We start from the raw sequence: 55,611 nt of genomic DNA, 5'->3' as shown, positions 1-55,611 counted from the left end.
TGCTCAAGCAAGGCAGGCAGTGCGGATCCTGGATTTTTGAGTTCGCACTCCCAAACCGTGATCACATGCCAACCTTTGTCAGTCAACTCTTCCATGACCTTTCGATCTCTAGCGACATTGGATTCCAGTTTTTTTGTCCAGAAATCGATACGAGTCTTGGGCAAGACTGCGTACTTGCAGTTAGCATGGCGGTGCCAGAAACAACCATGTACAAATATACAGGCCTTCAGTCGAGGCAGTAGAATGTCGGGTTTTCCGGGCAAATCCCTTCGATGAAGTCGAAATCGATAGCCATGTGCATTCAGAAAACGTCTGACAATTAGCTCTGGTTTGGTGTTCTTCCCTTTGATTCCGGCCATTAGACGGGATCTTGTGGCGGGGTCAACGACGTCCATTTCGTAACTTTTCTAAATAGCGTGGTTTCATGAGTCGTAGCTCCCCCATTCAGATAGTAGATCTCTTCGCCGGTCCTGGCGGCCTTGGAGAGGGGTTCTCCTCTCATTCGGGCCTAAATGGTGCAACCTTCGAGATCAAGGTATCGGCCGAGATGGAGGGTTCCGCTCGCTCCACCCTCCGTCTTCGGGCTTTCTATCGGCTGTTAAAAAATAACCAGCCTGAAGCCCTTGAAGATTATTACAACTTTTGCGAAACGGCTGATGTTTTGGAACCCTATACCGCTAGGAGTTTCGATGCTTGGAAGCATGCCGATAACGAGGCTCAGCTCTTGGAGCTGGGAACTGAAGAGGGCAACCTTAGGCTCGACAAAATCCTTGCAAGTCGACTTGATGAGACTAGGCCGTGGGTGCTGATCGGTGGCCCTCCATGTCAGGCGTACTCAATTGTAGGTCGAGCTAGAAATCGTGGTAAGGCAGATTATCGCGCAGAAAACGATCATCGACATTTTCTGTATCGTGAATATCTGAGAATTATTCAGAAAAAAAGACCCGCAGTTTTCGTCATGGAAAACGTGAAAGGTATCCTTTCATCGCAGGTTGCTGGCGAGCAGATGTTTCCACAGATCTTACGGGACTTGGCAGATCCTGATGCGGCGTTTGGTGAAAGCAGCAATGGACCGAAGTATAGAATCTGTTCTCTTGTCGCCGATGACGTGTATGAAAGTGGGGCTGAGCCGAACAGTATCGAGCCAACCAATTACATTATTAAGGCTGAGGAGTACGGCGTTCCTCAAGCTAGACATCGAGTCATACTTCTTGGTATATCCGAAGAGTATTTTGATAGAGTTGGCGATCATAAGCTGTCGCCTGCGTCGGGTCCGACGATAGACCAGACGATAGGGAGCCTACCGCCACTGCGTAGTACTCTCACTCGGCTCAAAGACTCTCCGGATGCATGGGAAGGCGTTGTACGACAGCATTTAAATGAGCTGGGGCATGAGTGCCTGAAGCTTGTAAGTGATGCTCCTGAAAGACTAGTCCTGGCAACCAAGCTTGGAATACTAGCCAACAGTTATGAAAGTCGCGGCATGAATTCCGGTGGCTTGAGGGTATTGAAGAAAGACGCTTGGAATGGAGTAACAGGAAGCCATCTCGATGATTGGTTACCGGATTCGAGACTGAAGTATTGGCTCAATCACGAGGCAAGGGGGCACATGACATCCGATTTGAGAAGGTATGTATACGCTGCGGCTTTTGCCGATACTTACAAGGATTCTCCCAAGGGACATCTGGACTTCAACCTTCCAGGGCTTGCGCCGGATCACAAAAATTGGACTAGTGGGAAGTTCAGCGATCGTTTTCGAGTTCAGAGAGCGGGTATACCCTCCACAACAATAACCAGCCACATCGCGAAGGATGGTCATTACTTTATTCATTACGATCCTAGACAATGTCGAAGCTTGACTGTGCGAGAGGCGGCAAGACTGCAGACTTTTCCCGATAACTATTTCTTTCTTGGCAATAGGACACAACAGTTTCATCAGGTGGGTAATGCGGTTCCACCACTCTTAGCCCGTCAGATTGCAGATGTTGTTGCACGGATTGTTGAAGGCGGAAAAAGCGCCTAGTAAATTCAAGCAGATCATTACTGGCAAGACAAGGAGCGTTATTTTGTCACAGACATTCAAGAGTCGTAATGCTCCACCTAAGGCCAGCGCAATGGTCGAGGCACTTCGAGGATTGGGTTATAACACCCAGACGGCACTAGCAGACATTATCGATAATAGTGTTGCTGCGGAGGCCACGGAGGTCAAAATCGAGTTCGCTTGGTCTCAGGCTGGATCTCGAATTACCTGCCTCGACAACGGTGTAGGGATGTCAGCGGCCGGACTTGATCTTGCCATGAGATTGGGTGAGCGAAATCCACTGGAAGAAAGGACAGCGTCCGATCTCGGTCGATTCGGATTGGGCCTTAAGACGGCTTCATTTTCTCAGTGTCGCAGACTAACCGTTTCGACTCTCGGTGCGGACGGTCTGCAGTCCTTGCGCTGGGATCTTGATTATCTTGCCAATAGTCCCGACGGCGGCTGGCATCTCTTGGAAGGCCCGCACCCCGGCTCTGAAGAATATACGACGCCGCTTTCGGAGGCCGGCCGTGGGACTCTTGTCCTATGGGAGGAGCTAGATCGGATTATTACTGCTGGAAGCACTGTTCAGGACTTCCTCAACTTGGCTGATAAGGTCGAGCAGCACCTTGGGATGGTTTTCCACCGATATTTGGAAGGTACCCGGCCGCGCCTCAAAATTTTGCTCAATGGTCAAGTGGTGAAGCCCTGGGACCCCTTTATGACGGAGCATCCCGGGAAACCCTACAATCCTCCCGTATTCAAGCATCCGACTCTCAAGGGGATCGAGGCGGAATGCCATGTTCTGCCGCACAAGGACATGCTTTCAAGTGAGGACTTCGAAGTGTTGGCTGGCCCTGAGGGCTGGACCGCTCAGCAGGGATTTTATGTCTACCGCAACGAGCGTCTTCTCGTTGCAGGCAGTTGGTTGGGGTTGGGTACGGGCAGGTCTTGGACAAAAGACGAAGCCCACAGGCTGGCGAGAATTCGTCTGGACATACCCAACTCTGCCGATGCGGACTGGAAAATCGATATCCGCAAATCCACTGCTAGACCACCGGTTTACCTCCGAGACTGGTTGACCCGCCTTGCTGAAGCTACACGTGGGCGTGCACGCCGCGCATTTGCCCATAGAGGAAGGCCCACCTTGTTGGGCAATAAACAGGTTGTCGAAGCCTGGAAGGTCGAGCGCCTCGCCAGCGGAATACGTTACCGGATCGATAGTGATCACCCTGCAATACGAGATGTACTGGATGATGCGGGGGCGCTGCTTCCGCAGATCAAGGCGATGTTGCGAGTTATAGAAGAGACGGTCCCTGTTCAGAGAATATGGATCGATACAGCGGAAAACAGAGATACGCCCTGCACTGGCTTTGAGAAGACTGCGTCCAGCGAAGTCAGTGAGATATTAATGGTTATGTACCGCAGCATGATCGAAAAGAAGGGGTATTCCGCCTCTTCTGCAAGAGAACAGCTTCGGACAACGGAGCCTTTCCATTCGTTTCCGTCACTGGTTAATGCCCTGCCTGACAATCTTTAAGGAGCTGTGATAGATGTCGGAAGACAATAAATGGAGTGTGGTCAAGTTTGTCCAGGAAATGATTGTGGACGATCAGGGCAAGTCGGCGATTACTCCCGCACTAATTTCTGAAAAGATCGACATGGTTCTTAAAATCATGCCGAACAAGGCCGACGGATTGGACCGTGAGGCCGTCACTGACGAGCTGATACGACGCTTTAGCATCTGGGTGGGTAAGGATTCGTCTCTTGTTGATATGGCTGGGCATATTCCTTGGCTAACAAGCGATGTCAAAAAGGAGTGGCGTTACTGGCGTCGGTATAGAGAGTGGCAGGAAAAGAAGTTGCCATGGAGTGCTGTGGAGGGAATCGATGAGACTACCGACAACGTTCTTTCCATGTTGGAAGACCCCCGGCGTGACGGCCCATGGGATCGTCGCGGTATGGTTGTCGGCCACGTTCAGTCCGGTAAGACCGGAAACTATACGGGGTTGATCTGCAAGGCGGCTGATGCGGGTTACAAGATCATCATCGTGCTGGCCGGTCTCCACAACAATCTGCGCTCTCAGACTCAGATGCGACTGGATGAGGGGTTTCTCGGATATGAAACAAGCCCTATCGAGGGCGAGGGGAATGTCGCGATTGGGGTCGGAAAAATTGACCCTTCTCCTTCACTACGCCCTCAGTACGTTACAAACAGAACAGAGACGGGAGACTTCAACACCCGATTCGTGAAAAACCTTGGCGTCTCTCCTGAACAGAAACCGTGGTTGTTCGTCGTAAAGAAGAACAAGACTGTTCTGCAGCGCCTTTTGAAGTGGATTCACAAGCACGTTGCTGAAACGACAGATCCAGATACCGGTCGTCCATTGGTAACTCATTTGCCTCTGCTGATCGTTGATGACGAGGCGGATCATGCGTCGGTAGATACAGGTGAGAAGGTTGTAGATGAAAATGGTCAGCCTGATCTCGAACATGAGCCTACGGCAATCAATAGTCTGATTCGCCAGATATTGCACTCCTTCTCGAGAAAGGCCTACGTCGGTTATACGGCCACTCCGTTTGCGAATATCTATATCCATGAACAGGGCGAGACAGCTAAGGAAGGCTCCGATTTATTCCCGGCTGCATTCATCACTAATTTGTCCGCGCCTTCTAGCTATGTCGGACCCTCAAGGGTGTTCGGGTTGGCTGGGGAGAATGGACGGGTCGGTGCACTCGATCTTGTTCGATTGGTAGAAGATCATTGCTCTACGGACGGGAGGGGAGGCTGGATGCCCGTCGGGCACAAAAGCAATTACGTGCCTGCCGATGAAATGCCAGCATCGTTGGTAGAGGCAATACAGGCTTTTGTACTTACATGCAGTATTCGTCATTTGCGCGGGCAGGGGGCTGAACACAGTTCCATGCTTGTGCACGTCACGCGTTTCAACCTGGTTCAGCAGCATGTACATGCGCAGGTGCGCAATTACATCTTGCAGTTGAAACAACGGCTAAGAAGGCGCATCGACCATGAGGGTGTACTGGCCGAACTACGTAGTCTATGGGACCGAGATTTCTGCTCGACAAGCCATGAAATTGAGAGGCAGATGGGGGAAGACGCCCGGAGGAAAGCTCATAATTGGCTCGACATCGAGGGAGTTTTGCCGGATCTGTTAGAACAGATCGATGTGCGCATGATCAACGGAACAGCTAAGGATGCGCTGGATTACGTAGACAGTGTCGGCGGACTGAAGGTCATTGCAATCGGCGGGGATAAGTTGGCTCGAGGCCTTACGCTTGAAGGCCTGTGCGTGAGCTATTTTCTTCGGGCTTCCAAAATGTACGACACGCTAATGCAGATGGGGCGGTGGTTCGGCTATCGACCGGGATATCTGGATTTGTGCCGTCTCTACACGACGCCGGATCTGGTTGAATGGTTTGAACACATTGCCGACGCTGCAGAGGAGCTAAGAGCCGAATTCGACTTCATGATGGCAAGCGGACTGACACCGCGTCAGTACGGTCTCAAAGTCGTCTCTCACCCAGTGCTGATGGTGACTTCGCCTTTGAAGATGAGAACCGCAAAAACTCTGTATTTGTCTTTCAGCGGAGATATTGTCGAGACGGTCAGTTTCTTCAAAGACCCTGTTGTTCTAGAACAGAATATTGTGGCATTCAGTTCTTTTGTAAGCTCCATGGGTAAAGGGACTCCGATTCCTTCGCAGAATCGAAATGGCCGTACTGATAAGTGGGGCGGAGTTAACTGGAGTGGTGTTTCGGCACAGTCCGTCGTCGACTTTCTGAGGGCGTATCAGACGCATCCGGACTCTCGAAAGGTAAGAAGCGACTTGCTTGCGAATTTCATTGAGGAAATGAGCCGCTCAGGTGAGCTCACCTCTTGGACAGTTGCCGTTATTGGTGGTGGGGTGGCGGGTTCAGAAGAGGTTGTTGCCGGAGTTTCGGTCAAGCGGATGAAGCGCACAAACAAGTCTCAGGGGGATGAAAATAAATACTCGATCGGTCGCCTGCTTTCACCTCACGATGAGGCGTTGGACTTTGACGAGTCAACATGGAATGCCGCGCTTGAGTGGACTCAGGCAGATTGGAAGCCCGATCCTGGCCGTTCTAGAGGAAAGGATTTGCCCGAGATTCCAAGTGGACCTTACATCAGGCGAGTTCGTGGCCAAGGGCGTGGTCAGGTAGCGCCGCACCCCGAAAGAGGACTACTCCTCATGTACCTTCTTGACCCAAAGGATTCCATAGTTTCAGGGGTTGATGTGCCTGTCGTTGCATTTGCAATAAGCTTTCCTTCCAGCAATGCGGGCAAATCGGTGCCGTATGTCGTTACAAACCTCATGTGGGAGCAACAACAGTAATGGCGGCAGTGAGTAGTTCCGAGTTGCTTGGTATCTGGCGGGCGCTCCCGGGCAACGCATCGGCTCCGGGATGGCGCTCGATTGATCTGTTTCAGGTAGCAGCAATCAGGATCAAGGCAGCAAGACTTGCGCCAGGCAATGAGGAGGCAGTCCTTGTCGGTTTCGCTAACTGCAAAATAGCGCCCACCACACAGTTGCCTCAAGGACAAGGATTTCGGATTGAAAGGGTCGACCTAGGTGAAGCTTCAGGTGACTACCAATGGCTTGCAGTTGTCCGCCAACCTGAAGGTAGCCTGGAGCTTTTTGCAGCCGTTGTTTCCGACGTCTGCGGGCTGCTTGCGTCCGCCAATGGTTGCACGGAGGAGCTTGTCTATCAGCGACTGCTCGGACGAGTACGCGGATGGCAGGAGTTTATGCGAAAAGGACGAGAAGGGTTGGGGCCTGAAGTGGAATTGGGGCTTGTGGGCGAACTCTGCCTGTTGCAGCACCTGCTTGATGAAGGTGTTCTCCTTTACTCTGCCTTGCAAGGATGGAAAGGGCCGCTCGATGGGCTGCACGACTTTCAAATCGGTGTGGGGGCGATAGAAGTCAAGTCCACCATGGCAACGGAGGGCTTTCCAGTGAGGATTGCCTCTCTCGACCAGCTCGATGATTCCCAATGCCCGCCCTTGTTCCTTGCAGCCCTTCGTTTTGGGTTAACGGGCTCGGGAAAGTCGCTTCCCGAGATCGTGGAAGATCTGCGTTTTCAGTTGGTGCTTGATCTTGCAGCGACCAGGCTTTTCGAGCAGGCGTTGCATCACGCGGGTTATTTGGACATGCAGGCAGCGAACTACAGCCGTAGATTTTTGCTGAATGAAATGAGGATTTTCCTTGTCGATGGAGACTTCCCTCGCCTGATTCCTTTCAAGGTCCCAACAGCCATTCGTCGAGCACAGTATGAGCTCGATCTGGCATTGATACCGGCTATTAACCATCCCTTGGCGGATGTGCTCAAGCAACTTGGAGTGCTTTGATGGAACTTGTAGATTTTCTGCGAGACACGCAGGCATTGATCCGAGAGGAAATTGTGAAGGATGTTGCACCGGGGGAAGCTCCTGTGCCCGCAGAGGCTTTATTCACTGAGCATGTCATGATGCATATGGCTGACGAGGGAATAACCTTTGAGCCTACGGTCTGCCACTATGGCGCTAAGGTCGGGAATTATAAAGTCAAAATCAGCGGCTACTCTGTCTCGGATACTACCGATGAGCAGGGAAACCCTGATCGATTGGATTTATTCGTTAGTTTATACAAGGGGCTTGAGGACATTGAAGATGTTCCGGATCCTGAAATCGGTAGAGCTGCGAAGCAAGGGCTGCACTTTCTAAAATTTTGCGCCACAGGGAAACTTTCAGAAGCGCTTGATGAAACCAACGAGGCTTATCCGCTTGTTACAGAGGTCGAGCGTATATTCAAAGCTCTGGATAGTATTCGTATATTTGTCATCACTGACGGGCAGGTAAAAACAAGGAACTATGCGCCACAGGATGTCGAGGGCAAGCAGGTTCGCTTGGAAGTTATGGATATTCAGCGCCTGTTCAACCATTGGCAGCAAGGCCGGCCTCGGGATGAATTGGTAGTCAATTTTCAGGATCTTTGTGGTACTGCATTACCAAGCGTATGGGTGCCAGGGGCAGGTGAAGACGAGTACGATTATGCCCTGACGGCGATTCCAGGAGAGGCTCTACGTTTTCTTTACGAGAAATACGGACCGCGTATTCTAGAAGCTAACGTACGATCATTTCTCGGGGTCGGCAGCCGAGGAGTCAATAAAGGAATCCGGGACAGCTTGCGAACCAACCCGGAACGATTCATGGCTTACAATAATGGCATTGTTGTTGTAGCTGACGCAGCCAAGCTGGATCGCACGATCGATGGGTCGGTGGGTATTTTGTGGCTTCAAGGTATGCAAATCGTCAACCGAGGACAAACAACAGCCTCTATCTATTTCGCCAAGAAAAAAAATCCTGATATAGATCTCAGTAGGGTTCGAGTTCCTGCAAAAATTATCGTGCTTCGAAATGCTGACGGCACTGACGAGGAACTGATCTCGAATATCTCCCGTTATGCCAATAGTCAGAACGTTGTAAAACAATCTGATTTGTCTGCGAATAAGCCATTTCACCGTGAGCTCGAGAAGCTTTCTATGCGCACCTATTGCCCGGACGGAGTGGGGCGGTGGTTCTACGAGCGGTCTGCCGGCAGTTACAAGGTGATGCTTGAAAAAGAAGCATCGACGGTTGTTCAAAAGAAAAAGCTCCAAGCATCTATTCCTCCCTACCGTAAAATCACGAAGCCAGATTTAGCAAAGTTTTTATTCACTTGGGAGCAAAAACCTCACATTGTAGGCTTGGGTAGTCAGAAGAATTTCCAAGCCTTTATGGACCAATTGGGCGAAGGTGAAAATTCTGGAGCTGATATGATTCCGGATCAGAGTCAGTTCAAGAAAATGATAGCGAAAGCTATTCTTTTTAAATCTGCGCAGAAGGTGATTAGGCCTCTGTTTCCAGCGTTCCAAGGTAATATTACTGTTTATACTATTTCGGTTCTTTCACTTAAGCTTGGGGATAAATTCGATTTTTCCCGCGTTTGGCAATACCAAGCGATCTCGCCTGAATTACAACGCCAATTAGCTGTTTGGTCTCATGAGGTTAATGACGCGCTTCATCGAGGCTCTGGAGGAAAGATGATTTCTGAATGGGCCAAAAAGCTCGAGTGTTGGTTGCAGGTCAGAGATTTCTCGTACTCGGAGCACGAAATCGATATTCCTGAGATTTCCTGAGTCATAATTTGAGTTTTGGCTGGGTGCGTTTTTTTGGAGCATCCAGTCATCGGGCTCTAACCCACATTGCTGAGCGGTATCCCAAGCGCAACGAGTTCCCCGTTTATGGTCAATGGCTTTTGCCATAGCCTGAATCGCCCCGGGGTTCGTAGACACCTCTTTGCCTTAGGGTCGTGGAGCCAGATAGAGAAAAGCCTGCAGAGATGCAGGCTTTTTTTTGCCTTGGATTTGTCCGGGGTGATCGAAGCGCACAGCGTGACAGGCATGAAGACGTCTCTAATCCTGCGATTTAGAGGTAAGCCCCATGAAAGTCGCTGCAGTCGTTTCAACCAAAGGCGGGCCGGGTAAGGTCACGGTTGGTGCCAATCAAGGCGCGTTTTACGCCGATGCGGTCGCTCGCATCAATGGGTACGGCGAGCGGATCATTACTGATGACACCGCGTGGCCGCGCAGTAATCCAGGTTAAGACCATGTAATTGGAAAATATTCGCTTATACCGTCTATTTCACGAACATTAGGCAGGCAAGACCTGTGGGCTTGATCCGCAGCTGTTGAATGGGTTCGATGCTCTCCAGATCCCCGACTTTTTTGATGACACCAATTCCGCAGTAACTCTGGTCATAGTTAAAAATGGGAAGAATGCCTGTCTTGGCCTCACTCCAATAACCTGTCTTCAAGTTATATGTAGTACCGTCCTGAGGTGTGAAAGAAAAGTGTATTTGACACTGCTTGCCACCGATTACCCTTTCGTAAGTCAATACCAGCTTTTTGCCCACGGCAATCGGCGTTTCGATAGAGTCACCGGAATAGGGCAGTGGTGTGTGACCCGCGTAGCAACCTTTTTCGTTGAGGTTCACGGCCTCCAGCGAGGTTCCAGGTTTACTTTCAAGGCGAATCGTTGCAGAGGGAGCACCCGAAGGTGGGAAGTCGTATTGTTTTCCCAACACTATCGAGTTACAACCGCTGAGCGCCACGGCTCCTGCTAGCAGAGTACACCAGACAGATTTGTGATTTCCGTACACAATGGCTTCCTAATAATATCGGGCTCACCCGCTAAGATTCAGGGGGCTGCGCAATGCTGAAAAGTGGTTGTTGCCGTCTTTCAATGACACTTCTGACTTGAATGAACGGTATTTAATCTAGCCGCTGGCTAATGTTAACTGAAAAATCGACAGCATTATCATCGACCACTCAGGGAACCTCTTGTTTAACGGGAAGCCAACGGACGAGGTGCCCCTCAATCGCAGTGACTGACCACCGCCAGATTCGACTAGTGCTGCTAGCCATTTTTCGCAATCCATGCCCGCAAATGTTGGACCGGGTGTCGTAACCCATTGCTCGAAGCGCTATGTTGACGGTAATGGTATTAAGGTCAAAGGTTTTTTGAATCCTGAAACCACCATACCTCAGCCAGCGGAACCGTAAATATCCTGCCAGAGAAAGCGGTCTGTGCAAGCTGTCTAAATGTAGCAGAGCAGTTCAGGGCGAAGTATCCTAATGTCACTGTGAATATTTTCGATGATCAGGGCGTCATGTGGGTCCACCAAGGAAAACTCCGTGATGGAAGACAGAGTGACTTACGCTGAAATTAGGGCTTGGTTTTTAAGCAGTTATTACAGTTACTGCAGAGTAAAGCTTAGGCATCGAAGCGCTTGGGTCGAAGGTGAAAGCGAGGTAGGATTTGCCTATAGCGAACTCGAAAATTCCTTCGACCTGCCAGTTGAGAAATTGATGCTTGAAATTTTAGCCCTTGTTCTTTCTGCGGGTCGATCTTCCGAGAGTGTGAAGAAATATCATAGGGATGCTGCCTTAAAGCTGATCGAACATATTGACCTTTCCTCTATGCTGAAAGAGTTGCCGCCGGAAGAAGCCGCAGATTTTATAGATGATCTTCGAGTATTAGGGGTTTGTTAAGCTCTGTATAAAGGTGGTTTTTAGGTCATAGGAAAGCGCAGGCTCGGCAAATGTGTATCGTATCAGTCATATTGGGGTTGAGTAAAATATCGCTGTCGGAGTCAGCACTAATGGCCTTGTAGTGCGCGCGAATTAGGTAAGCACATGGAGGGTTTTAGAATGATTAACTTAAGACTGGCGAATGAATATCTGGCAGAGCCGATATTTTGCCCGGATTCAGATCAAATGGGGCACGTTGACATCGGAGACTTACCTATTTCGCGAAGTCTGAGCGATAAAATCAAGCTCTGGGATGATGAGTATCAAAGCACTTTCAATGACGAATATCCTCCTGACTCCGGATTATGCTCTCCGCAGGAGAAGGTTCGCCATGTAAATGATGGACGTGGATTGGCCCAAGAGATGCAGGCTGAGTTAGGGAGTAGCTATAACGTTGAGTATTGCCCTTGAGATTTTTTATGGAGACTTTTAGGTCGGAATTTAAATAGGTCCGTCCCCGTTGCTTCTCGGGTCTGACGAAGTTCTAATGGGGGAAGTATGTTTGAAGAATATGATTTTTTGCTGAAATCGATAGGGTCAGAAGATTACTGGTCGGATGTAGGGAATTGATATCGCGGCCGCCAAGGTCTCTCAGTTTGATATTTCAAGCTGGAACGAACTTGAATCTGCTCTTCTGGCGAAGTCTGAAGTCTGGCGAGGTCGCTGCGCGGAGTCTCTCGGTGACTCGAATGATGAGCGGGCGTTGCGCGTTTTGCTAGCGCTTCTAAAAGCTGAAGAGGAGTCGGTTGTCATTCATGCAATTGAATCAATTGAATCAGTTTTTTTGGCTGGCTACATTCTTGACAGGGCGCAGGTCATACGCGCTCTAGATGAGGGGTTTGAGGTAGAGAGCAGAACGTTGAAGCTAATGGCGGCTACCTTGGTCAGTAAGTTAAGTCGAGGTATAAAGGTTGCTCAGTAGCTGACAAAGGGCGCCTCCTTTTCCTACAGGTCATTGTTTTGCCACGCTTTGACAAGCCAACCCAAGCCGACTAACTTTCCTGGCGTGACGTATTCATGTATTCACGCTGTGCAGCGTTTCAGTGTCTCCAGCACGTTTTTCGTGGGGCCCCGTTGTGACCAATCGGTAGCAAATGACGGTTAATCATTGGGTTCCTGGTTCGAGTCCAGGTCGTGGAGCCAGATAGAGAAAAGCCTGCAGAGATGCAGGCTTTTTTTTGCCTTGGATTTGCCCCGGCCATTCACGCGCGACGTCCATCGCGCGTGAACCAAGCCCTTACAGCGTCTGCACAATCACCTGACTTTTCAGATCATTGACCATCCCTTCAATCGCCGGCTTCATCGCAATGAAATCCTGCGGGCTGCACTGCGCGTCGGTGTGGTTGAACTGGTAGCTGCGGGTAACCACGACGCCGTTGCCGTCCTGGGCGTAGGTGGCCTGGTAATCGAAGCCGCCTTGCTTGAGCGACACCGCCTTGGGCACCGCCAGAATGTTTACCGTCTTGGGGAAGTCGAAGCGTGCCTGCTCCGAGATTTGCCCGGAGAGGCAGATGAAGTTCTGGGTGCGCTCTTGCTCGGCCATAAACGCAAACACGTTCTGGGAAATACCGCCCGCGAGGCTGGAGAAAGTCGGCACGCCCGTGGGGCCTGGCAGGTTGACCAGGTTGTCGGTATGGCCCTTGATCACAGACTTGAAGGTCGGCGCGTTGCCTTCCAGTGTGTCGCTTTCGACCTCGCCACCACCGGACTGGCCGTACATGCTGAGGATTTGCTGCGTCAGTTGTTTCATGTCGGCGGGGGGCATCGATTTGAACACGAAGCGATTGAACTCCGCGCCCCAGCCTTCCACGGTGGAGGTGTTGTTGAAGTCGGCGGCACCGCTGTCGGCGACGTTGAATGTCAGCGTGTTATCGACCTTGTTCAGTTGGCTGATCGGTGTGCGTTCCAGCACGCCGGTCTGGGTCAGCAGCACCGGTTTGCCCAGTTCCGGGATCGGCAGGTAGCCGGCCGCAAGCGGTGTGGCGGTGGAGTCCAGGTACAGGTCCAGGCTTGGCACGTAGGTGATGGCATGGTTGAGCAGACCCAGCGTCGGTACGGTTGGCAGGGCGTAGGCGTTGCCGAAGTTGATCAGCGCGGGCGAGCTTTCGATGGCCACGGCCTTGAGCAGGGCTTCGAGCAGGGCGACATGGTCCTTGCAGTCGCCGTAACGGTTGTCCAGCACGGCCTGCGCCGGGTGTGGCACCACGCCGCCGGCGCCGACGTACACGGCGACGTAGCGAATGTTTTTACGCACCCAGTCACTCAACACCAGCGCTTTGCTGCGGGGTGTGTCGAGGTGGGCGGTGAGTTCCTTGGCCAATTGGGCGATGGCGGGCGTCACTTCGACTTGAGCACGGCTGGCGTAGGCCTGGGCAAATTGCTGGTAGTTGGCGAACGTCGATACGGCCATGAATTGCCCATAGTCGGTGTAGGCGACAGCGCCGTTTTCTATACGGGATTTCTCGGTGGGCTGCAGGTCCCAGCGATAGATCTTGCGTCCGGGGGCCGCTGCAGGCGTGGATGCCTTGTAGCCTTTGGCGTCCGCGTACAGCGGCATGTTCGCCGGCATGTCGTAGGAATAGCTGGTCTGCTCGGTGTGGTAGAAGTCCGGCGCGTTCATGTCTTCGAACTGCTGGGGAAACAACGGCTTGTTGCGCTGGCGTTGATAACGCAAGACCAGGCGATCGCCCACGGCCACATCGGGGAAGATCACCACTTTGACCCGCGAATCCTGGAACATCGGCGCATCCGCCGACGCCTGCTCCTGCTGTTCCTTGATCTGCTTGGGTTGCACGCGGATTTTGCGGCCGCTGGCTTTCTGGGTGTAGGCCTCGACGACCTTCAGGGTTTCCAGTGTGCGGTTGAAGGCCAGGGGGCGCTGGGCGTGCAATTTGATTGCGCGCTCTTCATTGACCTTGGCGATCATTTCCACGTCGAGCACAAAGCTGCCGTCGGCGTTGACCACATAAGACTGGGTGTTTTTTTCGAGGGTGAGCGAGTGGTCGGTGTCGTCGGCTTGCACTTGTGCAGTGAACAGACCGCAAGCGACTACGGCCAGCACACCCAAAAGGCGTGTCGGGAAGAGAGTAAAGCCTTGCATAAAGATCCTTCTGAACGATGACGTGCGAACTCTGTATGAGGGCGCGCGCTCCTTGGGTAATCCGCTTAATGCGAAGCGTTACTATATAGAGGTGGCAAAGGGCCTGCTGATTTTTTACCGTCTGCCAGTGTGTTGGAGGCGTCTGTTTGGCGGTGCGGGCCTATTTTCAGGTCATCAGCACCGCTCGATGTGCGGCGCCACAACCGAGGCTGCAACGTCCCACGTCACCAGCAGTTGGGTAATCGCCGCGTCAATGACGGCATGGGGCACGTCGTCGCGCGCGAGGATCGAAACGCCCTGCAAAAAGCTGTCAAACACCGTCGCCATCACCACGGCCTGAGTCTGCGGTGGCAACTGCCTGCTGCGGATCGCGCGCTCTACGTTCGCCACGATCCCGGCGCGCGTACGCATGCGCGATTGCGTCAGCGCCTGCGCCACGCGTGCATTGTCGGGGCTCGGTGCACTCATGACGCCAAGCGCCACCATACAGCCCTTGGGATGCCCGTCTTCACACTGCATACGCGCCGACTGGCGCAGGGCGGTCTCGATGGCTTGGCGCGGCAGCAGGGTTTCGTCCCACAGGCACTCGGTAACTTGGGCGTAGGTCGCCAGGTAGCGCTGCACGCATTCGTCGAAGAGGGCTTCCTTGGAGCCGAACGCGGCGTAAAAACTCGGCGCGGAGATGCCGCCACCCAGGCCCGCCTTGAGCTGGGCGAGGGAAGTGGCGTCGTAGCCGTGTTGCCAGAACAGGTGCATGGCCTGTTCCACGGCGTGGTCGCGGTCGAAGTTACGGGGGCGGCCCATTTGTGCCATTTGCGGTCTCCAGTGGGGAAGCGAGATAAATACTAGTCGATACATAAGTCGTTGACAACGTGCGGTCAGCGCCTGCAACATTTGTATCGATCAGTATTTAAGTCCCTCAAAGGAGTTGCCCGTGACCCCCTCACTCAGTCTATCCGCGTCATCCGAACGCCTGCCCATCGGTGCCTTGCTCGCCTTGGCGATGACCGGTTTCATCTGCATCGTCACCGAAACCTTGCCCGCAGGCCTGCTGCCCTTGATCAGCGAGGGTCTGGCGATTTCTCCGGCGATGGCCGGGCAGATGGTCACCGCGTATGCGTTGGGCTCGGTGCTCGCGGTGATCCCCATGACCATTGCGACCCGTGGTTGGCGTCGGCGGAATGTGCTGTTGCTGACCATTGTTGGCTTCTTGCTGTTCAACTCCGTTACGGCGCTGTCGTCCCACTATGGCGTGACCCTGGTGGCGCGTTTCTTTGCCGGTGTCGCGGCAGGATTGGCCTGGAGCCTGTTGGCCGGTTATGCCCGGCGCATGGTCGCGCTGCATCAGCAGGGCAGGGCGCTGGCACTGGCGATGGTCGGCACGCCGATCGCGCTGTCGCTAGGCGTACCGCTGGGCACGTGGCTGGGTGGGCTGATGGGCTGGCGCACCACGTTCGGATTGATGTCGGCGCTGACGTTGGGGCTGATCGTCTGGGTGCTGGTGAAGGTCCCGGACTATCCCCCGCAGGCCGCGCATCAGCGTGTGTCACTGGGCCAGGTGCTGACCACGCCGGGCGTGCGGCCGGTGCTGGCGGTGGTGATCAGTTGGATGCTGGCGCACAACATTCTGTACACCTACATCGCCCCGTTTGTGGCGCAAGCAGGGCTGGCGGAGCGGGTGGATGGGGTGCTGCTGGTGTTCGGGGTGGCCGCGTTGGCGGGGATTTGGCTGACGGCCCGGTTGGTCGAGCCGTTGTTGCGCAACACGGTGCTGACCAGCCTGGCGACGTTTGCAGCGGTCAGCGTGCTCTTGGGTCTGCTCGGAAACCTGCCCCAGGTGATTTACCTCGGCGTCGCCGTGTGGGGCCTGAGCTTCGGCGGTGCCGCGACCCTGTTGCAAACCGCCCTGGCCGATGCGGCGGGAGAGGGCGCTGACGTCGCGCTGTCGCTGAATGTGGTGGCGTGGAACAGCGCGATTGCCGCCAGCGGCGTGGCAGGCGGGGTGTTGCTGGAGACCTGGGGCGCGACGTCGTTTCCGTGGGCGATGCTGCTACTGATCGCGCTGTCATTTGCGCTGGCCTGGGGCGCTCGCAGCCATGGATTCAAGCCGGGCGCGCGGGGTGCGGGAAAACCTGCAGCGGTCGGGCACTAATCTGACATCTTGTAGTCAGTAATCCCTGCAATATCATCCACTTGGCTCCGCTGGCCGGAGCCTGTCGCTTGACACTCTTTTGAAGACTTAACGCATGTACCTACGCAAAATTGCCGTTGGGCTGTCAGCCCTTGTTTTGCTTTCTACCGGGGTTAATGCCCGCAGTCAGTCAGACCTCTACACCAAGCAACAAAAACAGCTGTCATTCGACAGTTGCACCGAGCTGTTTCCCGCCGCAAAGCCGATCAACACCGCCACGGTGCCTGCCGCCATGAAACCCCTGGCGCTGTGCTCCGATCACTTTGCAGTGCTCTATTCGCAAACCAGCAAGACTCCGCTGGTGGTGGTCGAGCGGCTGAATGCCGCGCAATTGAAAGACGCCAAGGGCGAGGAGCGCACCAACCAGTTCTACGCCGACCCGCGCATTCCCAAACGTGGCCGCGCCGAGTTGAGCGACTACCGCAGCCAGCACCCGGCCGTGGACCGTGGCCACCAATCCCCAGCCGCCGACGCGCCTAGCGCGAATGCCATGGCGCAGTCCTTTGCGTTGTCGAACATGGTGCCGCAAGACCCCACCAACAACCGCAAGATCTGGAGCAAGGTCGAGGCGGATGTGCGCAAGTTTGCCGTGCGTGCCGGTGGCGACGTGTATGTGTTCACCGGCCCGCTGTTCGACGCCGGCTACAGCACCATCGGCGACAACCAGGTGTGGGTGCCGACGCGCCTGTTCAAGTTGGTCTACGACGCCTCGTCCAAGCGTGCCTGGGCCTACGTGCTGCCCAACGCCGAAACCCGCATCCAGAAGCCGATGGACTACGACACCTTTGTGAAAAGCACCGGGCTCAAGTTGCTCGGCAACCTTCCGGTGTCGGGTTCGGTAGGACGTACCTGACAGCTACTTGGCCTTTTTCAGCGCCTTCAAACGCTGGGTCGCCCGTTGCACGGCGGCCATTTTCTCCGGGCGTTTCATCTTTTTCCATTTACGGATGTCGTCCTTGCTGCGCCCGCAGCTGACGCAGAGATCGCCGCTGAGCTGACAGGTGGAGATGCAGGGGTTCTCGATATCTTTAGCCAAGGTTTCACCAGGGGTTGGAATAAGTGGCCGTTGTTACACGGCGCGAAACTCGACGGTGAGATGGCTCACTTCGTGAACCGGCTTGAGGCGTTCGCGAATGCCCTCGGCATCCGTCGTCGCACCGCCCACCACGCTGACAATCGCCGCATGGGCGTCAGGCCCTACGCGCCAGACGTGCAAGTCGGTGATCCGCGCATCGCCAGGCTGCTCAACCAATTCGCGGATCTCGGCGGCGACGTGCTCGTCGGTGCGGTCCAGCAGCACGCCAGCAGTCACACCCATCAGGCTCCAGGCCCAGCGCGCAATGACGATGGCGCCGACAATGCCCATCACCGGGTCCAGCCACACCCAGCCCAGGTAACGCCCGGCCAGCAATGCGGCAATGGCGAGCACGGAGGTCAGGGCGTCGGCGATCACGTGCACGTAGGCAGAGCGCAGGTTGTTGTCGTGGCCATGGTGATGGTCGTGGTCATGTGCGTGGCTATGGCCGTGGCCCAGGAGCAGCGCACTGACGATATTGACCACCAGGCCCACCACCGCGATCAGGGTGGCGGTGCCGAATTGCACCTCGGCAGGGTCGAGCAGGCGCATCACCGACTCCACGCCAATCCCCAGCGACACCAGCGCCAGGATCAGCGCCGAGGCAAAGCCGCCGAGATCGCCGACCTTGCCCGTGCCGAAGCTGTAGCGCGGGCTGTTCGCGTGCCGTTTGGCATAGGCGTAAGCGGCGGCGGCGATGCCCAAGGCGCCGGCGTGGGTGGCCATGTGAAAACCGTCGGCGAGCAGAGCCATGGAACCGGTGATGGCGCCGGCGGCGATTTCCACAACCATCATCACCACGGTCAGCAGCACGACCCACAGGGTGCGCCGGGCATTTTCATCGTGGGAGGCGCCGAGGAACACATGGGCGTGGGCATGGCTGTTGGCGAGGCTCATTTGGAGTAGCGCCGAATGGCTTCAAGCAGCTCTTCGACGCCCTTGCTGCGGGCTTCCTCGGAGAGGGCCGGGTCGGCCACGTGGGCCCTGGCGTGGTCTTCGATGATTTCTTCCATCAGGCCGTTGATCGCGCCACGTGTGGCGGCGACCAGGTGCAGGGTCTTGGCGCAGTCGGCGTCTGCTTCCAGCTCGCGTTCAAGGGCCTGGATCTGCCCGGCGATACGTTTTACCCGCTTGATCAGGCTGTCTTTGTTTGCCGATACGTGGCCCATGGATATACCCCCCCTACCTATGATGGAGGCGATCATGGCATACCCCACCCCCCTATAACAAGGCGCGGTTCCGAGCGGCTTGGGTCACTCCTGTTCCGCTGCCGGGGCAGCTTCTTCAGCCAGCTTCAGGCGGTCGGCCTTGCTGATGTATTTGTCCTTGGATTTGGGCGCCAGTTTGGCGCTGGCTTTCTTGGCTTTGGCCTTGAACAGTTGTTGCAGTTTTTTCTGACGATTCATGGGGTTTTATCCGGCGGGTGAAGGCGCGAATGATACCAGCTAAAAAAACCGTGGCCGTTTCCCTGGGTCGGTTTTTAGCGCCGATCTGTGCATTGAATCGCCTCTGGTTTCGCCAATAATCGGGCCCCGCAACGCCTGAATCTCAAGCGCTAACGGAAGACATCGATGAGCATCCACACCCGCACCAAACGCATGACCGTCCCGCAACTGGTAGCGATGAAGGGCCAGCAGAAAATCGTGTCCTTGACCGCCTATTCCAGCGCGGTCGCCACGCTGATCGACCCGCTGGTGGACTTCATCCTGATCGGCGACTCCACGGCCATGGTCGGTTACGGCCGGCCATCGACCCTGAGCATGCAGCTCGAAGAAATCATCGGCCACACCCGTGCCGTGGTCGATAGCACGCGCCTGGCCTGTGTCATCGCCGACATGCCGTTCGGCAGTTACCAGGAATCCAACGAGCAAGCCTTTCGCAATTGCGCCCAGGTCTTGGCGCGCACGGGGTGCGATGCGGTCAAGCTGGAGGCCAACCAGGCGTTGGCGGGCACCGTGGAGTTTCTGGTGGCACGCGGCATTCCGGTGATGGCCCATGTGGGGTTGATGCCGCAGTTCGTCAACGTGATGGGCGGCTTCAAGGCCCAGGGCCTCACGGCCGAAACCGCTGCGATGATTGCCGAGGATGCGCGCGCAAATCTGCAGGCCGGGGCCTTCAGCCTGCTGCTGGAAGGGGTGGCCGAAGGCGTGGCCAGGCAGATCACCCGGGACTCGAAAATGCCCACCATTGGCATTGGCGCTTCACCCGCTTGCGACGGTCAGGTGCTGGTCACGGAAGATCTGCTGGGCCTGGGCGGTGAGCAGGTGCCGCGCTTCGTCAAGCAGTACGCCGATGTGGGCGCGGTGATCCGCGATGCCTGCGCGCGCTATGCCGACGACGTGCGCCATGGTCGTTTCCCCGAGGCGCGGCATTGTTATGGGCTATGACGGATGGCCTGGGACAGGTGCTGCACGGCGCGGGCAATATCCTTGCTCCAGTCGAGGGTGAAGCTCAGGCGCAGGTGATGTTTCCAGGCGCCGTGTTGGCTGAACAGTTCCCCCGGGGCGATGACGATGTGCTGGGCCAGCAGGCGTTCGAACATGTGGCGCATGTCGACCGGATGCGTGGCCTCCAACCAGAAACACGCGCCACCTTGCGGCGCAATCACATGGAACTGGCCCGCGCCGTGTTCATCCAGCAGGTTGCGCAGGCGCGTCATGTGCTCCATCAGCAGGGTGCGCAGGGCCTGTAGATGCAGGTCGAAACGCCGGGTGCTGAACAGTTTGGCGATGGCTTTCTGGCGGCTCGGCGAGAGGCGGAATGCCCGCTCCCGGAACTGCTGCTGCAACTGCGGCGCATACCCGCGACACAGCACGTAACCGTAGGGGGCTTCCGCGCCGATGATCTTGTCGAAGCTGGAGAACACCAGCAGCTTCTGTGGGTCGGCAAAGTCGCGGTAGCGGGCCGGTTGCGCGGTGAAGTACAGCTCGCCGTACGTATCGTTTTCGAACAGCCAGATCGCCCGTTGCGCCAGCCAGTGACAGATCTGTTGCTTGTCCTCGGCCGGCGTCACGCTGCCGTGGGGTGTGTTCACCGTCGAGGAGAGCACGGCCAGGCGGATGGGTTCATGGTTGAGCAGGTCATCCAGTGCGCCGAGGTCAAAGCGCCCGTCAGCGTCGAGCGGCACCTCGATCACGCGGATTTGGGCCGCCTGCAACTGGCGCAGGATCGCCCACGAGCAGGGCGATTCCACCAACGCCACACTGCCCTCCAGGTTCAGCGCGCGCAGCGACAACGCCAGCACACTGTGCAGGTCCGCGCCGATGTACACCTGATCCGCCTGCCAGTAGTCGTCTGTGGAGCGGGTATAGCGCTCGGCCAGTGCCGCGCGTAATTCGGCTTCACCGAACGGCAGGAAGAGCGGGCTGGGTGAGCGCGGGTAGTGGCGAGCCCGTTCGCGCTCGATCATCAGCAACGGATTTTCCAGCGACAGCAACATGGCCGGCGCGTCACTGCTCAGGGCCAGCATGCCCGGCTGGCGGGCGCTGGCGAACACCTGGTCAAGCAGGCTGGGCAAGCCTTGATTCGCGGCAACCGCTGGCAGCAACCGCGTGAAGTAACCCTGCTTGGGCTTGGCGCAGATGCGTCCCTCATCTTCGAGCAACGCATAGGCGTACTTGGTGGTCGAGACCGACACTCCCAGGCGTTGGGCCAGTTGGCGCAGGGATGGCAGCTTATGCCCGCCTTGCGCCGGGGCGGTCTCGATCAACTCGACGAGGTAGCGGTAGACGGCTTGGTAGGCGAAGGGCGTGGCGTTGGTCTTGTCCATGGTTCCTCCTGCCGATCAAGCCGCTCCGTGGTTACTTGCCAGCAGGTCGTGCGAGGAAGTCGGTGATCAACCCTAGAACCTGCTGCTGGATCACTTCCCGTGGCCGCGCTCCCTGGGCGTCGTGACAAATCATCCCGTCACCGGGCGAGCTTTCTTCGATCAGCGCCTCGCCCGTGGGCTTGCAGATCGCCATGAAGCTGAAGTGGGTGGCGTCGTCGATCTTCAAGTACTGCGTCGATGCCTTGGGCAGGCGCTTGGCCAGGTCCGCAGACTCCAATTCAGCGGGCAGGTCCGGCCCGTTCGCCGCGGCCGCCAGCACCAGTACCGGCACCGGCAGTGCGGCGAGGCTGGCGTCGGTCATGCCGCGTGACAGGCCCAGGTCCAGGGACACCACGGCGGTGACACGCTTGTCGCGCAAATCGGTGGCCATCTGGGTGCTGTCGGGGTTCATCTTTTGATAGGCGATGCAGCCAGACAGTTGCACGTGGGCCGCGCAATCCTTGGCGAACAGCGCGGGGTCGAAGCGCGCGCCGGCGATCTCCAGCACGGTCCAGCCACCGAGGGAGTGCCCGATGGCGGCAATCCGCTGCGGGGCGACTGCACCAAACCGCTGCGGTTGCGCGAGCACTGCATCGATGGCGCGGCTCAGGTCCTTGGGCCGTTGCCACAATTGCGCGGCGGCTTCAGGGCTGCGGTCTTTGCTGGTGGTGCCGGGGTGGTTGACCGCCGCGACGATGTAGCCCTTGTGGGCCAGCGCACTGGCCAGCCACAGCTGGTTGCCCCAGTTGCCGCCGTTGCCATGGGACATCACCACCAGCGGATGTTTGCCGCTGGCAGGCGGCGCGTCGGGTACGGCGAGGGCGCCGTAGAACACGGCATCGTCGCGGATCAATTCCGGTGTGGCTTTGGTGTTGGCGGGGTACCAGACGACCATCTGCAACGGGCGGTTGTTCTGCGCGTCGGGGAGGGTGATGTTCTGGAAACCGATGGGGGCGTTGTCGGCGAGTGCGGGTGTGGCGAGGCCAATCAAGAGCAAGGCGCAAAGGGCGTTTTTCACTGTTGTTATCGTCCTTGAAAGTGAGGCGCGGATCATGACTGGAAATCGGCGGTTTTGGTAGAGGGGGCAGGGGACTAGGAGGTTTCTGGCGTGATCCTACTTTTAAGTATGACGGAGTTGTCGTTCGTTATTTTAGGAAGTGGGTGGGTGTTGGGGGTTGTTAATTCGTGCAAGAGTGGTGGCGTAGTTCTTACAGTTTGATTGATTTGATTCTTGTGTATTAACTCCTGACGCTAAGGTGATAATCATGAAGAGGCTAATGGTTTCTCCGTGCAAGTACCGGCTTGGTTTTCTAGTGGCTGCGTTGTGGTCCTTCAATGGTGCAGTTTATGCGGTGGACGCGACGATCACTAAGACCGATGCGCCGGATGTTATTGCCGTAATATCAATTGGTGGTACGGGCTTATCTTTTTTTGGTCTGCGCAATACGGATTTTCCGGATGCGACAGCCGGACGCTCAATGAAGTTGCGGGGTATCGAGTGGCGCACAACCTCCTACCCTCAAACGCTCGATGAGAAAGTAGAACTTTGCTATTTCCGTCCCTTCCAGGGCCTGGAAAACAATTGCAGGCCGATCTGGCCGAGTATGTCGGGTACGTTGCATGATTTCGATGATCTGCCGTTCGGTAGTGGCGCATCGGTCACAATAAAACATCATGTAAAGGATGGTGGTGCACGACTTGCTTATCCAGCCGGTACGGACTCGGTGACTTATCACTATAGCTATTAGTTGATCATTTTAAATTCTCGTGTGTATGTATGGGGCATGGGGGGTATTTATGAATACTATTGTTACGCGGTTTTCTCTAGCGGACAGTCGCTTGGCAAGCGTTCCCTCTAGTGCTGCCCGCACGCCTCTGCCTATGGACGCTGAAAGCAATGCCTCAAACACCGAGGGAGACACGGGTACGGTCAGCACTTTGTCAACGCTGGCCCGCCAACTTAGCGAGGCGGCAGAACGGGCTGAAGCCCGCGACACTCATAAGGAAGCCCGCGACACACTTGCCGCAGAAGCCTATCTCGCCAACAAAGCACAATCTGATTCCGAGGGGGCAGAGCTTCTAGCCCGGGCTCGGCAAGCTACCGGCTTCATCGGCGGTGCTGATAGCAATCCGTTCAAAGGCCTCGCGCGCGACCAACTGAATCTGATTGCCCGCGACGAGGGGGGCTCCTTTACCATCAACGAGCGGCGCGCCGCGTGGAAAGAGCTGCAAGCTTCAGCCGCGTCTGGCACTGCAAATACTGCCGATGTATCTACCAGTGGACGGGAGATCATGATCTCCCGCTTGTTTCTCGGCATCGAGCCCCCAGTTGCCAAGGCTCCAATGACCATGCTCAACATGAGTCAAAGTGCTTATGATTTTCTCACCCGAGATGATCGTGAATTGCTGTCGCAAATGTACGCGTATGCGCAGGCGCAAGGTGCAGATTTGCGCAATGTCGATAACGTGGCCGGTTTGCTGGGTGACTATCGACATCACAACGATGGCCGCCAGCTCCTGAATGCCAATAACGGCAAGGGGTACGACCTGGAGGGGTACATGGTTACGGTAGACTTCCAGGCAGAGGATGCAGCCACCGCTTCACGCATCTTGAACGGCTCGGCGATCAGCAGCACGCTTATCGACCAGGGCTTTCTGCGGCACTTTCTCGATCCTGGTTACGGGGCGTTGAAAAATACCAGTGACCTGGCTTTCCTAGAGCAGATGGTGATCAAGTTTTCCGCAGAAGGCGCCGCACAAGTCTCACTCGACAGCAAATTTGCGTCCTACAAGTCAATCAGCATCAACGACAATGTTGTGGTTACCACCCACAGGAACGTGAAGCTCCCCCCTTTCGAAGCGCATGTGACGAACGTCGACGGCGTTTGGACGCTTACCGAAAAAGGCAAAGCCGCCGGCTATGTGCTGGACAAAACCACCGGCCGGCTGATCGAGCCAGCCGCCCGCCCTGACGATCAGGCGCCACCGACTCTTGGTCGCGAGTCGCCCAAGCATACCGTCATGGACTTCAGCGCGGACCGCCGTGACGCGCCAGGCACGCGCTGGCTCAAGCCCGGCAATCTGTTCAAGCTGATGCGAAATTTCATGTCCTGAGCGCCGTTGATCTTCGACAACCCATCAGCCTTGCACTGTGGGCGGCGTGTGATCGGATGCTGGGGTTTGTGCGCCATCGAGGGCCAATGCCGAGAGCTGTTTCAACTGCTTGTAGGGGCCGTTGATGAGCGTGTCGCCGCCCATGACTTGCAGGGTGATGCGCTCGGACTGGTAACGATGAAACAGGCTGAACAGCGGCCTTTTCGGCTGGTACACACCCGGCTGTCTTTCGACGTATTTCAGGGTGAGCATGGCGCTGCGCACGGCCTCTGGATCGACCTGGCCGGGCAGGGTCCATTGGGACAGTGCCATGCTGCTGAAGAAGTTGAACGTCGAGCCTATGACTGCACCTAGGGCGCCGCCAACGAGCAGGTTCATCTTGAACGTGTCGGTGATGCCAAAGTACTCGGCCAACAACAGGATGGGGGTCATCAGCGCAAGATAAGCGAGGGCTTGTTCTACCGGCGCCCAGGCCTTGGAAGGCTCGGTGCGCAGTTGGTCCTTGAGCGTCAAGCGCTTGATCGTGGTGTCGGGTTGCATGCGTTACCCCTCCTGGGTTGAGACGGTCCATATGATGAGGCGTCGCATTCTACGCAAAGCGAGGGTGTGATCATACGAAGATCAACTGTGGGAGCTGGCTTGCCTGCGATAGCATCGCCTCTGTATTGCTGGTGGACCGAGGTGTCTGCATCGCAGGCAAGCCAGCTCCCACACAAGCCAGCTCCCACAGGGTGCAGCGGTGTTCTCAGGGGGGGTTACCGCACCAGACACGGCTGCTTGTTGTTGAACGTCCATCCCGCAATCAAAAACTGCATCGCCACGCTGTCATCCCGCGCACCCAGGCCCATGCCTTTGTACAGCTCATGGGCCCTGGCCACGGCGTCCATGTCGATGTCCACCCCCAGCCCGGGCTTGCTCGGCACCTTCACATAGCCGCCTTCGATTTTCAGCGGTTCCCGGGTCAGGCGCTGGCCGTCCTGCCAGATCCAGTGGGTGTCGATGGCCGTGATATCGCCCGGCGCAGCGGCGGCGACCTGGGTGAACATCGCCAGGGAAATATCGAAGTGGTTGTTGGAGTGCGAGCCCCACGTCAGGCCCCACTCATGGCACATCTGCGCGACACGTACCGAGCCCTGCATCGTCCAGAAGTGCGGGTCGGCCAGTGGGATGTCCACCGATTGCAACTGGATCGCGTGGCCCATCTCGCGCCAGTCGGTGGCGATCATGTTGGTGGCGGTTTTCAGGCCGGTGGCGCGGCGGAATTCGGCCATGACTTCGCGGCCGGAGTAGCCATTTTCCGCACCGCACGGGTCTTCGGCGTAGGCGAGCACGTGGTGCTGGTCGCGGCACAGGCGGATGGCTTCTTTCAATGACCACGCGCCGTTCGGGTCGAGGGTGATGCGCGCATCGGGGAAGCGCTCGGCCAGGGCGGTGACGGCTTCGATTTCGGCGTCGCCGCTCAACACGCCGCCTTTGAGTTTGAAGTCGTTGAAGCCGTACTTGGCCTTGGCGGCTTCGGCCAGGCGCACCACCGCGTCGGCGGTGAGTGCCTTCTCGTGGCGCAGGCGGAACCAATCATCATCGGCGTCGGCTTCGTTGCGGTAGGCCAGGTCGGTGGCGTTGCGGTCGCCGACGTAGAACAGATAGCCGAGCATTTTTACTGCACCGCGCTGCTGCCCTTCGCCGAGCAAGGCGGCCACGGGCACTTCCAGGAACTGCCCCAGCAGGTCAAGCAGCGCCGCCTCCATGGCGGTGACGGCATGAATGGTGATGCGCAGGTCAAAGGTCTGCAGGCCGCGCCCGGCCGAGTCCCGCGAGGCAAAGGTGCTGCGCATCTGGTTGAGGATGCGCTGGTACTGGCCGATGGGCTGGCCGATCACCAGGCTGCGGGCGTCTTCCAGGGTTTCGCGGATGCGTTCGCCGCCGGGCACTTCGCCGACGCCGGTGTGGCCGCTGCTGTCCTTGAGGATGACGATATTGCGCGTGAAATACGGGCCGTGGGCGCCGCTGAGATTGAGCAGCATGCTGTCGTGGCCGGCGACGGGAATGACTTGAAAGTGTGTGACGACAGGCGTGTTCATGGCAGGTTCCTATTCAGACTCAGAGAGGTTTGCTGATGGCAGCGCCCGTGGGCACGGCGCTTGGTGCCGCCAGCACGGCAGCGGGCGAAGTCTTGGCAAAAAACACCAGGATCGCGGCAAGCACCGAGGTGCCGGCCAGGCCGTAGAGGCCGCCCTGGATCGAGCCGGTGGTTTGTTCCAGGAAGCCAAAGGTGGTCGGCGCGACAAAGCCGCCCAGGTTGCCGATGGAGTTGATCAGCGCGATCACCGCCGCCGCGATGCGCACATCCAGGTAGCCCTGGGGGATCGGCCAGAACAGCGACGACGCCGACTTGAAGCCGATGGCCGCAAAGCAGATCGCCACAAAGGCAAACACCGGCCCGCCGGTGGTGGACATGAACATGCCTGCCGCCGCAATCAACAACGCCGCCGCGACCCAGGCCTGCTGGAACTTGAACTTGCTCGACAGCGACGCGAAGGCGTACATGGCGATGATCGAGATCAGCCACGGGATCGAGTTGAAGAAACCCACCTGCACATCACTCAGGTCGCCCATCTTCTTGATGATGCTCGGCAGCCAGAAGGTGGCGGCGTAGATCGTCAGTTGGATGCAGAAGTACAGGGCGCAGAACAGCAGGATCTGGCGATCCTTGAGCAGCTTGCCGATGGTTGGTTTGATCGTCGTCAGCGCTTCACGCTCGCGCTGTTCGCGGTCGATGGCGCCGACCAGCGCGTCCTGTTCCTCGCGGGTCATCCATGTGGCGTCGTGGGGCTTGGAATCCAGCCAGAACCACACAAAGAACCCCAGCGCCACTGACGCCAGGCCTTCGATGGCGAACATCCACTGCCAACCGTGGAAACCGAAGCCTTCGATCTGCAACAGTGCGCCCGACAACGGCCCGGAAATCAGCGACGCAACCGCCGAGCCACTGAGGAAAATCGCGATGGCCTTGCCGCGCTCGGCAGCGGGCAGCCAGCGGGTGAAGTAGTAGATCACGCCAGGGAAGAAACCCGCTTCGGCTACGCCCAGCAGGAAGCGCAGGATGTAGAAGTGGGTTTCGTTCTGGATGAACGCCATCAGCGTGGCGACGATGCCCCAGGTGAACATGATGCGGGTCAGCCAGATCCGTGCGCCGACCTTTTGCAGCAACATGTTGGAGGGGACTTCGAAGAGCGCGTAGCCAATGAAGAACAGCCCGGCACCGAAGCCGTACGCCGCCGCGCCGATGCCCAGGTCGTGTTCCATGTGCGTGCGCACAAAGCCGATATTGACCCGGTCGATGTAGTTGAGGATGAACATGATCACGAACAGTGGGAGCACATGGCCCTTCACTTTGCTCACGGCGCGCGTGAGGGTGGAATCATTTTCGGGTGTGGCAGATGCATGGTTTGAATTGTTCACAATTCAAAACTCCCCCTGATTATTTTTATGCGGGTTTGCGTGTTTCGTTGATAGACATCATACAAGTTGATTTCTGCGATCTGCAATGCGGTGGTGGGCTATTTTGTTCTTATAAGGCCAGGGTAGGAGCGCTTGTTTTGGTTATTTATCCTGTTTTTATTAGGGTTTTATCGGGTTTTAGCAGGCGGGCGCACCGTCGGTGGACCTTAGGTATGAAAGCCGGTGTGGATGGCTTTAAGGTTGGTTGTCATACAAGTTGGGCGCTTTTTCAATCAACACAGCGTCCCTGCTGGGCAGGGTGTTAAGCTCCCTTCCAGCCCAACCCCGTGGACCCGTAACGATGCCCATAGAAAGCGCGCCTCCCGTGCGCAAACGCTCCAGCAACCTCGCCCAAGGTGTGGTTGAAGCGCTGACCCAGCGCATCCTGCTCGGGCAGTTGCAGCCCGGTGAAAAACTGCCGTCCGAATCCACCATCGTTGCCGAGCATGGCGTCAGCCGCACGGTTGTGCGCGAGGCGCTGTCCAAGTTGCAAGCGTCGGGGTTGGTGGAGACGCGTCACGGCATCGGCACCTTTGTACTGGCGCCGCAAGCGCAATCCGGGCTGCGTCTGCATGTGGACACACTCGCCAGCGTGCGCAACATGCTGGAGTTGCGCCTGGGCCTGGAGGTGCAGGCCGTGGCGCTCGCCGCCCAACGCCGCAGCGACGCGCAACTGGCGCGCATGCGCGAGGTGCTGGGCGACTACCAGGCCTCCCTGGCCAACAACGACAGCTGCGTGGAAGCAGACAAACGCTTCCACCAGTTGATCGCCGAAGCCACCGGCAACACCTTCTTCAGCGAAATCATGCTGCACCTGGGCAATGCGATGATTCCGCGCACGCAGGTCAAAGCCGCCGAACGCGGTGGCGCGGACTTCGCCCAATTGGGGCAACTGGCACACCTGGAGCATGAGGCGATCTTCAACGCGATCAAGCGCCAGGACCCAGACGCTGCACGCGCCGCGATGGTGCTGCACTTGACCAATAGTCGCGATCGTTTTTCGGGAGAGTAGGGCAGTTGAACGAACACACTTTATCCGCGCGCCTGGAGCGCGTGGCGGCGAACGTGCCCCTGGGCGCGCGCCTGGCCGATATCGGTTCCGACCACGGCTACTTGCCAGTGGCCTTGCTGCGCCGTGGCGCGATCAGCGCGGCGGTGGCCGGCGAAGTAGCGACTACGCCGTTTCATGCCGCCCAACGCACGGTGCGTGACAACGGCCTGGAGCAGCACGTCACGGTGCGCCTGGCCAACGGCCTGGCGGCCATCGAAGCGCAAGACCGCATCAGCGCCATCAGCATGTGCGGCATGGGCGGCGAGACCATCCGCGACATCCTCGACAGCGGCAAGGCCCACCTCAGCGGCCACGAGCGCCTGATCCTGCAACCCAACGGCGGCGAGCAACCGCTGCGCCAGTGGCTGATGGACAACGGCTACGCCATCCTTGCCGAAGAGCTGCTGCACGAAAACCGCTTCTACTACGAAATCATCGTTGCCGAGCGCAGCGAGCCGGTGCAGTACAGTGCCGAGCAACTGTACTTTGGCCCGCTGCAAATGCAGGCGCGCAGCCCGGCATTTTTGGCCAAATGGCAACGCATGCTGCGCCAGAAACAGAAGACCCTGGCCAGCCTTGAACAGGCCCGCCAGGCAGTACCCGAGGCGACGCTGCAAGAGATCGCCCAACAGGCCCGCTGGATCACCGCGCTGCTGGCCTGACAGACCGTTAATCAACAAGGATTCCCGCTATGGCAGACGCCACCGACCAAGCTTTTTATGACCGCGCAGACGCGCATATCGAACTGTCCAACGCGCAGCTCAAGGCAGAGGAAAACCTCGGCCAGGTCAGCGCCTCGATGATGTTTGGCACCACCCGCTTCAATGCCTGGGCCAGTGCGCGCAACTTCAAGTCCGGCGCGGAAATGGCCGAGGCACGGGAGGCGATGTTGAAGTATTTCTGCGATCAGTACCGGATGATGCTTGAGGATAATCTGGATGATCACATCAACAATTTCGACCGGTACAAGACGGGCAAATAAGCCCTCAGGGTTGCTGTCAGGGCGCGAAGTCTGACGGCTCCGGTTCGGCAGTGGGCGGTTTGACGGGGGCGCGGGCCAGTGGGCTGATCAAGTTGGTGTATTCCTCGATGATGCGATTGATCGCCTCCGGTGGCTCGCAGGCCTTGAATTCGATGCGGATCTGCACTTCATCGGGATCACGCTCCTGGCCTTCGCGCTTGGTGGTGCCAAAGGTCACGAAAAACTTCTCGCTGTGCAGGTCGCCGTTTTCCAGATCGTGGCTGGCCTTTTGCACTTCGGTGCTGTGCATTTTTACCGACAGGTCTACGTCCATTTTGTGCAGGGCCAACCCCTTGGGGGCCACCAGCGCGATCAGCGGCACGGTGATGGTATGGCCCTCTGTCAGGGCGATATCGACCATCTTGGCCTTCATCGGTGTGCCCAGGTCTTCAACGTTGTAATCGAAGAATTGGTCGAACAAGGCGATGTACTGCTGGGCGATCAGGTTGTGCGTGGCCGCTGCTGCCTGGTGCAACCCGCGGGTGATGTGGCTCAAGTCACTGGCCGACATGGGTTCCTTGGGGCGTGAGAAAAATGCCATGGTGGATTCCTTTCAGGTCGAGTGGGTTGCCCCGCCGTGAGGCGGGGCGGGTTGGGTTAGTCGGTTTTGCCTGCCGGTTTGGTTTCGGGTTTCGTTTCTGGTTTGGCGTCGGATTTGCTGTCAGGCAAAGGCAGCACGCCGGCTTTTGGCAGTTCCGTTAGGCTGCTGGCGGTGGCGTTCGGCAAGGTGACCGGTTTGGTGGCGGCATCGGTGAGAAAGTCGATGACGCGCATCAGGGCTTCCGGTGGCTCCAGGCGCGCGATCTTGGTTTTGATTTCGTAACGTGCACGGGTATCGGTCTTACGGGTCTGTGTTGATTTGTGGCTGGCGGAACCCTTCACGGAAACGCTGAACGGGCCCCATCCCAGTGAGGAGCTGAAGCTGCCGGACGCACTGGTAGTGCTGGAGTCCTGAGCTGATTGAGTGATGGTCAGATCAAACTCGATGCTCCCATCTTGGATGGCGATGTTGGGGTGGCTGATGGCGGCCAGCAGTGGAATGCGCATGGTCTTGCTGACCGTGCCCTTGTAGACGCCTTGCTCATCGACCAGGGTTTCGTCGTAGTCGAACTGCACCGAAACGGCCTTGCCGTCCTGGATGCACACGCCCATGAGGAAGTCCGCATAGGCTTTGCTCGCGGCGACTTGCGCCTGGATCATTGCCATCAGCGGGCCGGCGATCATCTTGTCCAGGGGAAGGGCCGCGATCACGCTTCCAATGAGACCTTTATCAATATCTGCCATGTCTAATTTCCTTATCGTGAGTGCGCGAAAGTGCGCAACTTCAATCTATCCATGCTGAACTTTCTGATTCAGTAGGAAGTAATTACCGATGAGGACAAGTTTCCTGACGCCGGATATTGGCGATTTGCCGCAGGCTCAGCCCATACTTCTCGGCCAATGCACTTCGCGATAGGCCATTGGAAATACCCATTTGAATATGTTGATTACGGATCTGCCGAAAAAAATGGTCGGACTTCGGTATTTCCAGAGCAATACCCGCGAAATCATTTATCAGCGCCTGCAGTGATTCCGCTGACAAGATCAACGCCAACGAAGTGCGTTGAACCTGTTTTGGAATGTATTTAGGGCGGCCGCCATACACGCACGTCAGGCGGAAAGCATCTTCCAGACCGATACAGGCAACCAACACCTGGAGGGAGTGGGGGAGTTGGTGGACATCAATGTGTTCCAGGTCTATCGGTTCCATCGGTCTTACCTCCTTGGCGTGAGTGCTGGTCAGAGCTTAGGAAGTAATGAACGTCGATAAGCAGTAGGAAACTTTACCTATGAAAGTAGGGAAGTTTTACCTTCTGAAGATGATGTTGCCTGAGTGATCGACTGAGGTTTCCTAAACCAAGAGGGAACCATCCATGTCCAGTCACTCGATTGATATGGCATTTATTGCCAGGCTCGAAGGTGGGCCGGCCACACGCGGTTATGTGCCGGACCCGGAACACAGTCGGAGCGGGGTCACCATCGGCACCGGCTTTGATCTGGGGCAGCAGAAAAACCTGGATATGCTGCCCAAAGACCTTGCTGAGCGGCTTGCGCCTTACCTTGGCCTGATCGGTGCGAAGGCCGTAGCACGCCTGCAAACACTACCGCTGAACGTCAGTGCGGACGATGCATGCAGGATTGACGAGGCTTACAAGGCACCCTTTATCGCGCGCTTGAGCAGCGACTACAGCAAAGCGGCCGCACGCCCGTTTGACGTTTTGCCGGCAGCGATGCAGACGGTGATTGCTTCGGTTGCCTTCCAATATGGCAACCTCGCCATCCGCACGCCGAAGTTCTGGGCGCAAGTGGTGGCGGGGGACTGGAAGGCCGCTGAAAGTAATTTGCGCAATTTTGGTGACCGCTATTCCACGCGCCGTTGCAAGGAAGCGGATTTATTGGCAAGTGCGCTGTAACAGTAAAGATACAGCCACCCGAGATAACCTCGGGTGGCTGTTTGCATCATGGGCAGGGTGTGGCCAGTAATAAACTGACGTTTTTCATCTTCTCGGCATCATCCACGGCAGTTCCGTTGGGTAGGGAGCGCCAGTCGACGTCGATGCACACTGCCGTGACAGCGACCTTTTGGACGACACCCACGTTCGTTGCAAAGTCATAACGGTAGGCTGCGCGAGTAGCGGCAAAGGGCCTGACACTGGTTGCTCTAGTTAGTGCAGCAGACACTATGTCGGGAACGCTCGACATCGGTACGGTGAAATGACTGGGGGATTGTTGATTGAAGTAACCGGCCGAACGTGTGTTTTTCCATAACTGCTGCCACTGAAAGTTTCCGGCATGGGCAGTCAGTGTCACGGCATAGTCTCTCAGCGTCTGGGGTTCAACTTCTTCAGTGTTCAATGCGTGTGCGGGGGCGGCTAATAAATAAAGTACGGCCAGTGAGGCGGCGGTCAAAAAACGACGGTCCATGATCAACTCCTTTTTCCTGGGGGATGAAAAAGCCCGTTCGAAAACAGGCTTTTCCAGAAGCGCGTAACAATAGTTCAATAGCTGTTGCTCACCAGGTTCTCCCAGTTTTCCGCGTTGGTGAGAACCTTGTACAGGTTCCCGTCTTTTTCCTTGGCCTGCTCCACCAGACGTAAGCACTCTTCCGCTCCGCAGGCGTGGTCGTCGGTGTTCTGCACATCCCTAAAATGGCTGACTTCATGGATTAGCGTACTCGCACGCGAGTCATTGCCGTACGTCTCGGTCGTGAAGAAGGCCCGTCCCAACAGTATGTTGTGCGCTCTGTCGTCTACGTCGACTTCGGCATAGTCCTCCATGTTTGGATCGTACGTGATCTGGTCTTGGTGGATACCTTGCAACGCTTCGAAAATCACGCCCAGTCGTTGGGCTAGAATTTTCAGATTTTGAGGTTTACTGACGCCCATCCAGACGCGTGCAACGGTGGCGTCACCATCGTTCAAACGCCCGATGGTGTATTCGAGTGAACGCAGCGCGGCATAGCGCGCTGCACGGAAGGTTCTTTTTTCAGAATCGTTGAGTTTGCGAGGCATGATGAATCTCCAGTGGTGTTAGGAGATTTCAGTCTGAGCGGGTGCAAAAGGCGTGATCAGCAGGAAGTGATTCCGCTGTAGGCGCGCCATGCGCCAATAGTTACAGGTGCGCCCTGGACGCTGAGTGCTTTTGCCCCATTTTCGCGCACGGTGCGTGCACTTTTCGCGTGCCACCCCGCCTGTTTCCTACGTCCTGCCATCGGCCCGTATCTTGCTAGAGCCAAGCTAATCAATGACATGGCGTTTTGCCGTTAGTCATTCAAGGCTTCGCCCAGCGGTGCACCGCCTGGGTCGTTTTTGGGGAGTGGTCGGACATGCACAGCCTTTTATCACCCGGTATCCGCCTGCTCGGCCGTTTTGGTTTTGCGCGCAAGTTCCAGATCCTGTTCCTCCTGTTCATGCTGCCCCTGGCCGGCAGCCTGTGGATGATCGGGCAGGACTATCGCGCCAAACTGGCGGTGATCTCCAGCGAGCAGTCCGGCGTTCGCCAACTGCTGGCCCTGGATGCACTGGACGGCCAATTGACCGCCCAGCGCAACCTGGCCGCGCGCTGGAAAGCCGCCGACATCCTGCATGCGCCGACGCCGGCGGCGAAGGCGGCGATGGACAAGGTCGATGCCAATTACCCGCTGCTGTTGCAAAGCCTGCAAACCCTGGGCGAATCACTGAAGGCCCAGCACGCCAGCGCCGAGATCCTCGCCCGCTTCGAGACCTTGCAGGCCGCGATCAAGGGCATGGACTCCCAATCCCTGCGCACCGTGGGCTGGTGGCCGGACGGCTATGACCGCTTCACCGCGGCCCTGACCGCCATGCAGACCCTGCGTGAGCAGGTGACCCTGGACACCGGTCTGATCCTCGATCCCTGGCTGGAAACCTACCTGCTGATGCAGATTTCCACCCAGCACACCCCCGACCTGATCGAGCGTGTCGGGCGCATGGCCAGTGTGGGGCAATCGTCCATCGCGTCCGGGCAGTTCACCTTGCAAAGCCGCTTGCAGATGCGCGATCTGCGCGGGCGCATCGGCGATGCGCGCGAGCAGTTGGTCAAGGCCGCCGCGTCGCTCAAGGCCAAGCAGTACGCGGGCATGGAGGCGTGGACCGCGCAGTATGACAACAGCCTGCAAACCCTCGATAACCAGCTCAACGTCCTCGACGACGGGGTGTTCGGCGGCACCATCAAGCTCGACACGGCGGCCTTCGAAGGCAGTGTCGATGCCATGCTTGGCAGCCTGGGCGCGCTGCGCAACCAGTCGCTGAGGACCCTGGACGCGCGCCTCGGCCACTACCACGATCGTTCCCTCCAGCAGATCGTGCCCGTGGCGGCGACGTTCAGCCTGCTGGCGCTGGCGGCGCTGTACCTGTTCATGTGCCTGCAAGCCTCGATCCGCCGCAGCGCCAGTGGCATCACCACGCTGGCGGAGTCGCTGCGTGACGGCAACCTCTGTGTGGAAGTGGCGGTGCAAGGGCGTGACGAACTGGCGGCCATCAGCACCGCGCTGAACGTCGCCGTGGTGCAGTTGCGCACCAGCTTGCTGGGGGTCAATCACGAGACGCAGCAGCTGGGCTCGGCGGTGCTCACCCTCAATGCGCAATCGGGCAGCACCCTCAACGAAGTCGAAGACCAGCAACAACAAATCAGCCAGATTGCCGCCGCTGCCACCCAACTGGCCGCGACGTCCCTGGGCGTCGCCCGCAGTTGCGAACAAGCGTCGGGCAGCGCGCAGCAGACCCGGCGCATCGCCGAAGACAGCAGCCGCGACAGCCAGCGCACCACGGCGAGCATCCAGCAACTCAACGGGCGCCTGACCGACACCGCCAACGCCCTGGAGCAAGTCAGTCAGCAGGGCCAGCAGATTCAATCGGTGGTGGACACCATTCGCGGCATCGCCGAACAGACCAACCTGCTGGCGCTCAACGCGGCCATCGAAGCCGCCCGCGCCGGCGAACAGGGGCGTGGCTTCGCCGTGGTGGCGGACGAAGTGCGCAGCCTGTCGCAACGCACCCAGGCCTCCACCGCACAGATCGCCGGCACGGTGGACAGCCTGCGCGCGACGGTGAGCCAGGCGGTCACCCTGATGGGCGCCGCGTGCGAACAAGCGCTGACGGACGCGGCGTCGGTCACCGGGCTCGGCACCCGCCTGGGCGAGATCGCCGGCGCAGTGCAGAACGTCACCGACACCCTGGCGCAGATCGCCACGGCCGTTGAAGAACAGGCCGCGACGGCGGACGAAGTGAGCGGCAATATCCAGCAAGTGGACCAGGCGGCGGGGCGTTTGCTTGATGGTGCGCGAGCGGTGAACCGTGCGGCGGATACCTTGAGCAAGGGCAGCCAGGCGTTGAGTGACAACACCGCGCGATTCCGGCTGGCGTGATTCCCTGTGGGAGCTGGCTTGCCTGCGATGGCGGCAGCACTGCTGACAAAGATGTCGCCTGATACGGCGCTATCGCAGGCAAGCCAGCTCCCACATTTTGATCTTCGTTGTTCAGATACCTTGTGCAAGGGCAGCCAGGCGTTGAGTGACAACACCGCGCGATTCCGGCTGGTGTGATTCCCTGTGGGAGCTGGCTTGCCTGCGATGGCGGCAGCACTGCTGACAAAGATGTCGCCTGATACGGCGCTATCGCAGGCAAGCCAGCTCCCACATTTTGATCTTCGTTGTTCAGATACCTTGTGCAAGGGCAGCCAGGCGTTGAGTGACAACACCGCGCGATTCCGGCTGGTGTGATTCCCTGTGGGAGCTGGCTTGCCTGCGATGGCGGCAGCATTGCTGATAAAGCTGTCGCCTGACCCGGCGCTTTCGCAGGCAAGCCAGCTCCCACATTTTGATCTTCGTTGTTCAGATACCTTGTGCAAGGGCAGCCAGGCGTTGAGTGACAACACGGCGCGATTCCGGCTGGCGTGATTCCCTGTGGGAGCTGGCTTGCCTGCGATGGCGGCAGCATTGCTGACAAAGATGTCGCCTGATACGGCGCTATCGCAGGCAAGCCAGCTCCCACATTTTGATCTTCGTTGTTCAGATACCTTGTGCAAGGGCAGCCGGGCCCTAAGTGACAACACCGCGCGATTCCGGCTGGCGTGATTCCCTGTGGGAGCTGGCTTGCCTGCGATGGCGGCAGCACTGCTGACAAAGATGTCGCCTGATACGGCGCTATCGCAGGCAAGCCAGCTCCCACACAAGCCAGCTCCCACATTTAGATCTTCAATGGCTGGCAGATAGCGTAGTCTCCTGCTGCACTCCCTTTCATTCGCCCTGCGGAGCCCTGCCATGATCACCGTCCACCACCTCAACAATTCCCGCTCGCAACGTATCCTCTGGCTGCTCGAAGAACTCGGCCTGCCGTACCAGATCAAGCGCTACCAGCGCGACCCGAAAACCAACCTCGCCCCGCCTGAGCTCAAAGCCATCCACCCGCTGGGCAAGTCCCCGGTGATTGAGGACGGCGGCCAGGTGCTGATCGAGTCCGCGGCGATCATCGATTACCTGATCCGCCGCCATGGCGCAGGTCGCCTGCAACCGGACCCGGCCACCGCCACTTACGATAAGTACGTGCAATGGCTGCACTTCGCCGAAGGCTCGGCCATGCTGCCGTTGATGCTCAACCTCTACGTCGGCCGCCTGGGCGAAGCGGGTGCGCCGTTGCATCCGCGGATCGAGTCGGAAGTGGCCAACTACCTGGGCTACCTCAACGACGTGCTGGGGCGCACGCCCTATCTGGTGGGAGATGAGTTGAGCGGTGCGGATATCCAGATGAGCTTTATCGGCGAAGTCGCCGGGGCCCAGGGCAAGTTGCCGGCGTATCCGAACCTGGCCGCCTGGGTGCAGAAATTCCAGGCGCGGCCGGCTTATCGCAAAGCGGTGGAGCAGGGCGGCGAGTACGCGTTCGCCAAGTAAGGCGGTTCAGGGGGCAAATGTGCCCCCATTCCCCGCACTTATTGATCGTCGAAACGCTGCAACGAAAACGACGATAAATCCAGCTCACTCTCCCCGCGCATGCACCACTGCGCAAACGCCTCGCCCAGCGCCGCCGAATGCTTGAAGCCATGCCCCGAGCAGGGCGACACCACCAGTGTGTGCTGCAATGTCGGGTGCGCGTCGATGATGAAGTGATGATCTGGCGTCACCGTGTAGGCGCACACCGCCGCCTTGACCACCTCCGCCGTAAGCCCGGCAATGCGCCCTTGCACCTGTTGCTCATACATCTCGCGCGCTTGCGCGGGCGAGACGCTGCGGTCCAGGGTCTCGGGCGTCGAAGCGGTGTGATACTGCGCCGTAGCCACCTTCAAGCTGCCCTCGCCAGGCAAGGCCGGGAAACCATAGTTGGTCTGGTCCTGGCCATGGGTGAGGATAAACGTCGGCGACGCCCCCACCAGCTGCGCGTCGGGCTCGGTTGCGAACCAGAACAACTGCTGGCGATACACGCTGAGCAGCCGGTCAAACGGCGCACCGAGCAAACCGCCGGCCCAGTTGCCCGCACTCACCACCAGCTTGTCGGCCTGCAAGGTGCGCTGGTCGGTGGTCACCGTGACGCCGTGCGCATCCGAGCGGATATCGGTCACGGTCTCGCCCTTGTACAGCGTTGCCCCGTGTTGCTCGGCCAGCCGCAGTTGCACGTCGATGCAGCGCTCAGGCCTTACAAAACCGCCTTCGGGCTCGTAGTAGCCGATGGCGTTGTCCGTGACCTGGGCAAATTGCGGGAAGCGCTGGCGGATCTGCGTGGCGTCCAGCACCTCGTGGGCGATCCCGTAGGTTTGCGCCAGGCCAAGGGTGCGCAGGGTGAAGTCGTTGGCATCGCTGGGGTCGAAATCCGCGTGGGACGTCAGCACCAACAGCCCGGACTGCTCGAACAAGGCCTCCCCGGACAACGTCTCCAGCTCGCGCCAGATGCGATGTGAGCGACGCACGATCGGCACGTACTGCGCGCCTTCGCCCACCGACAGGCGGGTGATGCGCGTGTCGCCATGGCTTGAGCCCAGCGTGTGGGGCGGATGGTGACGGTCGATGCCGGCGACCTTTGCCCCGGCTTTGGCCAGTTGGTACACCGTGGCGGCACCCATGGCGCCAAGGCCGATGACCAGCGCTTCATATCGTTCCAAGGTTGATACTCGCTTCAGAGGCTGGGTTGAGAAAACGGCCGGTTAACGCACCACGTCAAACGCCGTGTATTGGTTCACATAATGCGTCTGGCTCGACGTCGATTCCAATGTCAGGGCAATGCCCAGGTCTTCGATAAATACGCGTGAGGTCTTGTAGTCGCCCTGGTCGCAGGCCAGTTTGATCGCGTCGCCCGTCAACGCGGCAAACACCTGGCGTGCCGGAATGCGTGCGCCAATCGTGCAGGTCAACGACGTTTCGATGGGCTTGTCGGTGGGCCGGGCGGGCAGGTTGACCATGTGCAATCGAGCCGTCAGCGTCTGGCCCGGCGTCCAGCTGGCCGGCACGTGCAGCTCGGCTTCCCGGGTTTGCAGCACGCGGCCATCGCCGACGCCGTTCATTTTTGATTTCAGCTGGATCAGGTCTGCTTGGGTCAGGCGATCAACGTTGAAGGTCTGGCCATAGACCTCGTTCTTCACCAGCAAACCACCCTCGGCCTTGAACGTGACCGACGTCGGCAGGTCCTTGCTGCCGTCGCCTTTCTTCGACAGGTAGGTGTAGCTCAGCGTCTTGAATTTCGGTTGCAGCAGCGGTGCGCCAAGCTGCTGGAGCACGTTGGCCGGCACCTCGACATCGCCGATATTCGTTTCGGCTTGCGTGCGCGGGTAATCCACCGGCGCGATGTCCGGCCGCAACCGCGCCAGCAGCCCGGCGTTGACGCCACCCTGTACCGAACAACTCACCCGCGACTGCGTGCCTTGCTTGCCCTCCGGCTCGACGATCAGAACCCGTTCCACCTGGCGTATCCCCGGTGCCTTGCCCGGCTGCGGTTTGATCAACTGCCAGCCTTCGCCCACCTTGAGTTCGCTGCGGGTGTATTCCCCGTCGCCTTTTTGCAGCGCGCCGGGTTGCTCCAGCAGCGGCGCGAGGCGCTGGGCGACCTCGTTCACACCGCCGTCGACAATAAAGCCCCAGTAATAAAACAGTCCCAGCGGTCCGAGGTCGGTGACTTCGTCGTAATAAGACAACAGCTTCAAGCCGGCGATGGGCGGCGCGCTGATCGGCACCAAGCTGGCCTTGTGATCGGTACGGTTTCTGACCGCGATCCAGGTGAAGGTTTTTTCCTGCTTGAGCGGCGCGTAGGCCTGCCAGGCGTCACGGTGAGTGTTCAGGCTGCTGAAGAAACTCGCATCGCAGCGGGTGAAAGCCTTGAGCGTGTCGGTCAACGCGGCATCGGCGGCGTGGCTGAGGGTGGGCAGCAGCAGGGTGGCGGCTAGGGCAGCGGCGGAAAACGGCAACTTCATGGGGCGGGATTTCCTTGGCGAATGGCGAGGTATTGTCCAGGCGTTGGGCGACGGGCTCTAGTTGGCTGAGCGGGTCAAGCGCAAGCGCCAGTTGCCGCCGTGCTGGGATTGGCACGCCTCTTCCGAGTCGAGTTGTACGCAACGCTTCAGCGGCACAGGCGGAATATCGGCGGCCAGCAGGGCGATGGCGGTGAGTTCGCGGATGCGTGCATCCACACCGGTGGCCAGGGCGTGATCCTTGTTGGCGCGGGTGTCGAAGACCCAGGTGATGATCAGGCTTTGGGGGAAGTCGGCGTAGTTGACGGTGTGGGTCAGCCAGTCGAACCCGGGGATTTCGGCTTTGGCGGTTTCGCAAGCTTCGGTGAGCGCGGCGACCAGGCCGCGTTCGATACGGGCGCTGTCGCGTTTTGAGAGGGCCACGGAAAGCTCCAGTTGAAGGCAAGGGCCGCAGGTTAGCAGGGTCTGGGGGCAGTTTCAGCCGCGACGAATTTCCAATTAGTTGTAGAGCGCCTTGCTGGGGGCATGAATACCCTGACCAGGAAGACATCGTTGCTACTTAGCCGGGTGGATAAATATGAAGCGCGTAAAAATCTTGCTGACAGTAGGTGCAACCCCCTTGGTTCTGATGGCCTCGCAAGCGTTCGGGTTTGGGGAGACCCACGATAAGGCGTGTCAAGACGCATGGTACAAAAGCCAGGCTTACGCAACATGCGCTGGCTGGGGGTGGACGGAACGGCAAGGCGATATGTGCACGCTTCGGCAAAGCTGTGCCGAGGGTGGAGGCCCCAAATCGCCGAAAACCAATGCACTTCCCAGCGTTTTTGAATACAGCCGGGCCACCGATGGCAGCTATAACGTGCCCATTGATAAGGTGCGTGACCTGAATAATTGCGGCGGCGTACTTGTTGTCGGAAGCTGCCCGAAATAGCGGGCAGGCGTTCGGGCATCACCCATGCTGCCTCAGCGCGCTGATGATGAATGCATGCAGGCTATTGACCGCCTTGGCCCCCCGCGAGGCTCGGCTGCGTAGAATCGACACCTCCATGGGGTCGATGTTTCCAAGGCCGTGCTCACTGCCCAAGACCTGAAGCGATGCCTGCACGGTGCACTGCGTGATTGCGGCAATCGCCAGCCCGCCTTCAACGGCCGCCACTTGGCCAGCCAGGCTGGAGCTGTTGTACACCACCTTGAACTGGCGACCCTGCTGGGCCAGTGAGTTCACCGCATAACGCCGCGCCAGGCTGGCGCTTTCGTACACGGCAATCGGCACCGGGTCGCGCCGCCACAGTTCAAACTGCGGGGAACCCACCCAGACCATTGGCTCATGGAACAGAAACGTGCCACTTTGCGGCGAGTCCCTGGACACCAGCGCCAGATCAAGATCGCCGCTGCGCAGCCGTGGGATGAGTGCGGTCGATTGTTCGCAGGTCAGTTCGATGTCCACGCCCGCGTGGCGCGGCGCAAAGCGTTTGAGCAGCGGCGTGAGGTATTTGGCGGCGTAGTCCTCGGCCACGCCCAGGCGGATGCGCCCCGTCAACGCCTCCCCGTGAAACGCCGCCTGGGTCTCGGCGTGCAGCGCCAGCATGCGCCGCGCGTAGCCCAGCAGCGTCTGGCCGTCATCGGTCAGTTGCAAGTGGCGTGGGCCTCGGTTCAACAGGGGCCGGCCCAGCGCGGTTTCGAGTTTTTTCATCTGCATGCTCACGGCCGACTGCGAACGGTTGACCTCATGGGCCGCGCCCGACAGCGAACCGGCGTCCACCACGGCGACAAAACACTTGAGCCAATCAATCTGCAAATCGCTGGAAGGCATCGCGCGGACCTCTATTCGTTAATCGAATGACTGAAGTGTGAATTATGCGCTTTTCAGGGTAGTTGTTCGCTTGCAAGATGCGGGCATAAATCGATCTCTACCGGACCTGATCATGCCCTTTGAAACCTGGTTGCTGTACCTGATTACCTGCTGCGGCATCGCGGTCGTACCGGGGCCCAACGCCTTGCTGGTGCTGACCCATGGGGCGATTCACGGGCGGCGCCGGACGCTGTTCACCATCAGTGGCGGCGTGCTGGGCTTTGCCCTGGTGGTTGCGCTGTGCGCGTTGGGGCTGGGCGCCCTGATCCAGGCGTCGGCCAGTTGGTTCACTGCCTTGAAGATTGCCGGCGGGTTGTATCTGGTGTGGTTGGGCTTCGGGTTGTGGCGAGCCGCGCCGGTCACCCTGGAGATGGCCGGCATGCCTCATTTGCGGCGTTGGTCGCTGTTCCGCCAAGGGTTGGTGTCGGCTCTTTCGAATCCCAAGGCGTTGCTGCTGTTTACGGCGTTTATTCCGCCTTTTCTCGACCCCCACAGAAACCTTATCGCACAGACGGCGGCCATTGCCCTGACCTACGCCGTGGTGGAATTCTGCGTTGAATACCTGGTGGCCAGCGCTGCCCACCGCGTGCGGCCTTGGTTGGCGCGAACCGGACGGCGGTTCAATAAGGTGTGTGGTGGGTTCTTTGTGGTGTTTGGGTTGGCGTTGCCGATCCACAGTTGAGCCAGGGCAAAAGAAAGCGTGCACCGCCGAACGTCTCCCTGTTTCGCGCGGTCACAGCTTTGCTGATAACCTGCTGATAACCTGCTGATAGCTCAACGCCAGCTCCCCGGAGCCCACCCATGAAAACCCTACGCACCGCCTTCCCGGCCGCTTTCCCCCGTGGATCTTCCCGCGACTCGGAAACCGCGCTGTCGGACATCGAGTTCCTGCACCGCATCAGCCTGGACCTGATCGGCGAGCAAGACCTCGAGGCCCTCTATGGCAAGATCGTCGATGCCGCCGTGTCCATCACCGGCTCGCAATTCGGCACCATGCAGCTGCTCTGCCCCCAAGGCCATCCCTCCGGCCATGGCGGCGAACTGCAACTGCTGTGCTCACGGGGCTTGCCGCCCGAGGCCGTAGGATTCTGGCAATGGGTGAGCCCAATGGCCTACAGCAGCTGCACCATGGCCCTGCAACTGGGCCAGCGCGCCATCATCCCCGACTTCGAAGAATGGGCCGACATTGCCGGCACCGAAGACCTGATCGCCTTCCGTCGCGCGGGCATCCGCTCGGCCCAGACCACCCCCTTGCGCTCGCGCGACGGGCGCCTGCTCGGCATGATCTCCACCCACTGGAGCGCGCCGCACCAACCGTCCGAACGCGACCTGCGCCTGCTCGACATCCTCGCCCGCCAAGCCGCCGACCTGCTGGAACGCACCATCGCCGACGAAGCCCTGCGCGACGCCGAAGCCCAACTGCGCGCCCTCAACGAAACCCTTGAACAACGCGTGGCCGAACGCACCGCCATGCTCATGCAGGCCGAAGAAAAGCTGCGCCAGTCACAGAAAATGGAAGCCGTCGGCCAACTCACCGGTGGCCTCGCCCACGACTTCAACAACCTGCTCGCCGGCATCTCCGGTGCCCTCGAACTGATGAACCGGCGCATCACCCAGGGCCGCCTCAGCGACGTCGACAAATACATGGTCGCCGCCCAAGGCTCGGCCAAACGCGCCGCCGTCCTCACCCAACGCCTGCTGGCCTTCTCCCGCCGGCAAACCCTGGAACCGCGCGCCACCAACGTCAACACCCTGATGTACGGCATGGCCGAACTCATCCAACGCACCGCCGGCCCCGGCATCCAGATCGAAACCCTCGGTGCCGTTGACGCCTGGACCGCCTTCGTCGACGTCAGCCAACTGGAAAATGCCCTGCTCAACCTGTGCATCAACGCCCGCGACGCCATGCCCGAAGGCGGTCGCATCCAACTGCAAACCAGCAACCACTGGCTCGACGCCAACACCGCCCGCGCCCACGACCTTGCCGAAGGCCCCTACCTGCGCCTGAGCGTCAGCGACACCGGCACCGGCATGTCGCCAGACATCATGGCCCACGTGTTCGAGCCCTTCTTCACCACCAAACCCATCGGCCAAGGCACCGGCTTGGGCCTGTCCATGATCTACGGTTTTGCCCAACAGTCGGGCGGGCAGGTGCATATCCAGTCCGCCGTGGGCGAGGGCACCTGCGTGTCCCTCTACCTCCCACGCCACCACGGCGCCGCGCCGGGGGATGAACTGACGCCGGGGCAGACCACGATTGAAGTCGCCCAACATGGGGAGACCGTGTTGTTGGTGGACGACGAATCCACCGTGCGCATGCTGCTCGCGGATGTGCTCGGGGAATTGGGCTACACCGTGATTGAAGCGGCGGACAGCGCGGCGGGGCTGAAACTGCTGCGCTCGGATGTGCATATTGACCTGCTGGTGACGGACGTGGGCTTGCCGGGCGGGATGAATGGGCGGCAGATGGCCGAGGCGGGGATGGAGCTAAGGCCGGGGTTGAAGGCGTTGTTTATTACCGGGTATGCGGAGAATGCGGTGATGGGGTATGGGCAGTTGGGGGCGGGGGATGGGGGTGTTGACGAAGCCGTTTGCGGTTGAGGTGTTGGGGGGGAGGGTTAGGGAGTTGTTGGGGAGGTAGGTGAGTCGGGGGTCTAATCGCCGAGTCGATATATGCATTCGACTCAGCGATCTATGAGGCTACTGAATTGAAGGGCTAGTCATCGGGCAGTGCAGGGCGCTTTGCGGTCGAGCAGTTTTGCTGTCATGAGCACACCTAACTCACTCAATTGGTGAATTGCCAGCGCAATGTCACGGTGTTTACCGCTCAAATCCTCAGATAGGTCCAGCAGAAGAGAGCTGACTGAGGTGAAGGTCTCATAGCTGTTTGTGATGAGCGCTTCATTGCTTGCATCTGGAGCAACGCTAAATAGAAAACTCGAATCGTTAACCATCGTTAAGTTCCTTACCTGATGCCACTACCCCATCGCTACTAAACAAAAGGGAGGCAGCTGTACGCAGGTTAGTAGACCGGTGGAACCTAACAAAACCGGCGCGCCCGAGGGCGCCCTGCGCACAGCCACCATCAAACACAGACGGTAAGGTCTGACAGATGAAGCTCATGCATTGTTAGGTTGAACCGTGGGCTACTAAACCCGATCACCGAGAGATTCAGCGACCGCGCAACCTTAGATTCGACCACCCCAGCGCACAAGCCGGCGGATTCTGACGCAGGCGTAGGCAACGGAGCAAGGTGCCGGATGGCTTTGGGACTTATCCTTGCTTCAACTGCGCAAATGCTGGGCTCAGTGGCTGAGTTTTTGCGCCATTGCTGTAGGTATTGGTCGGGCTCCCTGTAGCCCCTTTCTGAAATTCAACCCCGCCCCCCAATCCCCGCCCAATCAGAAAACGCCGCTTTTATATTCCGACCTCTCCGTTATTTCGAGGTTGGAATTGCGCCATGTTAAAGACCCATATCAACCCGCGACTCAGCGACCACGCGAGCCTCAAGGCCAGGTACCTCAGCGGGGCATCGCCGATGGCCGTGCGCAAGTTCGATGCGCTGAACGCGCACCTGCCCAGGCTTTTTGTCGACGCCGGCCACATGATCATCGTGCCGAGCAACACGACCCTGGAAAGCACGGCCGAAGAGGCCTGGCACATGAAGGAAGCGCAGAGGATCAGCCGCTCGCTGGAGCTTGACCCGTACGTGACGGAGATCACCGCCGGTGAATACGATTTGCTGCAAAGCGTATTGGGTTACACGTCGTTGGGCGTCGGCAGTGCGGCGTCTGCCTGGAGTACGCATCTCAAAGACGTGCGCCACATCATGGAGCAGATTCAGCAGGCTTACGCGCGGTACAAAAGTGGCGGGGTGGACCGGGAGACGTTTTTTCGGCAGCGCGAAGTGTTGTTGAAACAGTTGAATAACCAACTCCAGGGCGCGGCGCGGTTGGGCACGGGGTTGCGCGGTGGTAGTTCGTTGAGGTGGATTTTGGGGATCTCTACCAAGCGCTTTTTGGATAAAGGGGAGATCAGGGGTTATGCGGAGCGCCTTGAGCGTATGGCGGGCGTGGCGCGGCATTTGCGCAAGGGAACTTATATCGGGTTGGCGTTGGATATGACGGTGGCGGGGTTGGAGGTGAAGGAGGCGTGTACGTTGGGGCGGGAGGCGCAGTGTCGCAAGGCACAGTTTGTTGAAGGAGGCCGACTAGTGGGTGGAGTTGCTGGGGCAGCTGCCGGTGGCGCGATCGGCGGTCGGGTTGGGCCAGCGTTGTGCCGCATCTTTTTGGGCATTGCTACCCGAGGGGCTGGGGCACTGACTTGCGGAGTAATAGGTGGTGCAGCGGGCGGGTATTCGGGAGGGAAGACATTCGGCGGCTTTGGCGCTGAGTTCGGCGACGCGTTGTATGTAGGTGATGACTTATGGATATAGCCGGCTACCGATTCATCACCATCCTCGCCTTTATCGAGATCATCATCGGTTGTGCGCTGCTGCTGTATTCGCATTACTTCAAGCTTGAAAAGCTGCAAAAGTATTTCGAGAACAATGAAGTGGTTCAATACAACAATCGTATTTGGTCGGGCAATCGGCCCATGGATAGGGCGATGCGGATGGGGCCAATTTCGCTGTTCCTGACTTTTCCAAAAAGCTATATCCGGTTAGGCGATGTCAGCGCAGAAGAGATCGCCTCCGTTCCGTTATCCCTAAAGCGTTGGGCGACTTGGCCGGATTACTTTGTGATACAGGCATTTGCGTGGGTGGGGATTCGTTACGTTCTTTACGAGCTGTAATAACAACGTTCGCAACCGTGCCACTCACAGTGGCACGGCTGGCAACAGTGCTGTACATGGGTGTCGACTTATGGATCTGACAGGCGAAAAGCTCATCACATTGCTCATTGGTGTTGAGTTTCTGATTGCGATCCCGTTGGTGCTGTACGCGGATTACGTGAAGCTTCCAGAGCTGGAAAAGTACTTTGAAGACAACGAAATCGTCCAGCTCAACAAAACACGTTGGCCCAGCAAACTGCCGATGCATAGAGCATTCCGTATGGGGCAGATTTCTAACTTTCTGTCGCTTTCCAAGCGCTATATCCGCTTAGGGGATGTGACTGAAGCGGAGGTTGCCTCCGTTCCACTCTCCCTCAAGCGTTGGGCGACGTGGCCGTATTACTTTTTGTACCAAATGTTTATGTGCATGGGGCTTCATTACGTCTTGTACAAACTTTGAAGACCGGTGCGGCCTGGGCGCAGCCACCATCCAGCACAGGCAGGAAGGTCTGACAGAGGAGGCTCATGCAGTTGTTAGGTTATTCGGCCGGGAAAGGTTTGGGTGTTGTTGGCGAAGAACTGTATTTAGGTGTTGATCTATGGAGGTAGCCGGCTACAGGTTCATCACGTGGCTTGTGGGCGTTGAGTCGCTCATTGGTGTGGCGTTGCTGCTGTACACGCACTATTTCAAGCTTGAAATGCTGGAGAAGTATTTTGAGAACAATGAAATTGTTCAACTGAACAAGCAACGTTGGCCGGGCAATCGGCCGATGGATAAAGCACTGCGCATGGGGCAGATTTCCTGCTTTTTGACGTTTCCAAAAAGTTATATCCGGTTAGGCGATGTGAGCGAAAAGGAGGTTGCGTCAGTTCCGCTCTCTCTCAAGCGCTGGGTGATATGGCCGGAGCTTTTTTGGCTTCAAATATTTATGTGGATGGGGATTCGTTACGTTCTATACGCGCTGTAAAAACAACCGTGCCACTCACAGTGGCACGGCTGATAACCCAGCTAACCGCTAAAACCTAAACCGTCACCACAATCTTGCCGATTTGCTGGTTCGCCTCCAAAAACCGATGCGCCTCCTGCACCTCATCCAACCCAAACGTCTTGGCAATCACCGGCGCCAGCGCCCCCGAAGCCAGCCCATCCACAATAAACGCCTTGGCCCGCGCCAACGCAGCCGGGTCGGCCACAATCTCCGCGTACAAGTACCCCTTCAGCGTCAAACATCTGCCCAGCACGGTAAACAACGGAAACGGTGTCGGCTCCGAACTCAACGCGCCGTACTCCAGCAAGATCCCGCCCTGGGCCATGCTCTGGGTGAGTGCTTCAAAGCCCGGCCCGCCGATGGGATCGAACACCACGCGGGCGCCTTGGCCGTTGGTGAGCGCCATCACACGTTCCACCAGGTCTTCTTCATCGCTGACGATGACATGCGCGGCGCCGGCTTCCAGCAACGCCTGTTTTTTCGCGCGGGTGCGGGTCACGGCGATGGCGGTAGCGCCGACGCTGCGGGCGATCTGGAAGGCGGCGAGGCCGACGCTGCTGGAGGCGGCAGTCACCAACACGAAGTCGCCTTGGGCCAACTTGGCCTGCTCCACCAGGGCACCCCAGGCGGTGACGTATTGCATCCACGACGCGGCGGCTTGGACGAAGCTGAGGTTTTGCGGGTGTTTGACGGTGAGGTAGGCGGGCACATTGGCCACTTCGCCGTAGGTGCCCCAGCGGGCGATATCGAGCGGTGGGATGACGCTGACGGCATCGCCCACCTGGAAGTCGCGGACGTTTGCGCCGACGGCGCTCACCACGCCAGCCGCTTCATAGCCCAGGCGGCTGGGGAACTCGGCTTCTTGCAGGTAGGCGTGGTTGCGGAACATCACTTCGGCGCGGTTGAGGCCGAAGGCCTTGACCTGGATTTGCACTTCATCGGCTGCTGGCGCCGGGACGTCGATGTTTTCCAGTTGCAAGACGCTTGCGTCGCCGTAGGCGTGAATCCTGACAATGCGGGCCATGGGGTTGATCCTCGATGTTTATCAATGTGGCGTTCAATTTAGGCGTGGGACGGCGCGGGATAAAGGCCTAGGATGGCGCAACACTAGAAACAATGGGTTTCCAATGGATCGTCTTACCTTGATGGCCACGTTCGTCAAAGCCGTGGAGCTGGGCTCGTTCAGTGCGGTGGCGGATGAGCTGAACCTGTCACCGCAACTGATCGGCAAGCAGGTGAAGATGCTGGAGCAGCACTTGGGGGTGTCGCTGCTGCACCGCACCACGCGCAAGCAGAGCCTGACCGACTTTGGCCGCACCTTCTACCAACGCGCCAAGCTGATCCTGGCAGACATGTACGCCGCCGAAGAAATGGCCGCCGTGACCCGTGGCGTGCCCAGCGGGCGCCTGCGCATCAATGCGCCGGTGACGTTTGGCGTGAGTACGTTGGCCCCGCGTTTGCTGGAGTATATGGTCAAGTTTCCCCAGGTGGCGGTGGACCTGACCTTGTCCAATGAGCTGGTGGACCTGGTGGAGGATGGCTATGACGTGGTGTTCCGCATCGGCGAATTGGCTGACAGCGGCTTGAAGGCCTTGCCCCTCAAACCCTATCAGATGGTGCTCTGCGCGGCGCCGGCCTACTTGGCCCGCCGCCCAGCGATCAGCAGCCCATGGGATTTGCAGGAGCATGAATGCCTGGCGTTTGCCTATTCGGACGGGCGCTCACACCTGCACTTCGAAGGCCCACAGGGGCGGGTGGAGGTGCCGATTACAAGCCGTTTGACGATTAATCAGGGTGACCCGCTGCTGTCGGCGGCCGTGGCCGGGTTGGGCGTGGTGTTGTTGCCCCAGGAACTGGTGCATGACGCGCTGCGCAAAGGCACGCTGCTGGCGTTGCTACCGGGTTACACCGTGCCGGCCTCGCCGATGAACCTGCTGTATGCGGCGGATCGGCGGGTGACGCCGAAGGTGCGCAGTTTTGTCGATTTTGTGAAAGGTGCGTTTGGCCGGGATCTCATGAAAACAGCCCCTTGAGGCCTATATCGGTCTACCATGCCACCCCCGGCAGTGGTTCCACGCGCTACCGATCCTTCTTTATAAAGGTACCGCCCATGTCCATCGACCAAATCAGCCTGCCCAAAGGTGTCGGCCCGCACGCCGCTAAGCTGCTGGACGCCATCACCGGCGCTTCCACCCACGAAGAACTCAACCGCGCGGGCGGCAAGGCTGAAGGGTTTGTGCTCGGCCTGGAATCGACCAAGGCCATCAAAAGCCAGATCGCCGAGGCGTTGTATGTGGCCTATGACGATGCAGCGGCAAATCGGGCCAGTGAGTTGAAGGGCTAAATCACCCACCTCTGTGGCGAGGGAGCTTGCTCCCGCTGGGCTGCGTAGCAGCCCCAAAACCTACCAGCGCGCAGAATCAGGTAAAACTCAGTGGCCGATGGGGGCGCTTCGCACCCCAGCGGGAGCAAGCTCCCTCGCCACGGGGGAAGCTGCGGCGTCTTACCGTAACGAAAACCACCACGCGGTGGTGTAACGTCGCAGGGTCCAACACATAAAGTGTCCAAGGAGCGCACATGACATTGACCGTCAAAACCCTGCTCGACCTGGCCATGGCCAACCCGATCAACGCCGAGATCACGGCGCGCCTGCCGGCCCTCGGCCTGGACCAGTGCTTTCTCACCGCAGGCTGCCTGTTCCAGGCGGTGTGGAATCACCAGTCGAACCTGCCTGCTGCCCAGGGCGTAAAGGACTACGACGTTTTCTACTTCGACACAGACCTGTCCTACGAAGCCGAGGACGCCGTGATTCGCGCGGCTGAGGGGTTGTTCGAGGACCTGGGCGTCAACGTTGAAGTGAAGAATCAAGCGCGGGTGCACCTTTGGTATGGCCAGCGGTTTGGCCGGCCGTATCCGCAATTGCACACGGCTCGGCAGGGGATCGACCGCTACCTGGTGGCGGGCACCTGTATTGGCCTGGAAGTGGCGACGGGCGAGGTGTATGCGCCGTATGGCTTGGTGGATGTGGAGCAGGGTGTGCTGCGGATCAACCCGTTGCACCCGGAGCCGGAATTGTTTGCGCGCAAGGCCAGGAGTTATCAGGAGCGGTGGCCTTGGCTCCAGATTGTGGGGGCCACTTAGCACCGAGGCCGAGGCCGAGGCCGATGCGGATAGGGCGGGGCGGCAGGCAGTGCGCGGCGATCCCTTCGTAGCCTCGCTAAAGCTCGACAACTCCCACATTTTGACTGGTGAACACCGTTAAATGTGGGAGCTGGCTTGCCTGCGATGGCGCCAGCCCATGCACCCTCACAACCCGCCTCCAGACCCAATCGGCAATGAACTTTTACCCGCCCCCCACACGTCCAAGTTGAAACGCCCAGCCAAGGACCGACCATGACCTTCTTCATCTTCCTGCTCGCCTGCGCCGCCGCCGCCAGCACCGGCATGCTCTTCAAACCCGGCGCCTGGTACGAATCCCTCGTCAAACCCAGCTTCACCCCGCCCAACTGGTTGTTCCCGGTGGCGTGGACGCTGATCTACCTGCTGCTGGCCTGGGCCGGTTACCGCCTCAGCCTGATCCCGGACAGCCAAGTGGTGCTGGCGCTGTGGGCGGCGCAGATTGCCTTGAACACGTTATGGACACCGGTGTTCTTCGGCGCCCATCGCATCCTCGCCGGGATGGTTATTCTGGCGGTGCTGTGGCTGACCGTGGCGACGATGGTGGTGTTGGCGGTGCGCCTGGACTTGATCACCGGGTTGATCCTGTTCCCGTACCTGGCGTGGCTGTGTGTGGCGGCGGCGTTGAATTTCTCCATTTTGAGAAATAACCGCTGATGACTCACAACTTCTGGCCCGCCAGCGAAACCGAACTGGCCGAGATGCGCCGCTTCAACAGGAAGCTCGCCTGGTTGCCACGCTTCAAGATCCGCAATCGCGTGACGCCGCGTGTGATCCAGGCGTTGCTGCGTGCCGGTCAACGGCTGAAGCGCGCCCCTGCGGCTGAAACCCGGCACGCTGGCTCGGTGCCCGTGCGCATCCTGCGCCCCAGCGGCAAACCCAAGGGCGTGGTGCTGGATATCCACGGCGGCGGCTGGGTGATCGGCAATGCGCAGATGGATGACGAACTCAACCTGGGCATGGTCAACGCCTGCGACGTGGCGGTGGTGTCGGTGGATTATCGGCTGGCGGTCGATACGCCGGTGCAAGGCGTGATGGACGATTGCCTCACGGCCGCGCGTTGGTTGCTGAGCGCCGATGAGTTTGCGGGCCTGCCGGTGATCATCGTCGGCGAATCGGCCGGCGGGCACCTGGCGGCGGCGACGTTGCTGGCGTTGAAGCAATGGCCGGAGTTGCTCAAGCGCGTCAGCGGCGCACTGCTGTATTACGGCGTCTATGACCTCACAGGCACGCCCAGCGTACGCGCCGCAGGCCCCGATACGTTATTGCTGGACGGGCCCGGCATGGTCGAAGCGCTACAAATGCTCACGCCGGGGCTGAGTGACGATGAGCGTCGGCAGGCGCCGTTGTCACCGCTGTATGGCGACTTCACCGGGTTGCCGCCGGCGTTGATGTTTGTGGGGGAGTTGGATCCGCTTAAAGACGACACGCTGTTGATCGCTGAGCGATGGCCGGGCGCGCAGGTGCACTTGGTGCCGGAGGCGGCCCATGGGTTTATTCATTTTCCGGTGGGGATGGCGGGTAGGGTGTTGGCTTATGGCCGCCAATGGATAGTGGGCAGGATGTCCCTTGAAGACCCTCTCGGCATCCGGCCGGTGGCTGCGGATGATGTTTCACAGGTGCTGGCCTTCGTACAGCAGGCCCGCGCCGAGATGTTTCCCAAGCTCAGCGATGCCGGTATGCCGAATGATCTGGCGCAATTTGAGGCGACCTACCTTCAAGGTGACGGGCGCTTTCTGATTGCCTGTCATGACGGTCAAATCGTTGCTGCCATTGGCTACCTGCCGTATGACAACCGCTTCCCCCAGCTCGATTACCAGGGCCGCAAGACGGTGGAAGTGATGCGCTTGTTTGTGCTGCCGGCATTTCGTCGCGTTGGCTTGGCGGCGGCGTTGTATCGCGCATTAGAGGCAACGGCGCAGGCGGAGGGGGTGGAGGTGATGTACCTGCATACCCATCCGTTTTTGCCGGGGGCGATTGATTTTTGGCTTCGGCAGGGGTTTGAAGTGGTTGATATCGACGTGGACCCGGTGTGGCAGACAACGCATATGCAGCGAACACCCCAGATCTAATGTGGGAATGATCATGTGGGAGCTGGCTTGCCTGCGATGGCGGCGGGTCAGCTTGCATCTCTTTAACTGATAGACCGCTATCGCAGGCAAGCCAGCTCCCACAGTTGAATTATGGTGTCTGGGTGGCCGTGTTCAAGCCTTTAGTTCGAGCGTAATCGCAAGATCTGCGCCCCATCAAACGGGTCCGTCAGGTAATGCGCCTGCACCCCAAACGTGTCCTGCAACCGCTGCGGCGTCAGCACGTCCAGCGGCTTGCCCAGCGCCACCAACCGCCCGCGATCCAGCACCGCCAAGCGGTCACAGGTCAGCGCCTGGTTCAGGTCATGCAGCGCAATCAGCGTCGTCACCGGCAGCGCCTGCACACCTTTCAAGATCGCCAACTGGTGCTGGATATCCAGGTGGTTGGTCGGCTCATCCAGCAACAGAATCTGCGGCCGCTGCGCCAGGGCGCGGGCGATGTGTACGCGCTGGCGTTCGCCGCCGGAGAGGCTGCGCCACGCGCGATGGCTCAGGTGGGTGGCGTCCACGTCGTGCAGGGCCTGGCGCACGATGCTGTCGTCGTCAGCGGACCACGGGCTCAGCGCCGACAGCCACGGCGTGCGGCCCAGGGCCACGGCGTCGAACACGCGGATGGCGTCGTCGGTGTCGGCTTGTTGTTCGACCACCGCCAGTTGCTGCGCGATGGCGCGGCGGGACAGCTCACCCAGGCGTTGGCCGCCCAGGCGCACTTCGCCGTATGCAGGCGTGCGCAACCCGGCCAGCAGCTTGAGCAAGGTGGATTTACCGGAGCCGTTCGGCCCGACGATGCCGAGGGTTTCTCCCTGCGCCACGTCCAGATGAATATCGCGCAGCAACTCGGCGTCACGCACCTTGAAGCCCAGGCCGCGGCAACTGAGCATGCTCATCGTGCGTTCCTCCGCCCAATCAAGATCAGCGCAAACACCGGTGCGCCGACCAGCGCGGTGACCACGCCGACCGGAATCACCTGGCCCTTGATCAAGGTGCGCGACAGCACATCCGCCGCAATCAAGAACAACGCACCGCCCAGCGCGCTGGCCGGCAGCAAGCGCGAATGCCCGGTGCCCAGCAACAGGCGCACCGCGTGGGGAATCACCAGCCCGACAAAACCGATGGAGCCGACAATCGACACCATCACCGCCGTCACCAGCGCCGCGCAGCCCACCAGCACAAACTGCACGCGCCGCACCGGGATGCCGAGGGACGCCGCCGAATCGCTGCCAAAGGTGAACGCATCCAGCGCGCGGCGATGCCACAGGCACACCGCCAAACCCACGAGCGCCACCGGCACCGCCAGCCATACCGACGGCCAGCGCACGCCGCTGAGGTTGCCCAGCAACCAGAACATGATGCCGCGCGCCTGTTCGGAGCTGGCGGATTTGGTGATGAGGAACGCGGTCAGCGCATTGAACAGCTGCGAACCGGCAATGCCGGCGAGGATGATCTGCCCGGTGCCGCTGGACGAGCCGCTGGCCCGCGCGAGCAAAATCACCAGGGCGAACGCGGCCATCGCGCCGACAAACGCGCCGGCCGACAACGAGATCAAACCACCGCCCACGCCAATCAACGCCACCAATACCGCCCCGGTCGAGGCACCGGCACTGATGCCCAGCAGGTAGGGGTCGGCCAATGGGTTGCGCAGCAGCGACTGCAAGATCACCCCGCAGGTCGCCAGCCCGGCGCCGCACGCGGCGGCAACCAGGGCGCGGGTCAGGCGGTAGTTCCAGACCACGCCTTCGTCGATGGGGTCCAGCACGTAGCCGGCGCCCCACAGTTTATTGGCCAGCACCTGGAGCACGACCTGCGGCGAGATGGCGGTTTCGCCGATGGCCACGCCGGCGAGTACGGCGAGCAACAGCAGGGCCAGGGCGATCAGGGGACGGATCATTGCGGCAGGTCGTAGCCGTCGATGGCCGTGGCCAGTTGTTCCAGGCCATCGAACATGCGGATGCTGGCCTGCAACGCCAGGGCGTCGAGGATGATGATGCGGTTGTTTTTCACTGCGTCCATATTGCGCGTGACCGGGTCGCTGCGCAGGAAGGCGAGTTTCTTCTCGTGGTCGTCGGCGGGGTAGCGGCGACGGTCCATGCGGGCGATGACGAGGAAGGTCGGGTTGGCCTTGGCGATGGTTTCCCAGCCGACGGCGGGCCATTCTTCATCGGACTGCACCACGTTATGCAAACCGAGGGTTTGCAGCATGAATTCGGGGATGCCCTTGTGGCCGGCCACGTAGGGATCGCTGGCCATCTCGGCGCTGGAGAACCACACCAGCGCGCTGGCCTGCTTGAGGCCCTTGCTCTGCACGGTGGCGACGGACTTGGCCAGGCGTGCCTTGAGTTCGTCGTTCAGCTGTTGGCCGCGATCCTGGACGTCAAAAATCGCCGCCAGTTGGCTGATGCTTTTATAGATGGTGTCGATGCGAAACGGCTCCAGCCGCGTGCCGTCGGCGCCCACCAGGTTGTCCTTGCCTTCGCAGTCGGAGGGCAGCAGGTAGGTGGGGATTTTCAGTTCGTGAAACTGCTCGCGGGTGCCCACCACGCCCTGCGCGCCGACCACCCACTCCAGTTCGGCGGCCACCAGTTGCGGGCGCTTGGCGATCACCGCTTCGAAGCTCGGCTCGTTATTGGCCAGGCGCTCGATGCCGTTGTTCAGGGTCTTGAACTGCGGCAGTACGTTGTTGAACCACAGCGACGTGCCGACCACTTTCTCGCCCACGCCCAGGGCGTAGAGCATCTCGGTGGCGGCCTGGCCGAT

At 58.8% G+C, this 55,611-nt stretch carries 57 protein-coding genes, 1 tRNA gene and 2 pseudogenes (2 of these 60 cut by a window edge); 33 read left to right on the top strand and 27 right to left on the bottom strand.

The window, feature by feature from the left end; all coding sequences use genetic code 11:
• On the bottom strand, positions 1–395 hold the 5' portion of the coding sequence (locus tag PSH87_RS19150; protein WP_305430701.1) for a very short patch repair endonuclease. It extends 19 nt beyond the left edge of the window; only the first 395 of its 414 coding nucleotides appear in the window; it begins with the start codon at positions 393–395; its stop codon lies beyond the left edge, outside the window.
• A gap of 29 nt (positions 396–424) precedes the next feature.
• On the opposite strand from PSH87_RS19150, the gene PSH87_RS19145 reads away from it, so the two are divergent.
• From PSH87_RS19145 to PSH87_RS28875, 6 genes are all read left to right on the top strand, one after another.
• Entirely contained in the window at positions 425–2,023 is a 1,599-nt protein-coding gene (locus tag PSH87_RS19145; protein WP_305430700.1) for a DNA cytosine methyltransferase, read from the top strand.
• A gap of 91 nt (positions 2,024–2,114) precedes the next feature.
• Positions 2,115–3,560 carry an ATP-binding protein gene (locus PSH87_RS19140; RefSeq protein ID WP_305434341.1) on the top strand — a complete coding sequence of 482 codons (1,446 nt, stop codon included), beginning with the start codon at positions 2,115–2,117 and terminating at the stop codon, positions 3,558–3,560.
• A gap of 13 nt (positions 3,561–3,573) precedes the next feature.
• Entirely contained in the window at positions 3,574–6,396 is a 2,823-nt protein-coding gene (locus PSH87_RS19135) for a Z1 domain-containing protein (protein ID WP_305430699.1), read from the top strand.
• Complete coding sequence (locus PSH87_RS19130) at positions 6,396–7,409, top strand: PD-(D/E)XK motif protein (RefSeq protein WP_305430698.1); 1,014 nt, start codon at positions 6,396–6,398, stop codon at positions 7,407–7,409. Before PSH87_RS19135 ends, PSH87_RS19130 begins: the two co-directional genes overlap by 1 nt.
• Positions 7,409–9,217, top strand: coding sequence for an AIPR family protein (locus PSH87_RS19125; protein WP_305430696.1), 1,809 nt, complete (start codon positions 7,409–7,411; stop codon positions 9,215–9,217). Before PSH87_RS19130 ends, PSH87_RS19125 begins: the two co-directional genes overlap by 1 nt.
• A gap of 304 nt (positions 9,218–9,521) precedes the next feature.
• The gene (locus tag PSH87_RS28875) at positions 9,522–9,683 is read left to right on the top strand and encodes a hypothetical protein (RefSeq protein ID WP_370695279.1); all 162 of its coding nucleotides are present in this window, start codon (positions 9,522–9,524) and stop codon (positions 9,681–9,683) included.
• 34 nt (positions 9,684–9,717) lie between these two features.
• On the opposite strand, the gene PSH87_RS19115 is transcribed toward PSH87_RS28875, so the two are convergent.
• Positions 9,718–10,191 (bottom strand): hypothetical protein, encoded by a 474-nt coding sequence (locus tag PSH87_RS19115; protein WP_305430695.1) that lies wholly within the window; start codon positions 10,189–10,191, stop codon positions 9,718–9,720.
• A 453-nt stretch (positions 10,192–10,644) separates the two neighbouring features.
• On the opposite strand from PSH87_RS19115, the gene PSH87_RS28870 reads away from it, so the two are divergent.
• The 4 genes from PSH87_RS28870 (at position 10,645) to PSH87_RS19100 (ending at position 12,313) form a co-directional block, all read left to right on the top strand.
• Positions 10,645–10,803 carry a hypothetical protein gene (locus tag PSH87_RS28870; RefSeq protein WP_370695327.1) on the top strand — a complete coding sequence of 53 codons (159 nt, stop codon included), beginning with the start codon at positions 10,645–10,647 and terminating at the stop codon, positions 10,801–10,803.
• Positions 10,778–11,131 (top strand): Imm2 family immunity protein, encoded by a 354-nt coding sequence (gene imm2 / locus PSH87_RS19110; RefSeq protein WP_305434340.1) that lies wholly within the window; start codon positions 10,778–10,780, stop codon positions 11,129–11,131. The genes PSH87_RS28870 and imm2 overlap by 26 nt, the downstream gene beginning before the upstream one ends.
• Positions 11,132–11,290: 159 nt before the next feature.
• Positions 11,291–11,581, top strand: a complete 291-nt coding sequence (locus PSH87_RS19105) for a hypothetical protein (RefSeq protein WP_305430688.1) — start codon at positions 11,291–11,293, stop codon at positions 11,579–11,581.
• A gap of 659 nt (positions 11,582–12,240) precedes the next feature.
• A tRNA-Asn gene (locus PSH87_RS19100) sits at positions 12,241–12,313 on the top strand.
• Between the two features lie 94 nt (positions 12,314–12,407).
• Here the strand turns inward: PSH87_RS19100 and PSH87_RS19095 are convergent.
• Together PSH87_RS19095 and PSH87_RS19090 are read right to left on the bottom strand one after the other, a co-directional pair.
• Positions 12,408–14,270 (bottom strand): DUF3857 and transglutaminase domain-containing protein, encoded by a 1,863-nt coding sequence (locus PSH87_RS19095; protein WP_017735396.1) that lies wholly within the window; start codon positions 14,268–14,270, stop codon positions 12,408–12,410.
• Between the two features lie 174 nt (positions 14,271–14,444).
• Entirely contained in the window at positions 14,445–15,083 is a 639-nt protein-coding gene (locus PSH87_RS19090; RefSeq protein WP_305430686.1) for a TetR/AcrR family transcriptional regulator, read from the bottom strand.
• Between the two features lie 121 nt (positions 15,084–15,204).
• On the opposite strand from PSH87_RS19090, the gene PSH87_RS19085 reads away from it, so the two are divergent.
• Both PSH87_RS19085 and PSH87_RS19080 read left to right on the top strand, forming a co-directional pair.
• Positions 15,205–16,422 carry an MFS transporter gene (locus PSH87_RS19085; RefSeq protein WP_305430685.1) on the top strand — a complete coding sequence of 406 codons (1,218 nt, stop codon included), beginning with the start codon at positions 15,205–15,207 and terminating at the stop codon, positions 16,420–16,422.
• Positions 16,423–16,516: 94 nt separating this feature from the next.
• On the top strand, positions 16,517–17,314 hold the full coding sequence (locus PSH87_RS19080; protein WP_017735393.1) for a DNA/RNA non-specific endonuclease: 798 nt from the start codon (positions 16,517–16,519) through the stop codon (positions 17,312–17,314).
• 3 nt (positions 17,315–17,317) lie between these two features.
• Here the strand turns inward: PSH87_RS19080 and PSH87_RS19075 are convergent, their stop codons facing one another.
• The 4 genes from PSH87_RS19075 to PSH87_RS19060 form a co-directional block, all read right to left on the bottom strand.
• Positions 17,318–17,497, bottom strand: coding sequence for a DUF1289 domain-containing protein (locus PSH87_RS19075; RefSeq protein WP_017735392.1), 180 nt, complete (start codon positions 17,495–17,497; stop codon positions 17,318–17,320).
• Positions 17,498–17,530: 33 nt separating this feature from the next.
• Positions 17,531–18,433 (bottom strand): CDF family Co(II)/Ni(II) efflux transporter DmeF, encoded by a 903-nt coding sequence (gene dmeF, locus PSH87_RS19070; protein ID WP_305430683.1) that lies wholly within the window; start codon positions 18,431–18,433, stop codon positions 17,531–17,533.
• Positions 18,430–18,705 (bottom strand): metal/formaldehyde-sensitive transcriptional repressor, encoded by a 276-nt coding sequence (locus PSH87_RS19065; protein WP_017735390.1) that lies wholly within the window; start codon positions 18,703–18,705, stop codon positions 18,430–18,432. The genes dmeF and PSH87_RS19065 overlap by 4 nt, the downstream gene beginning before the upstream one ends.
• A gap of 84 nt (positions 18,706–18,789) precedes the next feature.
• Positions 18,790–18,942 carry a DUF2986 domain-containing protein gene (locus PSH87_RS19060; protein WP_017735389.1) on the bottom strand — a complete coding sequence of 51 codons (153 nt, stop codon included), beginning with the start codon at positions 18,940–18,942 and terminating at the stop codon, positions 18,790–18,792.
• Positions 18,943–19,107: 165 nt separating this feature from the next.
• Here PSH87_RS19060 and panB point away from each other — a divergent pair, with 165 nt between their 5' ends.
• Positions 19,108–19,923 carry a 3-methyl-2-oxobutanoate hydroxymethyltransferase gene (gene panB, locus PSH87_RS19055; protein ID WP_305430682.1) on the top strand — a complete coding sequence of 272 codons (816 nt, stop codon included), beginning with the start codon at positions 19,108–19,110 and terminating at the stop codon, positions 19,921–19,923.
• Here the strand turns inward: panB and PSH87_RS19050 are convergent.
• Both PSH87_RS19050 and PSH87_RS19045 read right to left on the bottom strand, forming a co-directional pair.
• Positions 19,911–21,305: a PLP-dependent aminotransferase family protein gene (locus PSH87_RS19050; protein ID WP_305430681.1), complete on the bottom strand. Its 1,395-nt coding sequence runs from the start codon at positions 21,303–21,305 to the stop codon at positions 19,911–19,913. The genes panB and PSH87_RS19050 overlap by 13 nt on opposite strands.
• Before the next feature lie 31 nt (positions 21,306–21,336).
• Positions 21,337–22,362, bottom strand: a complete 1,026-nt coding sequence (locus tag PSH87_RS19045) for an alpha/beta fold hydrolase (protein WP_305430679.1) — start codon at positions 22,360–22,362, stop codon at positions 21,337–21,339.
• Positions 22,363–22,609: 247 nt separating this feature from the next.
• On the opposite strand from PSH87_RS19045, the gene PSH87_RS19040 reads away from it, so the two are divergent.
• A complete protein-coding gene (locus PSH87_RS19040; RefSeq protein WP_305430678.1) occupies positions 22,610–23,092 on the top strand; it encodes a hypothetical protein in 483 nt (160 codons plus the stop codon).
• 49 nt (positions 23,093–23,141) lie between these two features.
• Positions 23,142–24,458, top strand: a complete 1,317-nt coding sequence (locus tag PSH87_RS19035; protein ID WP_305430677.1) for a hypothetical protein — start codon at positions 23,142–23,144, stop codon at positions 24,456–24,458.
• A 24-nt stretch (positions 24,459–24,482) separates the two neighbouring features.
• Here the strand turns inward: PSH87_RS19035 and PSH87_RS19030 are convergent, their stop codons facing one another.
• From PSH87_RS19030 to PSH87_RS19020, 3 genes are all read right to left on the bottom strand, one after another.
• Entirely contained in the window at positions 24,483–24,998 is a 516-nt protein-coding gene (locus PSH87_RS19030) for a hypothetical protein (RefSeq protein WP_305430676.1), read from the bottom strand.
• 215 nt (positions 24,999–25,213) lie between these two features.
• Positions 25,214–26,539, bottom strand: coding sequence for a glucarate dehydratase (gene gudD, locus PSH87_RS19025; protein ID WP_305430675.1), 1,326 nt, complete (start codon positions 26,537–26,539; stop codon positions 25,214–25,216).
• Positions 26,540–26,558: 19 nt separating this feature from the next.
• Entirely contained in the window at positions 26,559–27,920 is a 1,362-nt protein-coding gene (locus PSH87_RS19020; protein ID WP_305430673.1) for an MFS transporter, read from the bottom strand.
• A 340-nt stretch (positions 27,921–28,260) separates the two neighbouring features.
• Between PSH87_RS19020 and PSH87_RS19015 the strand changes: the two genes are divergently transcribed.
• From PSH87_RS19015 to PSH87_RS19005, 3 genes are read left to right on the top strand one after another with little or no spacing between them, the layout of a single operon-like run.
• Positions 28,261–28,971: a FadR/GntR family transcriptional regulator gene (locus PSH87_RS19015; RefSeq protein ID WP_305430672.1), complete on the top strand. Its 711-nt coding sequence runs from the start codon at positions 28,261–28,263 to the stop codon at positions 28,969–28,971.
• A gap of 5 nt (positions 28,972–28,976) precedes the next feature.
• Positions 28,977–29,672, top strand: a complete 696-nt coding sequence (locus PSH87_RS19010; protein ID WP_305430671.1) for a tRNA (adenine(22)-N(1))-methyltransferase TrmK — start codon at positions 28,977–28,979, stop codon at positions 29,670–29,672.
• Between the two features lie 29 nt (positions 29,673–29,701).
• The gene (locus PSH87_RS19005) at positions 29,702–29,992 is read left to right on the top strand and encodes a DUF3144 domain-containing protein (protein WP_017734994.1); all 291 of its coding nucleotides are present in this window, start codon (positions 29,702–29,704) and stop codon (positions 29,990–29,992) included.
• A gap of 16 nt (positions 29,993–30,008) precedes the next feature.
• Here PSH87_RS19005 and PSH87_RS19000 read toward each other — a convergent pair whose 3' ends face one another.
• The 3 genes from PSH87_RS19000 to PSH87_RS18990 form a co-directional block, all read right to left on the bottom strand.
• Complete coding sequence (locus tag PSH87_RS19000; RefSeq protein WP_305430669.1) at positions 30,009–30,572, bottom strand: DUF2589 domain-containing protein; 564 nt, start codon at positions 30,570–30,572, stop codon at positions 30,009–30,011.
• Positions 30,573–30,628: 56 nt separating this feature from the next.
• Entirely contained in the window at positions 30,629–31,315 is a 687-nt protein-coding gene (locus PSH87_RS18995) for a DUF2589 domain-containing protein (RefSeq protein WP_305430668.1), read from the bottom strand.
• A gap of 82 nt (positions 31,316–31,397) precedes the next feature.
• Entirely contained in the window at positions 31,398–31,781 is a 384-nt protein-coding gene (locus PSH87_RS18990; RefSeq protein WP_017734997.1) for a Mor transcription activator family protein, read from the bottom strand.
• Positions 31,782–31,944: 163 nt separating this feature from the next.
• Between PSH87_RS18990 and PSH87_RS18985 the strand changes: the two genes are divergently transcribed.
• Entirely contained in the window at positions 31,945–32,484 is a 540-nt protein-coding gene (locus tag PSH87_RS18985; protein ID WP_305430667.1) for a pesticin C-terminus-like muramidase, read from the top strand.
• Between the two features lie 46 nt (positions 32,485–32,530).
• Here the strand turns inward: PSH87_RS18985 and PSH87_RS18980 are convergent, their stop codons facing one another.
• The gene (locus PSH87_RS18980; protein WP_305430666.1) at positions 32,531–32,995 is read right to left on the bottom strand and encodes a hypothetical protein; all 465 of its coding nucleotides are present in this window, start codon (positions 32,993–32,995) and stop codon (positions 32,531–32,533) included.
• A gap of 74 nt (positions 32,996–33,069) precedes the next feature.
• Positions 33,070–33,582: a M35 family metallo-endopeptidase gene (locus PSH87_RS18975; protein ID WP_305430665.1), complete on the bottom strand. Its 513-nt coding sequence runs from the start codon at positions 33,580–33,582 to the stop codon at positions 33,070–33,072.
• A gap of 314 nt (positions 33,583–33,896) precedes the next feature.
• Here PSH87_RS18975 and PSH87_RS18970 point away from each other — a divergent pair, with 314 nt between their 5' ends.
• Positions 33,897–35,954, top strand: coding sequence for a methyl-accepting chemotaxis protein (locus tag PSH87_RS18970; RefSeq protein WP_305430664.1), 2,058 nt, complete (start codon positions 33,897–33,899; stop codon positions 35,952–35,954).
• 894 nt (positions 35,955–36,848) lie between these two features.
• Positions 36,849–37,475 carry a glutathione S-transferase family protein gene (locus tag PSH87_RS18965; RefSeq protein WP_305430663.1) on the top strand — a complete coding sequence of 209 codons (627 nt, stop codon included), beginning with the start codon at positions 36,849–36,851 and terminating at the stop codon, positions 37,473–37,475.
• 38 nt (positions 37,476–37,513) lie between these two features.
• On the opposite strand, the gene solA is transcribed toward PSH87_RS18965, so the two are convergent.
• From solA to PSH87_RS18945, 4 genes are all read right to left on the bottom strand, one after another.
• Complete coding sequence (solA, locus tag PSH87_RS18960; protein ID WP_026136933.1) at positions 37,514–38,677, bottom strand: N-methyl-L-tryptophan oxidase; 1,164 nt, start codon at positions 38,675–38,677, stop codon at positions 37,514–37,516.
• A gap of 42 nt (positions 38,678–38,719) precedes the next feature.
• Complete coding sequence (locus PSH87_RS18955; RefSeq protein ID WP_305430662.1) at positions 38,720–39,979, bottom strand: hypothetical protein; 1,260 nt, start codon at positions 39,977–39,979, stop codon at positions 38,720–38,722.
• Positions 39,980–40,036: 57 nt separating this feature from the next.
• On the bottom strand, positions 40,037–40,399 hold the full coding sequence (locus tag PSH87_RS18950; protein ID WP_017737898.1) for a hypothetical protein: 363 nt from the start codon (positions 40,397–40,399) through the stop codon (positions 40,037–40,039).
• A gap of 526 nt (positions 40,400–40,925) precedes the next feature.
• Positions 40,926–41,789 carry a LysR family transcriptional regulator gene (locus tag PSH87_RS18945; protein WP_017737896.1) on the bottom strand — a complete coding sequence of 288 codons (864 nt, stop codon included), beginning with the start codon at positions 41,787–41,789 and terminating at the stop codon, positions 40,926–40,928.
• Positions 41,790–41,901: 112 nt separating this feature from the next.
• On the opposite strand from PSH87_RS18945, the gene PSH87_RS18940 reads away from it, so the two are divergent.
• Positions 41,902–42,510, top strand: coding sequence for a LysE family translocator (locus tag PSH87_RS18940; protein WP_305430661.1), 609 nt, complete (start codon positions 41,902–41,904; stop codon positions 42,508–42,510).
• Positions 42,511–42,629: 119 nt separating this feature from the next.
• Positions 42,630–44,469 (top strand): annotated as a pseudogene (locus PSH87_RS18930) (ATP-binding protein).
• A 79-nt stretch (positions 44,470–44,548) separates the two neighbouring features.
• On the opposite strand, the gene PSH87_RS18925 reads toward PSH87_RS18930, so the two are convergent.
• On the bottom strand, positions 44,549–44,782 hold the full coding sequence (locus PSH87_RS18925; RefSeq protein WP_305430660.1) for a DUF6124 family protein: 234 nt from the start codon (positions 44,780–44,782) through the stop codon (positions 44,549–44,551).
• A gap of 506 nt (positions 44,783–45,288) precedes the next feature.
• Between PSH87_RS18925 and PSH87_RS18920 the strand changes: the two genes are divergently transcribed.
• From PSH87_RS18920 to PSH87_RS18905, 4 genes are all read left to right on the top strand, one after another.
• Positions 45,289–46,263 (top strand): hypothetical protein, encoded by a 975-nt coding sequence (locus tag PSH87_RS18920; protein WP_305430659.1) that lies wholly within the window; start codon positions 45,289–45,291, stop codon positions 46,261–46,263.
• Positions 46,254–46,622, top strand: coding sequence for a hypothetical protein (locus PSH87_RS18915; protein WP_017737890.1), 369 nt, complete (start codon positions 46,254–46,256; stop codon positions 46,620–46,622). Before PSH87_RS18920 ends, PSH87_RS18915 begins: the two co-directional genes overlap by 10 nt.
• Before the next feature lie 70 nt (positions 46,623–46,692).
• The gene (locus tag PSH87_RS18910; protein ID WP_305430658.1) at positions 46,693–47,061 is read left to right on the top strand and encodes a hypothetical protein; all 369 of its coding nucleotides are present in this window, start codon (positions 46,693–46,695) and stop codon (positions 47,059–47,061) included.
• Between the two features lie 139 nt (positions 47,062–47,200).
• Complete coding sequence (locus PSH87_RS18905; protein WP_305430656.1) at positions 47,201–47,569, top strand: hypothetical protein; 369 nt, start codon at positions 47,201–47,203, stop codon at positions 47,567–47,569.
• A 55-nt stretch (positions 47,570–47,624) separates the two neighbouring features.
• On the opposite strand, the gene PSH87_RS18900 is transcribed toward PSH87_RS18905, so the two are convergent.
• Complete coding sequence (locus tag PSH87_RS18900; protein ID WP_305430654.1) at positions 47,625–48,614, bottom strand: zinc-dependent alcohol dehydrogenase family protein; 990 nt, start codon at positions 48,612–48,614, stop codon at positions 47,625–47,627.
• Between the two features lie 103 nt (positions 48,615–48,717).
• Here PSH87_RS18900 and PSH87_RS18895 point away from each other — a divergent pair, with 103 nt between their 5' ends.
• The 6 genes and pseudogenes from PSH87_RS18895 to PSH87_RS18870 all read left to right on the top strand — a co-directional run bounded on the left by PSH87_RS18895 (position 48,718) and on the right by PSH87_RS18870 (position 52,839).
• Positions 48,718–49,623 (top strand): LysR family transcriptional regulator, encoded by a 906-nt coding sequence (locus PSH87_RS18895; RefSeq protein ID WP_305430652.1) that lies wholly within the window; start codon positions 48,718–48,720, stop codon positions 49,621–49,623.
• 77 nt (positions 49,624–49,700) lie between these two features.
• Entirely contained in the window at positions 49,701–49,934 is a 234-nt protein-coding gene (locus PSH87_RS18890) for a hypothetical protein (protein ID WP_305430651.1), read from the top strand.
• Positions 49,935–50,167: 233 nt separating this feature from the next.
• Positions 50,168–50,731 carry a nucleotidyltransferase family protein gene (locus tag PSH87_RS18885; RefSeq protein ID WP_305430650.1) on the top strand — a complete coding sequence of 188 codons (564 nt, stop codon included), beginning with the start codon at positions 50,168–50,170 and terminating at the stop codon, positions 50,729–50,731.
• Between the two features lie 252 nt (positions 50,732–50,983).
• Entirely contained in the window at positions 50,984–51,424 is a 441-nt protein-coding gene (locus tag PSH87_RS18880) for a TspO/MBR family protein (protein ID WP_305430649.1), read from the top strand.
• Positions 51,424–52,332 (top strand): annotated as a pseudogene (locus PSH87_RS18875) (alpha/beta hydrolase fold domain-containing protein); the annotation flags it as partial. The gene PSH87_RS18880 and the pseudogene PSH87_RS18875, both read left to right, overlap by 1 nt.
• Complete coding sequence (locus tag PSH87_RS18870; RefSeq protein WP_305434338.1) at positions 52,330–52,839, top strand: GNAT family N-acetyltransferase; 510 nt, start codon at positions 52,330–52,332, stop codon at positions 52,837–52,839. The pseudogene PSH87_RS18875 and the gene PSH87_RS18870, both read left to right, overlap by 3 nt.
• A gap of 140 nt (positions 52,840–52,979) precedes the next feature.
• Here the strand turns inward: PSH87_RS18870 and PSH87_RS18865 are convergent, their stop codons facing one another.
• The 3 genes in view from PSH87_RS18865 to PSH87_RS18855 are tightly spaced (each overlapping or abutting the next) and all read right to left on the bottom strand, a layout consistent with a single transcriptional unit that may run on beyond the window.
• Positions 52,980–53,744, bottom strand: coding sequence for an ABC transporter ATP-binding protein (locus tag PSH87_RS18865; RefSeq protein WP_305430648.1), 765 nt, complete (start codon positions 53,742–53,744; stop codon positions 52,980–52,982).
• Positions 53,741–54,745, bottom strand: coding sequence for an iron ABC transporter permease (locus PSH87_RS18860; protein ID WP_207046830.1), 1,005 nt, complete (start codon positions 54,743–54,745; stop codon positions 53,741–53,743). The genes PSH87_RS18865 and PSH87_RS18860 overlap by 4 nt, the downstream gene beginning before the upstream one ends.
• Positions 54,742–55,611, bottom strand: partial view of an ABC transporter substrate-binding protein gene (locus PSH87_RS18855; protein ID WP_305430644.1) — the 3' portion only. It continues 141 nt past the right edge of the window; only the last 870 of its 1,011 coding nucleotides appear in the window; its start codon lies beyond the right edge, outside the window; it ends in the stop codon at positions 54,742–54,744. The genes PSH87_RS18860 and PSH87_RS18855 overlap by 4 nt, the downstream gene beginning before the upstream one ends.

This window comes from Pseudomonas sp. FP453 (genome assembly GCF_030687495.1).
GTDB lineage: Bacteria > Pseudomonadota > Gammaproteobacteria > Pseudomonadales > Pseudomonadaceae > Aquipseudomonas.
Note: the sequence above shows the minus strand (reverse complement) of the source record. Positions and strands in the feature narration are given on the sequence as shown.

Coding starts and splice junctions, on each gene's coding strand:
- PSH87_RS18955 (WP_305430662.1), bottom strand. CDS start 39,979: ATGAAGTTGCCGTTTTCCGCCGCTGCCCTAGCCGCCACCCTGCTGCTG.
- PSH87_RS18995 (WP_305430668.1), bottom strand. CDS start 31,315: ATGGCAGATATTGATAAAGGTCTCATTGGAAGCGTGATCGCGGCCCTT.
- PSH87_RS18920 (WP_305430659.1), top strand. CDS start 45,289: ATGTTAAAGACCCATATCAACCCGCGACTCAGCGACCACGCGAGCCTC.
- PSH87_RS19035 (WP_305430677.1), top strand. CDS start 23,142: ATGAATACTATTGTTACGCGGTTTTCTCTAGCGGACAGTCGCTTGGCA.
- PSH87_RS19095 (WP_017735396.1), bottom strand. CDS start 14,270: ATGCAAGGCTTTACTCTCTTCCCGACACGCCTTTTGGGTGTGCTGGCC.
- PSH87_RS19130 (WP_305430698.1), top strand. CDS start 6,396: ATGGCGGCAGTGAGTAGTTCCGAGTTGCTTGGTATCTGGCGGGCGCTC.
- PSH87_RS18870 (WP_305434338.1), top strand. CDS start 52,330: ATGTCCCTTGAAGACCCTCTCGGCATCCGGCCGGTGGCTGCGGATGAT.
- PSH87_RS18975 (WP_305430665.1), bottom strand. CDS start 33,582: ATGCCTCGCAAACTCAACGATTCTGAAAAAAGAACCTTCCGTGCAGCG.
- PSH87_RS18965 (WP_305430663.1), top strand. CDS start 36,849: ATGATCACCGTCCACCACCTCAACAATTCCCGCTCGCAACGTATCCTC.
- PSH87_RS18900 (WP_305430654.1), bottom strand. CDS start 48,614: ATGGCCCGCATTGTCAGGATTCACGCCTACGGCGACGCAAGCGTCTTG.
- PSH87_RS18905 (WP_305430656.1), top strand. CDS start 47,201: ATGGAGGTAGCCGGCTACAGGTTCATCACGTGGCTTGTGGGCGTTGAG.
- PSH87_RS18885 (WP_305430650.1), top strand. CDS start 50,168: ATGACATTGACCGTCAAAACCCTGCTCGACCTGGCCATGGCCAACCCG.
- PSH87_RS18865 (WP_305430648.1), bottom strand. CDS start 53,744: ATGAGCATGCTCAGTTGCCGCGGCCTGGGCTTCAAGGTGCGTGACGCC.
- panB (WP_305430682.1), top strand. CDS start 19,108: ATGAGCATCCACACCCGCACCAAACGCATGACCGTCCCGCAACTGGTA.
- PSH87_RS18980 (WP_305430666.1), bottom strand. CDS start 32,995: ATGGACCGTCGTTTTTTGACCGCCGCCTCACTGGCCGTACTTTATTTA.
- PSH87_RS19140 (WP_305434341.1), top strand. CDS start 2,115: ATGGTCGAGGCACTTCGAGGATTGGGTTATAACACCCAGACGGCACTA.
- PSH87_RS18890 (WP_305430651.1), top strand. CDS start 49,701: ATGTCCATCGACCAAATCAGCCTGCCCAAAGGTGTCGGCCCGCACGCC.
- PSH87_RS18895 (WP_305430652.1), top strand. CDS start 48,718: ATGGATCGTCTTACCTTGATGGCCACGTTCGTCAAAGCCGTGGAGCTG.
- PSH87_RS19080 (WP_017735393.1), top strand. CDS start 16,517: ATGTACCTACGCAAAATTGCCGTTGGGCTGTCAGCCCTTGTTTTGCTT.
- imm2 (WP_305434340.1), top strand. CDS start 10,778: ATGGAAGACAGAGTGACTTACGCTGAAATTAGGGCTTGGTTTTTAAGC.
- PSH87_RS19060 (WP_017735389.1), bottom strand. CDS start 18,942: ATGAATCGTCAGAAAAAACTGCAACAACTGTTCAAGGCCAAAGCCAAG.
- PSH87_RS19040 (WP_305430678.1), top strand. CDS start 22,610: ATGAAGAGGCTAATGGTTTCTCCGTGCAAGTACCGGCTTGGTTTTCTA.
- PSH87_RS19065 (WP_017735390.1), bottom strand. CDS start 18,705: ATGGGCCACGTATCGGCAAACAAAGACAGCCTGATCAAGCGGGTAAAA.
- PSH87_RS19090 (WP_305430686.1), bottom strand. CDS start 15,083: ATGGCACAAATGGGCCGCCCCCGTAACTTCGACCGCGACCACGCCGTG.
- PSH87_RS18925 (WP_305430660.1), bottom strand. CDS start 44,782: ATGGTTAACGATTCGAGTTTTCTATTTAGCGTTGCTCCAGATGCAAGC.
- PSH87_RS19050 (WP_305430681.1), bottom strand. CDS start 21,305: ATGGACAAGACCAACGCCACGCCCTTCGCCTACCAAGCCGTCTACCGC.
- dmeF (WP_305430683.1), bottom strand. CDS start 18,433: ATGAGCCTCGCCAACAGCCATGCCCACGCCCATGTGTTCCTCGGCGCC.
- PSH87_RS18860 (WP_207046830.1), bottom strand. CDS start 54,745: ATGATCCGTCCCCTGATCGCCCTGGCCCTGCTGTTGCTCGCCGTACTC.
- PSH87_RS18940 (WP_305430661.1), top strand. CDS start 41,902: ATGCCCTTTGAAACCTGGTTGCTGTACCTGATTACCTGCTGCGGCATC.
- gudD (WP_305430675.1), bottom strand. CDS start 26,539: ATGAACACGCCTGTCGTCACACACTTTCAAGTCATTCCCGTCGCCGGC.
- PSH87_RS28875 (WP_370695279.1), top strand. CDS start 9,522: ATGAAAGTCGCTGCAGTCGTTTCAACCAAAGGCGGGCCGGGTAAGGTC.
- PSH87_RS18990 (WP_017734997.1), bottom strand. CDS start 31,781: ATGGAACCGATAGACCTGGAACACATTGATGTCCACCAACTCCCCCAC.
- PSH87_RS19125 (WP_305430696.1), top strand. CDS start 7,409: ATGGAACTTGTAGATTTTCTGCGAGACACGCAGGCATTGATCCGAGAG.
- PSH87_RS19105 (WP_305430688.1), top strand. CDS start 11,291: ATGATTAACTTAAGACTGGCGAATGAATATCTGGCAGAGCCGATATTT.
- PSH87_RS19030 (WP_305430676.1), bottom strand. CDS start 24,998: ATGCAACCCGACACCACGATCAAGCGCTTGACGCTCAAGGACCAACTG.
- PSH87_RS19145 (WP_305430700.1), top strand. CDS start 425: ATGAGTCGTAGCTCCCCCATTCAGATAGTAGATCTCTTCGCCGGTCCT.
- PSH87_RS19000 (WP_305430669.1), bottom strand. CDS start 30,572: ATGGCATTTTTCTCACGCCCCAAGGAACCCATGTCGGCCAGTGACTTG.
- PSH87_RS19015 (WP_305430672.1), top strand. CDS start 28,261: ATGCCCATAGAAAGCGCGCCTCCCGTGCGCAAACGCTCCAGCAACCTC.
- PSH87_RS18910 (WP_305430658.1), top strand. CDS start 46,693: ATGGATCTGACAGGCGAAAAGCTCATCACATTGCTCATTGGTGTTGAG.
- PSH87_RS18880 (WP_305430649.1), top strand. CDS start 50,984: ATGACCTTCTTCATCTTCCTGCTCGCCTGCGCCGCCGCCGCCAGCACC.
- PSH87_RS19135 (WP_305430699.1), top strand. CDS start 3,574: ATGTCGGAAGACAATAAATGGAGTGTGGTCAAGTTTGTCCAGGAAATG.
- PSH87_RS18985 (WP_305430667.1), top strand. CDS start 31,945: ATGTCCAGTCACTCGATTGATATGGCATTTATTGCCAGGCTCGAAGGT.
- PSH87_RS18945 (WP_017737896.1), bottom strand. CDS start 41,789: ATGCCTTCCAGCGATTTGCAGATTGATTGGCTCAAGTGTTTTGTCGCC.
- PSH87_RS18915 (WP_017737890.1), top strand. CDS start 46,254: ATGGATATAGCCGGCTACCGATTCATCACCATCCTCGCCTTTATCGAG.
- PSH87_RS19005 (WP_017734994.1), top strand. CDS start 29,702: ATGGCAGACGCCACCGACCAAGCTTTTTATGACCGCGCAGACGCGCAT.
- PSH87_RS18970 (WP_305430664.1), top strand. CDS start 33,897: ATGCACAGCCTTTTATCACCCGGTATCCGCCTGCTCGGCCGTTTTGGT.